Source organism: Elusimicrobiota bacterium, from assembly GCA_026388075.1.
Lineage (GTDB): Bacteria > Elusimicrobiota > Endomicrobiia > Endomicrobiales > JAPLKN01 > JAPLKN01.
On record JAPLKN010000145.1, the window covers coordinates 1 to 57,671 of the forward strand.

General features: G+C 36.7%; 11 protein-coding genes (1 of these 11 running past the window's edge). All 11 read left to right on the plus strand.

Annotated features, from left to right (window positions below):
* Positions 1-228 precede the first annotated feature (228 nt).
* A complete protein-coding gene (locus tag NT145_07900) occupies positions 229-7,989 on the plus strand; it encodes a leucine-rich repeat protein (protein MCX5782603.1) in 7,761 nt (2,586 codons plus the stop codon).
* A 30-nt stretch (positions 7,990-8,019) separates the two neighbouring features.
* The gene (locus NT145_07905) at positions 8,020-13,341 is read left to right on the plus strand and encodes a hypothetical protein (GenBank protein MCX5782604.1); all 5,322 of its coding nucleotides are present in this window, start codon (positions 8,020-8,022) and stop codon (positions 13,339-13,341) included.
* 450 nt (positions 13,342-13,791) lie between these two features.
* Positions 13,792-13,929: a 50S ribosomal protein L34 gene (gene rpmH, locus NT145_07910; protein MCX5782605.1), complete on the plus strand. Its 138-nt coding sequence runs from the start codon at positions 13,792-13,794 to the stop codon at positions 13,927-13,929.
* 281 nt (positions 13,930-14,210) lie between these two features.
* Positions 14,211-14,585, plus strand: coding sequence for a ribonuclease P protein component (rnpA, locus tag NT145_07915; protein ID MCX5782606.1), 375 nt, complete (start codon positions 14,211-14,213; stop codon positions 14,583-14,585).
* Positions 14,582-14,797 carry a membrane protein insertion efficiency factor YidD gene (gene yidD / locus NT145_07920; GenBank protein ID MCX5782607.1) on the plus strand — a complete coding sequence of 72 codons (216 nt, stop codon included), beginning with the start codon at positions 14,582-14,584 and terminating at the stop codon, positions 14,795-14,797. The genes rnpA and yidD overlap by 4 nt, the downstream gene beginning before the upstream one ends.
* 325 nt (positions 14,798-15,122) lie before the next feature.
* Entirely contained in the window at positions 15,123-16,676 is a 1,554-nt protein-coding gene (yidC, locus tag NT145_07925; GenBank protein ID MCX5782608.1) for a membrane protein insertase YidC, read from the plus strand.
* A gap of 433 nt (positions 16,677-17,109) precedes the next feature.
* Positions 17,110-17,769: a protein jag gene (locus tag NT145_07930; GenBank protein ID MCX5782609.1), complete on the plus strand. Its 660-nt coding sequence runs from the start codon at positions 17,110-17,112 to the stop codon at positions 17,767-17,769.
* Positions 17,770-17,862: 93 nt separating this feature from the next.
* The gene (locus NT145_07935; GenBank protein MCX5782610.1) at positions 17,863-19,281 is read left to right on the plus strand and encodes a transglycosylase SLT domain-containing protein; all 1,419 of its coding nucleotides are present in this window, start codon (positions 17,863-17,865) and stop codon (positions 19,279-19,281) included.
* Between the two features lie 328 nt (positions 19,282-19,609).
* Positions 19,610-47,170 (plus strand): HAD-IA family hydrolase, encoded by a 27,561-nt coding sequence (locus tag NT145_07940; GenBank protein ID MCX5782611.1) that lies wholly within the window; start codon positions 19,610-19,612, stop codon positions 47,168-47,170.
* 258 nt (positions 47,171-47,428) lie between these two features.
* Positions 47,429-50,401 carry an MFS transporter gene (locus tag NT145_07945; GenBank protein MCX5782612.1) on the plus strand — a complete coding sequence of 991 codons (2,973 nt, stop codon included), beginning with the start codon at positions 47,429-47,431 and terminating at the stop codon, positions 50,399-50,401.
* A 112-nt stretch (positions 50,402-50,513) separates the two neighbouring features.
* Positions 50,514-57,671: the 5' portion of a hypothetical protein gene (locus tag NT145_07950; protein MCX5782613.1), read on the plus strand. 2,556 nt of this gene lie beyond the right edge of the window; 7,158 of the gene's 9,714 nt are visible here — the first part of the coding sequence; it begins with the start codon at positions 50,514-50,516; its stop codon lies off the right edge, out of view.

The window sequence follows — 57,671 nt, forward strand, 5'->3', positions numbered from 1 at the left end:
AAAGATTTTGACGCAATCGTTAAATCTCCCCAAGAACATACCGACCAAATAGAAAGGTTAAAATATTTTAAACAACTAAATATTTTAATTGACCCGGTACAAAATATATTCATCCGAATAAAGAATAAGCCAAAATCCGATTCGCTCGCAACGCTCTATGTAGGTAACGAAATAGCTTCTGAGATTCGCTTTGATAATGACGGACCCGTACCAGTAATTTTAGACACGTTGGCGGTTTCAAAATGGCGCAAAAAAGGGCTGACGCAATGGCTGCTGCTTTATTTATTTTTATATTCTGTAAATATTTGTGATGTAAAAATAGTCAGGACAAATGCAATCACCGGCACTAACGGGCTTCCGGAAAACCTATGGAAAAAATATAATGGGACCGGAGCGCAATTCTACAAAACGATACAGGAAATTGCCGTCAAGGGGGTCCATTTTGAGCTTTCTATTGCCGGAATTGGATATGCAGAATTTAATCTGAAAGAAATAAATTATGATAACTGGAGAAAATATCTTGAAGAACATAAGCCTTTGTCAGCTATTGTAAAGGGTAATCAGAAAGAAAACGATGCGGCTGCAACGCTTCCTTCAACTTACGACAATTTCATTTTGAAACTTCAAGAGGATCCGGAGTTTTTCAAAAAAGCGCTCAATAAGTGTTATCCCGATAATATAAACAGTACAAATGAAAAAGAATGGGCAAAAGCCGCAAATAAAATGACCGAAGAACGGCTGCACAATGTTCTTGCAGCTATTAAGAATTTGGGAGAGAATTGGTGGAAGGATGATGTTATTAATTTAGTAAAAGACGCAGCAATTAGAGAGGATCTTATAATTCTGCGCCGTATCTGCCAAATATATTATGCTCCTGTTAGTGAAGCATTGCAGTTGATTAGTCTCGCGAAAAGAGCATTTAGAAAGGTGCTTTCAATAAAGTCAAAATCAAAAAAAGTGATAAAGGAAGCCATAGCAAAAGCGATAACGGAAGTTGCGGGTATATTTGTGGAGAAGCACGGGTCGCAAACTGAAGTAGAAAGGGAAATAAGATTGCAGGGTGTAACGGACATATTGAAAGCAATATATTTGGGGATAGATGAGGCAGTAAAAACAGCAGGTAAAGCAGTGCTTGGAATAGATAAAATTTCCGAAAAAGTATTTAAAATTGCCGTAGAAAAACACAGGGAATATAACAGAAGCCATCCCGAAGCGCCGCTGAGTAGAAATATAGCTAACGTGAAAAAGGCGGAGATTCTCGGTTATGATGAATATGCAGGCAAAGTTCTCGGTTACTATAGAGCGCGAAAGGGGCTTATTGATGCCATCAAAGATGGGGATATTAAGGCTTATAGATCGGATTATCAAAAAATTTTGGATTGCGCGATAGCAATCAAACAGTCATATATGAATAAACAGATTGATCTTAAAGCTGTTGTTAAGAAATTGGCGGGAGAAGGAAAACTCAGAGAATTTTATATCAAGGTTAAGAGAAAAGAAAACCTTGTCGCCCTTGGACAGTGGGACGAGATTTTACACTCGGCAGGGGATAAATTCAGCATCGAGCAGAAGCAGTGGATCGAAGAAACAGCTGACAAAATAATTGCGGCGTTTCCTCAAGATCGGCAGAAATCAATTTTAGAGAAAAAGAATGAACTTATCGGAGATACCGTTCCATTTTCTTTAAAGCAATATGCTTTTTTCAAACCAAAACGTGTAGAACAAGCATTGGGTCAGTGCAGAAATGAAGGTGAGCGGGAAAGGTTCGCACAGGATGCTGAGGATATTTTGTATGAAGAAGCCACTTTTGAAAAAGGTGGCCACTATGGTTCAACAATGCGGTATCCTGGGCCGAATCCTGTACCCATGATAATCATGCGTGCTACGAATAATGAAGCCATTTTCGTGGCTGTTTACATCCATGAAATAATCCATTATCTAGCTCTTAAAGGCATAATTGGTATTCCAGCCAGCGTTGAGATCGTAGGACACGTACTGTCAACGATAGAAAAAGCAGTCTACGACGACGGCCGGAAAGCGACGGAAGAGATTTTGTTCAATGCCGGACTAGAATGGCAAAGGAATAATCCGGATACCGAAATTACAGTGATGGAATTAAACCAAGCGACACATGATACTATCATACAAAACTGGGAAAGATTGGGGCTATCATCGCTTTCAGATGCCCAGTATTTGCTGTTTAACGAGACTGCTGGACGTACTTCGGGAACTTTCCTTGGGGGCATATTTTGGGCAAGGAGCCGCGGTGACGAAGCTACAGCGCTCAAGTCTGCAATCGCTTGGATGGACACCTTTATAGCGACTAATGCCAACAACGTTCCTCTTTTGTATGTCGACCCCGATTATCTTATTGCAGAAAAAAAGGGTTTGACTGAAAAATGGGATAAATTAAGGACAAGAAATTTAATTCGCACTCTTACAGATTGTGCGGCAGGTCACGACCCTAATTACTTAAGAACCATAAACGAAGGCATAAGGCCCGTATGGAAAAAGACAATCGAAGATGACGGCTGGACACTGGATGCTGCAAAGAAGATAGCGACAAAGGGTTCTGATGGAAAATGGGACGCTAAACCCGGCTGGGAAGTTGTTGTTGAATTGCTAAATACGCGGAAAAATGGCTCTCCGCTTTTGACTATCCCAGGCACTTACATCGCTTTTGCCAAAGAGCTTTTTGAGAAAACTGTCTCTAAGAGCAAAAAGCTTGCGAGAAGTTGGAACTACCCTAACGACATAAACAGCACAAGCGAAATAGCCTGGACCAAAGCCAAAAACAGTGTTAACGGTTGGTCAAAGGAGCGAAGACTTGCTGCGGTAAACTGGATGCATGCAAATAGTGGTGATTGGTGGAAAAAGATAGATGCAGTAACGAAAGAAGACCTACCTCAGCTAACCCAGGAACAATTCAATCAATTAATAAATGATGTCAAAATTCTTCGCCGTATCTCTGAGATTAATTTTGCGCCAGAACATGAAGCACCGGAATTGATAAAACTTGCGAGGGATGTATGGAATGCGGTAAAAGAAGGGATCAATTTTGAAAAAGCCTTAGAACTGGCCGCAATTATGTTTGTCGGGAAACATCAAAATAAAAGCAACGCAGTTCGTGATGAGCGTATTGAAGGAACAAAGAGCATAATAAGGGCCATTCTGGACGAAGTAAACAAAACAGTGGACAATATATTTGGCTCAGCGGTTAAAATTACTAACATTTCCTGTGACATATGGCGAATTGCCGTAGAAAAGCACAAGGAATATAACATTGCCCATCCCGAAGCGCCGCTGACACAGTCAAGCAAAGAAAGCGGGACAAAAAAATTAAAAGACGTCTTGAATAAAATAATAGGGCCAGATAAATTCCAGCTTGAATACCGATCTGACGGGAGTTATATTGTAACGATAGATGCGGCAGATATAACTGAAGGAAATGCAAAAAAGTTGAAAGCGTTAAACATAAAGATAGCCTTAACAGGGGTAAAAGAATGGGCAGATTATATGGCAGTAATAGCAGAAAATATAGAAGAGTTGGAGTTAACACAAGTAAAAGACATAGCTTTTATAAGGGGACTGAAACAGTTAAGAAAACTGAAAATCAGTGATTCGAAAATAGAAGATTTAAGTTTGTTAGCTAAGATAACAAGCCTAGAGAGTATAGAGCTTGAAAAGTTGGGAAAGCTGAGAAACCTGAGTCTCAGCGAACACATGAAAATTCAAAGTGTGAAGTTAAAGAATCTAAGGAATTTGGAAATGATTGACCTTAGTTTCTCGGGGATACAAAAGCTTGATCTTGGCGAAGGCCTTAGGGAATTGGAAGAACTTAATCTTCGCTCGTGTAAAAATCTTAAAAGTTTGAAATTAGAAAACCTAAGCAGTTTAGAGAATATTGACCTTCAAGAATCAGGGATAGAAACGCTTGAACTTGGCGCTGATCTTGGGGAATTGAAGAATCTTGATTTTAGCTGGTGTAGCAATCTTAGAAATTTGAAGTTAGAAAATTTGAATAGTTTGGAATGGATTAGCCTGAGGGCATCAGGAATAGAAAAGCTTGAACTTGGCGAAGGCCTTGAGAAATTGGAAGAACTTAAACTCAATAAATGTAAAACTCTTAAAAGCTTGAAGTTAGAAAACCTAAGCAGTTTGGGAAGAATTGCCCTTGAAAATTCAGGGATAGAAACACTTGAACTTGGCGAAGGCCTTGGGGAATTGGAAGAACTCGATCTTTCTGAATGTAAAAATCTTAGAAGCTTGAAATTAAGAAACCTAAGCAGTTTAGAGAATATTGACCTTCAAGAATCAGGGATAGAAACGCTTGAACTTGGCGAAGGCCTTGGGGAATTGAAAGTACTTGATCTTCCCTTTTGTGAAAATCTTAAAAGTTTGAAATTAGAGAACCTAAGCAGTTTAGAGAATATTGACCTTCAGGAATCAGGGATAGAAAAGGTTAAACTTGGCGAAGGCCTTGGGGAATTGGAGGAACTTAATCTTCGCTCGTGTGAAAATCTTAAAAACTTAAAATTAGAAAACCTAAGCAGTTTAGAAGAAATTGACCTTCAAGCATCAGGGATAGAAACGCTTGAACTTGGCGAAGGCCTTAGGGAATTGAAAGTACTTGATCTTCACTTGTGTGAAAATCTTAAAAGTTTGAAATTAGAGAACCTAAGCAGTTTGGAAGCGGCTGACCTTGAAGATTCAGGAATAGAAACGCTTAAAGTAGGAAAGATCAGTGTCAAATTAGGAAAATTTCCAAGGGAATATTTGAATGAAATGGTTTCGTGTTGGTTATTATTGCTAAAGAAAAAAATAATTGATAGCCCAAAGAAAATATGGGATGATTTAGTCAGCATTTTAAATCTCAGTTCCGGTGTGGAAAAGAGGATTCTTTCAGCTATCAAAGAACTTTCGCCGATGATTGAAAAATATCCCCAATCGTGGAACGAACTAATTAAACCGATAATTTATAACCAAACGCAAGGCGCATTCCTTTCATTGGAAGCAGTTAAAAAACTCTATGATATGAAAGCAATTCAAACGGACAAAGATATGGAGTTTATTAAAACATTGATTATGGAACAAAGCTTTGGAGCATATAACACATTGAAGAATTTTATTATAAAAGGAATTGAAGGGAAAGAAAAGATTATAACTCTTCCGTTTTCGGTTAAAGAAGGAGTAACCGGTCAAGAAAAGTTGACAGATGAAGCGATAAAGATTATGAAATTCCTTAAAGAGATTGAATACCCTATTTTAGAAGTTTATAAGGTTTATAAAGATCCTGCAAGGAAAAAAGAAAAGGAGGGTTTGTTATCAAGGTGCAGGAATATCCATAAAAAAATAATGGATGGCGATGTGAGCGAGGTTGAGAAAGATCCATTATTCGTACCCATACAGTACTACGTGCTTTCTCCCGAAGCAACTATGGAAGAAGCAATGTATGAAAATCTTAACGAAACCCGTCCGGACAGGAAAGAGGACACCAAAGCGCTAGAACGAGCGGTTGTGAGATGGAAGCCTATCCAATGGAGGAAATTTGAGGCTAGTGTTGGAAATTATAAGCTGAAAGATCCTTCCGAGCCTTTGAATTCTACGCCTTGGGGAACAATCTTGAAAGTAGTAAAAGAGGTGAATAAAGAAGAAAAATCAACATTTAAAGAAGAAGAAAAGAGTAAGCTGGGAAAAGAACTGATTGAAATATTGAAGAATAAGGATTGGAGCAGACACGGCGAAGAGGATATTAAGAAATGGGAAAATAAACGGGAAGAGATAATTAAGCAGTTATATCGGTTGTATAGGAGCAATGGATTTAGCCTGCCGGAAAATTTAAATACCATAGAGCATATAATGAATCATAAACAGTTTGTCGGAGATACACTAAGAGACTTAATCAATGAAGCGGTAAACGCCTATAGAAAAGGAAGCGAAACCAATGAGAAATATTATCAGGAGAGTATGGGAAATCTTTATAGAACCAAGATTAAAGATCCTGCAAAGGGAGCCAAAATAATCCTTGGAATTCTTAAAAATGAAAAGATAGAAGAACCGGTTAAGAAAGAGAGGATTGGGGGAATATTGGGGATAGAAGAAGGCGTGCTGGATATGGTATGGGAAAAAATTAAAGAAAAAAAGGAGTTGGGAAAGATAGAAGAGGTATTATCAGGGATAGAGTTTAAAATCCAGCAAGGAAAAGAAGCGCTAGATTTAGCCCAAGTTTTGCAGGGGGAAGAATACAAACAGATGCAGGGAGAAGTAAACGCTAAGTATGAATTCAATGAGGGGAAAGATAAGTTAAAATTAAGATTTCTGGTTTCAAAAAGAAAAGGGCACGGGGTGGCAGGATACAATATGGGGGTTTGCGTTGCTCCTGACAAACAATTATGGAATAATCCCAATTTTATGAATGCAATCATTTGGGATGAGAAGGGCCTTGCAATGGGCGGTTTCCATATACTGATTATTGAAAATGAAGGAAAGAGATACTTAACGCTTCCCGGGATAAACCCCAGCAGTAAACTGCTTGCGCAGGTTGCGGCAGATTCCATATTTGATGAAATTATCAAATATGCACACGATGTGGCGAAAGTCTTGAAGTGTGAAGAGGTTTTAATTCCTTCAAATTCAACAATCCATTCCAACCGCTCTGAGATTCAAAGAGTGATTGCCTCAAGAGAATATGAAAAGAAGATGCTAAAGGAAATTCAGCCTTTTAGTTATTCCCCCTATAAATACGAATTTCAAGAATGTTTAGTTGTTCCGCCTATAAAATCTAAATTCTGGAAAAATGTAGCTTTGGTATTACGTGAATACATCCCGTCATTATTGCCCCATTTTTATGAGAAACACTTCAAAAAGGGAGAGGTCCCCACCGGCGAGGAGAAGGCTTCCGACCCCAGGATAAAAGGCATAAGGGAGATGCGAAAAGCCGCGATAATCCCGTTTCCTTTTTATGGCGTCAGCTTGCTTGGGCTTCTTGTTCCCTGGGGAGCAATAATTATTTGGCTTACGATAATAGCAGTAACAATTGCATCAATATCATACAGCGGAAAGAAACATTTGGAGTTTAACCGCGAGCATCCCGATAAGCTTTTGACAAAATATAATCAGGCTAGTGGTCCTTCAAAAAAACGCCTGGGTGGAAACAAAATAACAAATATTCGCCAACCTTTAACGCCAAAACAACAATTAGACTTTTACTCAAAGCCAAACCAAGAAGCAATATTATTTAAAAAGGCAATTAAAACAATTGATCCATTGAATGAAAATATTACTGCTCTGGAGAAAGAAGAGCTGGTTAAGAATTATAAGAAAATAATTGAGAACAATCTGGATCTGGCATTAATAGAAATATCACGAGTTAATGGAGATAGGGGAACAATTTATATAAAAGTTAATAAAAATGGTATGCCGGAAATAATTCAGATGGCGTATAACAATGACGGAAAAACATACATAAAAAGCAAGTTTGATTTTAAGAAAAAAATCTCCAATTTAGAATCTAATGAACAGGCCGAATTAAATAAACATTTATTGGATTACAATCCTTTAGGTAATGACGCATTGATTATGAGCGATTTTGATATTTCAGTTTCAGCGCCGGTATTTCAGCTTGAATACACGAGTTCCTATTATAAGGCATTGGAGCTGTTTTATTATATTTATATGAATTTAACAGGAAGCGGCGAAATAAGAGAAATTGAAAATATAATAAGAAAGGGAAAAGACGATTACGCATATTATAAAATACCCGCAAATATAGAAGTAATTGTGATAAATAAAGTTCCTTATATTGTTGGTTTCGGATTAAAAGAAGTGGAAAGAAAAGGGGAGCAAATCCTTGATAGAACGCCTTTTGACGATTTTAACTTTAAGGAAGCTCGGTCTGAAGATGCGAAAAGAGGAATTGCAAAAAGTGAACTGAAAAATTTGTTAAAGGGACTTATTGATAAGAGTTCTTTTTCACTAACCGACAAATAAAAGGAAGAGTTTATCAAGAAATTTGATGAAATGCCGGGAGAAACTATTTTAAATAATGCGATTGAGCAGTTTAAGCAAGAACAAAGCAAAAAAGATGAATCGTTGTCGGGAAGCGAAACCGCGGAAACAACAGTTGCAGGCCAGGAACCCGAGAAATCGCATGAAACACTAGACGAGACGAAAAGCCAATTATTAAGCCAAGAAACACCGACCGATGACGAAATCATAGATTTTCTTGATAAAAACGGAGAATTGTTAAAAGCGAATAATGTTAAATTAATTGAGGCGGACGACATATTATTAAAATTTAGAAAAGACAACCATCGTCTGCCGGATTTAAAAGAATTTAAAAATGAAATTGAAGTCATAAAGAAATTCCGTGAAAAAAACAAACAATTATTAACAGATCAACATATTTTGAGCAGTGACGAACTTAATGTTCTAATTAAGTTCGAAAAACAAAATAATTATATTCCGGAAAAAGTAGAATTAGAAATCGCGATAGCATTTGATGCGCACATTAAAGAGAGAAACCCCAATGTACCGGGGACACTTATACCAACTAAAGACCAGGTGGATACGATCAAAAGTCATGTCGGTCCAGGTTTTGGTGCTAAAAAAGCCGTAAGATTCCAGCTTTCAAGATGGAAATGGCTGACCAACAAACCGATGACAAAACCTGCTACTTATGATAAATTTCGTTCAGTTTACAATCTCTTTTACAGGTCTAAGCCTCTTCCGGAGAACTGGCAGGGCTTGGCGCAGTACGCTAAACTGAAGAGAAAAGTGGAAATCTTTTTTGCGCCTTTTTTTGAAGTATTTAGTTTTGTGTTTAATCCGGTCGGATTTTTGCGTGCCCATACACCTGCAAAGGCAAGGAAAATAGGCGTTGCAGTAATCTGGAGTTCAGCCGTTGGCATGGGAATGGTGCCTTGGGTGATACTTGGTATCAGCTGGATAGCTTTGGGCTGGAGTATTTTAGCGGTATTTTTATCAAATATGATTTTACATTCAATTTATAATATCTTTTTTGGAACTGGAACAAAGGCAAATGCTCCGCTGGCAATTGAAATTAAAGATGAAAACGCTGCGAGAGAGCTTATAAAAACAAAATGCTATGAAAAATTCGGACATCAACCTGAGGACTGGGAAACTGAAATGATTCTAGATGCTTTAAAGTGTAAACCGAATAATACCGCAATAGGCGACGCTATTGAGAATTTCTTAAATCATGAGCAAGAACTTCGAAATCTATTCATAAAAAAGTTTCATCAGCCACCAATGCCTGGGGAATTAGAGGTCTTATTTAATATTACGGCTGCTGCCGACGATGATAAATTCTCAGAAACCGTAGGCCAACTGCTTGAAGAAACAGGAAAAGCTGAACTGGAAAAATTAGTTGTACGCAAAGAAATAAAAGTTTTGTTTGCAAAGGAGCTGAATAATATATATGAAAAGTATCTTTCCGTAACTAATATAGAAAAAAATGAATTTATTCGGAGTTTGAGCATCCAATACGAAGCTAATTTGAAAACTGAGGAACACACGGCGGTTTTCAAAGATTTGGTTTCTAATTTAAAATTGGATGATTCAACTAAATTACTCATTCTGAAAAAAATCATATTTTTAGCGTATTTTTTACCTATAAAAGTAAAAAAACATTTTGAAGTAACTGAAGAACCTGTTGAATATGCCGGTATGTATCTGGTAAGAGTGAAAAAAATAGGAAAGGCCGGCTCAGAAAAAACGCTTGTTGTCCCTTTAAACGATTCAGCAGAAGCCAAGCTCGCGCTTGAAGTGGCGGTGTATGAAACACTGGGCGGATACGGGGGAATTCCTATAATAGAAAAATTCTATGGGGCAGATGAGTATGGCGCTCTAGCACTTCTTTTTGACCAAGTTGTTGACTTAGATACTTTTACGATGACATTTGAGCTTGTGAATTCGTATATCAACCGAAAAAAAGGAGAAGGAAAAATAAAATATGAGGAAATAAAAAAAGCAGTTTTGAGCGACATTGAAATTGTTAAAAATAAAACTAAACTTCCTCCCGGGAAAATAAAAGCATTAATATTTATGGTAATAAGTTATTATGCCGCTCAGGATGATAAAACTTTTGAAGAAAGTCTTGAAGATGTTTTATCATCAAAGAAAATTCAAGAAGCCGTGGGGCGGCAGCTGACCAAAGTGTCTACATATGACAAATTTTGTCCGGTTTATAAACTTTTTACCGGCAAAGAATTGCCTAAAGGTTGGCAGGATTGGCTCAGATATTCCGCTCTTAAGAGAAAAGTGCAAATCTTTTTTGCGCCTGTTGTTGAAGTATTAAGTTTTGTGTTTAATTCAATAGGCTTTTTACTAGACCATTTTGAAAGAAAAACACAAAGAAGCCTTGTTTTTGAAATATTTTTAATTGCATTAAGTTTTGCTATAGGGCTTTTATTCCCGATGCAATGGATTGCGGTAGTAGGACTATCTTTAAGCAATATTTTAAACGGAATTTATAGTTTAATCGTTAAAGCGAACTTGGAAAAAAATATAGGATCTGTTAAAAAAGGCATTGAAGAACTGAATAAACTGGAGCTTGCGAAAAATCCGCCTTTGGAAGAGTTCCAGACATTGAGTAATATAATTGAGAAGATGAAGCCTGAAGTTTTGAAAAATCAGAAAATATTGTCGGCTATAGCAGAAAAAATTGATGTGATAATCGGAATAAGAAAAGATTCTTTCGGAGAAGAACAGCCGGCTTTGCGGACAATATTTGGCGCAAACTCTTCTATTAGTAAGACAATTTGCACGATAATTAAAACTATTTATGCAGACAGAGACATTGATAAATATGATTTAAGTTACAGAATAGGTAAAATTATGGAAAATGAACAAAAAGATTTCTATAACAAGAAAACATTTTCAGAATTCGGTAAAGATGAAATATGGACATCGGAGTATGTAATCGGAATGGCAAAAAGGCAAAAATTTGTTGATATGGTAAATTCTGCAGTAGAAAAAGAGCTCAATACTAACCAAATACATGATAAAAAAATAGATAAATCTGAAATTTATAGGACAATCGGGGTTGCAGTGATATTGGGAATTACAATAGTGTCTGCAGTCATTTTCCCTGTATTGCCGTTTATAGGACCTGCGGTTGAGTTTATTTCATTACTGATAACGAATATTCTGTCTTTAATAGGAATTCAAATCTCAGGGATAATGCTGGTTATTTTACAGTCCTTAATTGCGGCTGGAATAGTAAATATTTTCAGCCATTTTATCTATCAATTAACGAAAGGCGAACAATATAATATCGAAAGCTTGCCCAAAGAACTGGGGATTTGGCTTAATACGCTGAGAAATGTGATATCGCTAGAATGGCTTGAGCATTTCAAGAAAACAACTTTTGAAGGGACAAACAAATTTAGCAGAGGTATAAATCCCTTTGTATTTGCTTCTCTTGAATCCGATGGCGCAATATTGAATAAAGAATTATCCGGAATAAAAATATTAGCTCTTGCTGATAACATTGAGAAGCTAAGTCCACTGGGTTATTCTGTTACATTTAAAACAGATGAAGGTAAAGTAATAAAGTCTGCTGTCTGGGCAAAAAATGATGATGGCAGTTTGGCAATATATCTTGATATGAGAGAACTGCCGGCAGATAAAAAAGAAACTTTTTTTCAAGAAGCTGTTAAAGACATAATAACCCAGCTGGGAGGAGCTTACGGTCTTTCCGGAAACAGAAATATTCTGGAAATATTAAGCGGACTGGGAATAAAAGAGTTCTCAAGCTGGGATTTTTCTAACCCCGTTCTAATTACAAGCGATGCCGAGATTAATCAATGGAAAAAGAACGATTCTTTTGCAATTAATTTCCCGCGAGTGCCTATAGTTTCATTAGAAAGTTTCAAACAGTTCAGCCCGGGCGAGGCGAAAGAATTTATCGCAAATCTTTCGGCATTAAAAAACAATCATGCTCTTACAAAAAGCGGGCAGACAATATTGAAAACAAAAGTACCAAGCATAGCAAAAGCTTATAAAGAGGGAGAAGCGTTAAAACTTGGCAATGTTTCAAGACTCTTTAATGCAAATATTTTCACTTCAATAAATGGGAATTTTAAAAGCAGTAATAAAGGATATAGAGAAGGTTTTATAGATAATGAGCATTTTTTCGGGAGAAAAGTTATTGCGGGCTATTTCAATATTAGAAATATTAAAACTCTTAATAATGAAGAAATAAAAGAAATTAGCAACACGCTTGGGATAGACGGTCTTTATTTTGATTTTGGCAATGAAACTATAACAAATGAAGATGCTAAAAATTTCATAAATGACATTCTTGGCGAGATCCGTGCTGATGTAGTAATTAATATATATTTCGGAAATAAAAAATTTGCTAAAGGAATATTTCCCGAAAGAGTAAAAACAGTTATAAAGAAATCTGTAAAAGAACAGGGTTTTTCAAAATACTTTTCTTCAGATAATATTTACGAAATTAGTATTGACAATGATATTACCGACGGAGAATTAATTAAAGTGTTTCAAGAGATAAGCAATATTCCTTCTTCAATCAGCTTGATATTTGATCTGGAGAAACTGAAAAAAGCCGCTGGCAATATCAGGGATGTTCTTGATGAAAAATTGTTTATTATTAATATACTTAAAAATTTGAACTGCATTCTTAAAACTCCGGAAGAAAAAATAACTTACGAAAGAAATTTTGTGAAAAACATGGAAACAAAATATTTTCCCAAAATGAGTGAAACCGAAGAAGAAAATGAAAAGATTTTTGAAACTTTAGAAAAAACACTTGATATGATAAAAACAGGCAATTTAGCTAATGGAAAAACGGAAGAATTATTGAAAATATTTAGGCCTGAATCTTTCATAGGACTTCATCTAAAAGAACTTTATAACGGCGAAAAACCTGATACCGTTTCTTTGAAGGCGTTTATCAACGCTTTGTTGGAAATGATGCTTGTTAAACAGGCAAAACCCGGCTTTGAATTTGCCGATATAAGAATGAGAGAAAAATTAGGCAAGGCATTATATGAGCAAAGAATCAACGGTAAGACTAAGGATAAAAACGAAATTGAAAACAAGCTAATTAAACTTAATGCTTTAATAACAAAACTGAACACGGAAAAATTTTATAGGGCAGTTGACAAAAATATATCTGAACTTGAATTAGAAATAGCAAGTACTGGAACTAGCGCGGAGCAAAAAGCTGTAGCCAGGGACGCTATGATAGAAATTATTAAACTTTGGTCTGAGCCGAAGTGGAAGAAAAAAATCAATAAAACTCCTCAAAGTATTGATACTGAAAAGGTTAAGAATATTCTGTCAGCGGCATAATTTAGTAAAAGGCGTGTAAAAGTGTAAATGTTTAGAAGGTTACGAAAGTAAAAAGCTTTTAAGTATTTATCCTTCTAAACCTTAACACTTTCTTAACTCTCATAACGCAGTCTCAAAAAAGTTTGACAGAATCTGCGTTTTTAGGTATAATTCCTACCTTAAAATAGATCTCCGTTTCAGCCATTTCTGCTATTTAAAACATATTGTTAATTCAACCCAAATTTTGCAACAGATTGCAAAATTTGTCCCAAAGGGACAGCCCGTCATCGACGAGCTGGGTTAACCCCGCACCATTTATAACTTGTTCAATTAAATGTTTGCCGGGGTTTCCAGCTGACACTCTTTTAAAGTGCTTCATTTTTCAGCATTTTCAATGGTGTGGCACTACGTGCAGATTTTTCTATTGAAAAATCTGGGTTCAATATAATTTGCCAAAAAAGGATATTAAACATGGTTAAACGCACATTTCAACCAAACAGAAGGCACCGCAAAAAAACTATCGGTTTTCGCGCCAGAATGAAATCTAAAGGCGGAAGAAGAGTATTAAGCGCGCGCAGAAGAAAGGGCCGGAAGATACTGAGCGCATAATTAGGAGACACTGAAAGACTATCTTTTCTGTTCCTCCGCCAGTGGCGGATCGCGTTTAACTTGAAAATTCCCCGCATCTTGATGCGGGGTAACCAATAACTTCTCCCTTTGAAAAAGGGAGATTGAGAGGGATTTGGCGTTATTGAATCTCCCCTCACCCCTCTTTTTCAAAGAGGGGAACATCTGATACCCCGCAGACTTGAAGAAATAAAACTGTAAAGACTTTGTTATTTTGATATTTTCTTAATTGTTGTTTGGATTTAGCCTTATAACTTAATTATATGCGAGAAAATAAGGACCTCAAATATACTTTTAGGTTTTCCGAAAGACTTCATCTTCAAAAAGATTTTGATAAAATCTTCAAATCGGGCCGGAAAGCGGTTCACCCGGCGATTTTTGTTTATTCATTTTCCAGAAATGACAGATCTAAAATCCGCAGGCTGGGACTTATCACTTCGGGAAAACTTGGGCTTGCAGTAAAAAGAAATACTCTCAAAAGAAGACTGCGCGAAATTTTTAGATTAAACAAGCACAACTTAAAAACCGGGATAGATTTATTGTTTATTCCCAAGAAGGCCGCAATTGATATGGATTACCATAAACTTGAGGAAACAGTAATTTCTCTTCTAGAAAAGCTTAATGCAATAACAGTATGAAAAAAATATTACTTTTAATTATAAGGCTTTACCAAATTATTTTTTCTTTCTTGCCTCATAGGTGCAGGTTCAGTCCGACTTGTTCCCATTACACTTACGAAGCTATTGAAAAATACGGTGTTTTCAGGGGAACATGGCTGGGGATAAAAAGAATTCTAAAATGCCACCCGTTCCATAAAGGGGGGTACGATCCTTTACCCCGTAAGAGATAACCGGCTAATATGTTTTGTGCTTTTTGACGTCCTCTAAAGGGGTCACTGCGAGGAACCTTTCGAATTAGTTCAGGGTGACGAAGCAGTCCGATGTAGAGCATCGTCCCGAGTAAAACGAGGGATCTTCTTCCGTTACATCATGGATCCTTCGCTTTGCTCAGGATGACCCTACGGGTCAGATTGCTTCCCCCGACGTTCGTCGGAGTCGCAATGACAGACAAAAACGGGATTCGTGGCAGTTTCATAATTAGTTTATAATCACCATAATTATTATCTAAAAAATCACTGAAATCAGGCATAATAAATTATACCAAGAGGAAATTAAATGCAAAAGAATACGTTTTTGGCAATATTTTTATCAACGCTTTTTCTGATTGTATGGTGGACCTACTTTCAGCCTAAACCGGCAAAAGTTCCCGTAGTTCCTAGAACGGAAGTTCCAGCTGAACAAGCGATAGACATTAGGAAGCTTGGGGAATCGCCGAAAATATCAAAGGAAGTCCTTTTAGAAAATATTGCAACCCCGGAAAAAGAAATAATTGTAGAAACCAAAAAATATCGGGTTGTTTTTACTAACAGAGGAGCTGCGATTAAGAGCTGGATAATTAAAGAAATAAACGGAAATTTAGTAGATCTTGTGCTTGGAAAAAATTCAAGCGTTATGGCAACTTTCCCGGGTTCAAATTATACCGTATCTCAGCCGGAGCCTTTTAAGATTGTTTTTAAACATACTTCGCCTCAAGGTTGGGAAATAGTAAAAACCTATAATCTTTCCAAAGAATATCTCCATAATTTGACAATAGAACTTAAAAAAATTAAAAAATCTGCCAAGCTTCCTTACATTTCCGTCGGCTGGGGCCCGGGCCTAGGAACTGATTATAAAGAGCTTAAAGAAAATACCGGCTTAATTCGCGTTTTGGGTTATACGATTGCAAAGCCGCCTAAACTGGAAAAACTTAAAAATGGCGAGCATTCAGGCACCTTTTATGAGTGGACCGCAATTGACAACAGATATTTCCTTGCCGCGTTTATACCGGAAAACGGAAAAGGTTTTCCAAACATTGAAGTTTATAAAGAAAATAAGAATAGCCCTTTAGGAATAAACTTGTTTTCAACACCTAAGCCCGATTCTTTAAAAGAGGAATTTTCTGTTAATTATTATGTGGGCCCGAAAGAGTATAACATGCTCAAGTCGTTCAATCTTAAACTTGAAGAAACGGTTGATTTTGGCTTTTTTGGATTTCTGGGAAAAGGGGTGCTTTATGTGCTCCATTTTATAAAGAACATTACAAATAATTTCGGCTGGGCGATAATAATTTTAACCGTAATCATGCAAATTATAGTTGCTCCGCTTACGATAAAGAGTTTTAAGGCTTCTGCCGCAATGAAACAGCTTCAGCCTCATATTAAAGAACTTCAGGATAAATATAAGAATGATTCAAAACGGCTCAATGCCGAAGTACTTAATTTATATAAGACGCAGAAGGTAAATCCTTTAGGAGGGTGCCTTCCGATGATTTTGCAGCTTCCGATTTTTTGGGCGCTTTTTACAACGCTTAGAAATGCTTACGAGCTGAGGGGAGCTAATTGGATATTGTGGGTTAAAGACCTTTCAGCGCCGGATTCGGTTGCTGCTTTCGGGAGTTTCAATTTGAATATTTTGCCTCTTATTATGGGTATAGGAATGTTTTTACAGCAGAAAATGATGACGGTTCAGACCGATCAGATGCAGGCAAGGATGATGTATATGATGCCCGTTATTTTTACTTTTATGTTCTGGGGTTTTCCTTCAGGACTTGTTATATATTGGCTTACAAACAGCGTTCTTACAATGCTGGAGCAATATTTTATTATGAAAGGGATGGATTCGCCCCGTTAGAAACATTTAAACGTTAAGAAAAAATTAAAGATAACGAATATATAAATCTGCTCTTTCGTAGTTTTGGGAATAAACAGCTGTTTAGCTGTTTCTAACGGGGTAAAGCCCCATTAGAGATACAAAAATAATAAATTTTATCCTTATGAAGGATAACTAAAAAGTGTCAGAAAGTCATTCCGAACTTAACAGCATAAAAAGAATGTCATCCTGAATTTATTTCAGGATCTCGGTTTTGAGATGCTGAACCAAGTTCAGCATGACAAAATTGAAATTGACCCTGACCTCCCCCCGCATGGTTTCTTTGAAACCAAATCAACGGGGCAGGCACGGCGGACAGGCAAGTTCAGGGTGACAGCTTAGAAATCTACTTGGCGGTCTTAATGCGGCGAAATCAAAAAATACTAAAGATGTTATACTTGCGGAGGTAAAATAGATGGCTGAAATTGAAGTAGAAGGAAAAACGGTTGAAGAAGCAATTCAAGAAGGGCTTAAAAAGCTCGGCTGTAACAGAGAAGACGTTGAAATTAAAATCTTGAATGAAGGTTCTAACGGGCTTTTCGGCCTTATGGGAAATAAACCGGCTGTTGTACAGCTTAAATCAAAGCTGGAAACGGATCTGGTTGATTATGATTTGGCGCAGAAAAAAACAAAGGAAATTCTTTCAGAGCTTTTAAATCTTATGAAAATAAATTATAAGCAGATTAACACTGCTCTGATGACCGGAAGAGTGCTTGCAGATATTAAAAGCGACGAAAGCGGAATAATTATCGGGCGAGGCGGGCAGACCCTTGATGCAATAGAGCTGGTATTAAATTTAATTTTAAACAAAGACAAAAATACCCGCACTAAAGTTTCGGTTGATACCGATAAATTTCATCTTAAACACGAGGAGCAAATCCAGAAATTGGCAAAGGATGCTGCGGATCAGGTAAGAAAAACCGGTTCAATTTATCATTTCGGCCCAATGCCTTCAAAAGACAGAAAAACTATACACGAATTCTTAAAATCAGACAATGATGTAGAAACTTATTCGGAAGGCGAAGGCCTTTTAAGAAAACTTTGCATCAAACTGAAAGACAACAGCAACCAGTAACCCGCAACCAGTTACCGGTAAAAACAAAATCAAAAATATTTAATCGCCTTTGCTGGTCGCCGGTCACAGGTGGCTGGTAACGGCTTTTTAAAAATGAAAAGATTTATAATTTTATTATTTATAAATATTTTTTTTGCCGGCACATTATTTTGCGTTAAAATACCTGACGGAAATATAACGGTTGCCATATCTACCGAAGCGGCAACCCAGCCGCTTACAAAGGAAGAACAGGAAGAAGAACAAATAACCACGGACACCGAAGGGGAAAACGCTGCAGTTGAGTTTGGCGAGAAAAAACCCGAAGTCCCGTGGCCTTCCGAAAAAATGCTGATAAATGCCGAGAAACTTTTCAGGAAGGCTGTTATGGCCTATTCTGACGGCAATAAACAAAAGGCCGGCAAGCTTTTTACTGAAAGCTTGTCTCAAATTCAGTCCGCTGTTATGCCCGCCGAAGCGCATTATTATCTAAAAGACCAGTATGAAAACTTGTTTCTTAAAATACATGATCTTACATATCAGGACGAGTCCACATTAACGGCAAAAGCCTATAAAATACCGATGGATGCGGAAAATCCTGTTGTAAAAAAATATCTTGATCAGTACAAGCAGGGAACGTCCAAAGAAAGGATAAAAAGGGCATTAGAAAGATCAGGAAAATATCAAGATATGATTTTCCCTTCGTTAAGAAAATACAATTTGCCGAAAGAATTAATTTATCTTCCCGTGGTTGAAAGTTTATACGACGTGAACGACCTTTCACGCGCCGGCGCGCTCGGAATATGGCAGTTTATGCCTCAAACTGCGCGCGGTTTCGGCCTGAAAGTTAACTATTGGATTGACGAAAGAAAAGATACTGAAAAATCAACAATTGCGGCGGCGAGGTATTTGCGCGATTTATATATTCTTTTTGACGACTGGCACCTGGCTTTAGCGGCGTATAACAGGGGAGAATTCGGCCTTGGGCGGGATATGCATTTTTCCCAGGCAGTTAATATTGAACAGTTCAAGGATAGAAAGGCGGTTCCTAAAGAAACCGAAAATTATGTTCCTCAGTTTATAGCGGTGACTCTGATCGGGGATAATCCAAAGCAGTACGGGTATAATCTTAAATTTGACAAACCTATTGAGTATGATGAAACCATAATAAACAATGTGATTGATTTAAAAATTGTAGCTGAATGCGCGAAAACGACAGTGGAAGAGATTCGTGAGCTTAACCCTTCCATAATGGCATGGTGCACCCCGCCGAACTATCCTGAGTTTAAACTGAAACTGCCGAAAGGTTCTAAAGAAACATTTCTTGCCAGTATTGCTACGGTAAAAGACTTAAATCCAACGCGCGGATTTTTGAAATACAAAGTTAAAAAAGGCGACTGGATAGAAAAAATAGCAAAAAAATTCAACACTACAGTCAAGGCAATTAAAGAAGACAACAAGCAGCTCCGCGGTAAAAAATACCTCAGAATAGGGCAGTCCTTAATAATCCGCCCCGGTAAGAAATACTTCAATTAATACTGCAGCACAAAAAACAGTAGATAGTCCTCGGACCCATAGGGTCCTATGGACCCGAGGGTAGGTAGTAGGTAGGAAAAGCCACAAAAAAATCTTTATTCATCCAAAAACTACAGAAAATCCTCCTCAGAATACTTTCTAAACATAAAATCCTTCATTATTCAATGCATTTTGCCAATTCCAGATTTTTCATATTTTTTTCACCCCTGCCATAATTTTTTTACAAATTTATTGTAATATTAAGCACTTTATTAGAAATTTGTTGTAAACAATAAACTATGTCCCGCATAAACATTAAAAAATCAACCATTTTCCAAACGGTGACTGGATGAAAAGAAATCTTATTTTCATCCTAGTTTTTATTTTTCTGCTGAATAATTTTTCAGCGATAGATATTTTATTTTTTAATAATAGCACAATAGTAACTAATATAATAAAGGCGCAGTCCCCGATATTGAGCGTGTTTTCAATGTCTGTCCTGCCGATGAAAGTGTTTGAAGCACTTGCCGATAAACTTAATATTTCAAAGAAGCAAGGAAATAACCAGCCTGAAAATCAAACAGAGGAAAAGAGAAACTCCTCTTCGGACTATGCAATAATTTCTTCCGAAAAAGTATTTATTAAAGTCCTCAAAACAAAAATTCCCGACAATTTAAGTGTCATTTTTAACGGTTTAAACGAGATGTACCGCGCTTTTACGATTTGTGCAAGAGGAAGCCCCCCGGGAAAGCAGGTTAATTTTTTTATTTTACTTTTATTGCTGTATTTAATCTTGCTATCCAGAAGTAATCTTCCAAATAGCAGTGTAAGGATGATTTTTGTCAAAAATATGTCCCGGCTTTTGAAAAAAAGCCGGGTTTTTTATTTATGGGCGGGCAGTATTTTGAAATTTAATTTTAAAAAGGCCGTTGCTGTATTCACGGCGGCATGTTTTATGTTTTCTGTTGTTGGAGCTGATGTTTTGCGCGCGTCAACTGTTATAAGCGAAAGAAAAAAAGAAATATATGAAATAGAAAATTCCTTGGATAGCACAATAATTCCTGCATCTTTGGGAAGAGTAACTTCAGAAAAATGTTTTGAAAGCGATAGAGTGGTAATCAATATCCAGGATTTGCACTGCAACAGCGAAGTTCAAAGAAATATCAGCGGGATACTTAAGAATCTTGACGATAAATACGGCCTTCATAGAATCTTTGTTGAAGGAGCATCCGGGGAAGTGGATACATCATGGCTTTGCGGGCTTACGGACGCAAATTTCAAAAACAAAGCCATTGAAATATTGGTTAATCAGGGGAAATTGACCGGATCCGAATACTATTCGGTAATCAGCAATAAACCCAAGCTTCTTTATGGGCTTGAAAAAGAAGGCCCTTATAACGAAAATTTGAAAAGACTGAATAAAATAATTGATTGCCAGCCGATGTATGAAAAAATAATTAAAGAAATTCAGAAAGATTTGGATGAAATGAAGACAAATTATCTAAATCCCCAGCAGAAACGTCTTGAAAACATAGTGTCCAAATATCGGCAGGGAAAAATAGATTCCGGGAAATTTTACAAGTTAATTAATAAATATATTGATAAACTAAACAAAAACAAAGAAACATATGATATCGGCTCTATCAGTTTAAGTCAATATGAAAATATTAAGCTTTATCTGGATGCTTTAGAAATTGAGCGCGGCATAAATTACGGTGCCGTGTCTCAGGAACTACAGAAGTTTGTCCAAAATATAAAGCAAAAACTATCGTATTCAACTTACCGTGAAATTGCTGAAAAAACAAACAATTTTACAAAACTGGATGAAACATATACCTGCCTTTCTTACCTGTCCGAAAACAAAACATTTTCTGTAGAAAATGGGTCCCACAATCTCAGAGAATTTTTCAAGTATCTTAAAACAAGCAAAAAAATAAATCCTATAAGATTAATTAGAGAAGAAAACAATCTTATTTCCGAGATAAGAACCGGTTTTTCACAAAATATTACGGAGTATGAAATATCATTCCTTGCCGGAACATTTTGTTCGTTTGAAGACTATTTAAGAAATAAACTATCGTACGAAGAATATAAAAAATTCAAGGCAAATTTTGAAGAATTCAGGCTTCTTTGGCAAAAATATACGGGTGGAAATCAGCTAAAAGAATTGGAAAAAGACTTTGAATTATTAAATGCTTTTTATAATCTTAACGCAGAAAGGAATGAATATTTTATTGAAGCCATATTCAAAAAGAAGGTTAAAGTTGAGGTTAAGGTTAAGGAACAGCAAGACAACAAAAATGGAATAATTCAGGAGACACTTCCTAGTCGACCTTTGGGCTCTTCGCAGAAAGAATCAGATTCAAAAAAAGTCAGCTCGCAACTCAAAAAAGCAAAAGAAATAACAGTCGTTATTACGGGAGGTTTTCATAGCGAAGGGCTTGAAGAATTATTGTCAGATAATAAAATATCGCACATTACAATCACTCCTTGCGTTATAAAAGAAATAAAAACTTGCGAAAAGATTTACAAAGAGATTGCCAAAGAGCAGTTTAAAAATATTTCTGCCCAAGCTATAGCATTGAAGCTTCTGTCCCAAATGTCTCCTGAAACTAAATTTTCCGAATTAGTAAATGTAAAAATAATAAAAGCTATTGAAGAGGGTCAAAAAGCATTTGAAAAGTTGATGAAAGGGAACGAAAACAATATTGAAATGATTCTTGAAAATATGCAGGTAATATGGAACGCAAACAAAACTATTGCGGATAAAGAAGGTAAAATCAAAAGCGTTAAAAACCTAGGGATAAAGGACAGTGGATACCATTTTGCAATAGATTTCGGCACGGGAGAAACAGAATTTGCATATGTTCCGGGAGCTGTAAATCCTGTTCAATTGGTAATTGAATCAGCACAATTATCAAATAAAGCGGTTTCCGGAAAAGCAGATATACAGAAAATTTTGGAGCAAATGAAAGCAGGGCTTCAGGACAGAGAAATAAAATCTAAAAATGGAAAAATATTTAGACTAAAAATAAATGGAGATGATAAAATCGCGATTTTTATCTCGCTAATTGATGATAAAGGTCAGGAATCTTCCATAGTGTCACACGTAAGCTATACAGAAGATAATGAAATGAATATAAGCCTAGTTTTGGATGAAGTTGTCTTTGACCATGAAGCGAACGATTTAACTGGACAGTGGCTTGGAGGCCAAATTTTAGAATTCTGCAGTAATTATGTTCCGGCCGGCACCAAATTCAGTTTGGAAGTTGTAAATACCGAAACCATTCAAAAACTCATTAGAGGATATAAAACAAAAAGCTTTGCAGATATAGCAGAAATGACAAGCTTTTTCAAAGAACAAACGCCGATAGGAAAATTAATTTCGGGCAAATCCGGCCTCGGCGGCTTTGAGTTTGAGCAGAACTTCAAAATAATTAAAGATAAAAGCGAAATAAGCTCTTTTATTGATATGTTGGAAAAAGGATTACAAAAAAAAGAGGGATTTATTCTGCACGCCATAAAATTAGCTAGTGAAAACGAAGTTAGCGATAAAGAAGAAAAAATTGCGCAGTTCAGAGTAGCACTGCGACAGAGATTTTTTAGTATGGTTTGGATAAAGGACAGAGATGCGAGTGGAAAAAAACTCAGTTATTACGAAAAAGAAAAAATGTTAAAGGATTTTGAAGACGGATTGACAGAGAAATATAAAAATATTGTTAATAATCCTTCATCTTATGATAAGTGTTTTCAAGAAATGGTTGGAATCATAACGGCCTTTTATAAACTTCATTCAAGAGGATTCTTTTATCTTGATATTGATAAGCCGAAAGATATTGCAGATTTCCTTGAAAATAGAATTATCAAAGCAGAACCCCTATTTTCGATAAGTAGAATAAATAAAAGTGCAATGCAATTTAATGGGCTTGCGGGTTCCGGCGCCACAGCCGCGGTTTTAAAAATAATCTTAAAAGGGCATGAAGGACAAAAGCTGGTTGTGAAAACCATGTTCAATTATAAAGATGATAAAAATCAAAAATATTTCAAACGAGAAAGAAAAATATTGAAAAAGTTTCAAAATTTTCAGTGGGCAGTAAGATTGTATGACGATTTAACCGAAGAATTCTGCGTAGAAGGAGGGATTCTAAAAGGAATTGTAATGGAAGATATATCAGAAGGAATAGATCCGGAGCAATTCCCGGCAGGCGATTTTACAAATGAATATTTCAAGGAATTAATAGACGCATTATTGGCCATAATAAATTCCGGGCATAAGATTACGGAAGATTTTCAAAACGTTATATTAAACGGACATCCGAAAATCTATGATTTCGGCGCTTATGGTGAAATCAGAAGCGAAAATCAAAGAAACGAAAATATTGAAGAGGCAAACAAGATAGTTCGTTTCCTAACTCGGAAAAATATTACAGAATATCTGCAATCAACCCGAAATATTACCCTGACTAAAGAAGAGATTTCAATAATTGAAGAATTATTTATCAATGAGCCTCAAAAAATCACAATCAAAGAATTCTGTGACAGATACATTTCTCAAAAAGAAGCAATGCAAAAAAAGCCCCAAGCTTTGGGTGAAAACATTTCCTCGGACGATCAGGAAACTTCAGGCAAAAAGGGTGGTGAAATTAGGCCCAAGGATCTGAAACGTGCGGTCGCTGTTACGTATGGTATAGGTGCCGGTATAGGGATTGCAAATCTTCTTATTCAACTGGCTTTGGGTCAAGTGTTCGGAGTCGCCGGGCCAAAATATTTAGTTCCTTTTGATGGTATTGATGAAGAGGATGTTAGGCCTTCAGTTCCGAAATTTAATTACTATACTCCTCAAGAGTTTATGGGGGTGCGTAGAAGATACCCCGGCGGCCGATGGGAAATAAGGATTAATCCGGCAGTGTATAAAGTGCTGATATCGCTCCCTGTATTCATGCAAAGGGTCGTGCTTTCATATACGGGTATTGTGGGCCATGAGGCGTATCATTTAAACTTCAAAAATAGTGAAAAGATCAAGTACAATAGACATCAAGAAATACGTGCTTACGGTTTGGCTCAAGTTTTGCCTGCAAGTTCCGGAGTTGTAGTAAGTCTATTTTTGATTTATTGCTGCGGTATGGGGATCATAGGTTCGATTATTGCAGGTGTTTTAACATCCTTTATTGTTGTAAATTTGATCAGCGAAATATACGGCAATCATGTGATTAAAAGGGAACAATTTGAAAGATTGTTTACGCTCCCCGGCAATACAGGATTTGTTCTGCAAAATCAATGGAATGATGCAGCCGAGGCAGATGAGAAAAGGAAGGAACTTAAGGATCTGTTCGGCAAAAATAGTAAGAAAATAGAAAAATACCTTTTTGAACGTCCAACCCCCGAAAATGCAGTTTCACATGTTCAGAAAGAATATCAGGCTATGTTTGCCCTAATTTTCGAACTTTTGCCGAAAAACTGTGCTTTTTATACGTATGATGATTTTGAAGACAATTCGTTCGGTTCAATTTCATCTTCCGATAATAGCATTTTCCTTCACAGGTCTATATCCGCTAACCAGGCGGCTCTCTGGAAGTATATGCTTGAATTTCTTGCAGAAAAAAATCTTTTGAAAATTACTCTTAAAAATCAGGTTCTCATTATTGAAAGCAACGGGAAAACTATCGGAGAAATTAAGATATCTGATGAAGCGATCACATATACTAAGCATCAGGATTTTGCTGACTCAAAAGAAGATAGTTTGCCGTATCTTATCCATTTAATGTGTAGAGAGGTATTTGGTAAATACAGCGAAGATTTGAACTTATTTGAAAGTAAATATAAAGAAACACTTGAAAATTGTTCGCTTAATGAAGACCTGATATTGAATCCGTCGTTATCGCCGTATCCCGAGCTCTACAAGGAAACTAAGGAGATTTTTGAGGATCTGTGCTCAGCGGCAGGAATTGAGGGAGCAACCTTGTGGCTTCTGGATAACGAAGATATATCGGTGTTTGCCGTTCCGGGAATGAGAATTGCGGCCATTTCAGTAGGGACATTCAAGAAAATAAAACATCTGACAAAAGACGCCATCGCTTTCGCTCTCGCGCACGAAATACGCCATATTTCTCAAAAAGAACTTCTAAATATATCTCAGACAAAACATCGGATATCCCGGAAGGCCGCAAAAGAGACAGACGCGGATTATTTTGCGCTTTGCCTTATGAACAAGGCAAAATATAACGTGCTGGAAGCGACAAAATTATTTGAAAGTTTAAAGGATGAAGAAGAATTAGATGATACTCTGAAGATGATATTAGAACTTCGGGATGAACATGGCAGTGTTGAAAAAAGAATCAAGCATCTAAGGGATTTGATTAACGATACTAATTGGGGAAACACGTCAGAAATAAAATATTTTTCCAAAAGCGCCGCTGACTCACTGGATGAGAAAACACGACTCAATAAAATCATTAAGCTTGTTTCTGGAGTTCGCACGTTTAAGGAACTGAGCGACATACTTCTTCTCATTTCTACCGATTCAGGTCTTCAGGAATATGTGAATACTATTTTAGCGAGCGGGATTATGAATGTTTTCAAATCATTTGAACAAGATTTGCACTTAGAAAAGAGAATATCTGAGCATGACTTCAAGTTCAAATTTACATTAACGGATGGGTTTACCCTCTTGTTGATTCTGTTTGGTGATATGAAGTGGCAAAGCATTTTTAAAAACAATAAATATTACGCATTGCTAAAAACAATATTTGCTTCAAAAGGTTTCACGCGTATAAATATAGACTTTCAGACATTCATGAGTGAATATGAGCATACGTACGGCAAAATAATTTCGGATATCACGATCAATATATTACTGAACAATATATGTCAGACCTGGCTTTATATTTTTGGAGAAAACAAACAAGCAATGGAAATGGCAAGGAAATATATTAAAAAGAGAATCGCCAGATCTATGAGCCGGATAGAGGTGCAGCCGAAACAGCTTATAAAGTTCCCGCTGGCTAGTACCGCGGGAGCCATTTCACCGACAATTTTCCATAGTGATGACGCATACAAATGGTACCTTGATATGTGCATGGAAGAAATGCTGAAGAACAAACATTGGAACATCGCATATGTTACCGAGCTCATAAAACAATTGGACAATTTGAGCGAAACGGTCAAAGACGATTATTACACATTATATGGAAGTTTGCTGAAATTTTACGATAGAATAGTAAAAGTGCTGATAGAAAGCGGCGCATACAGCGATGAAGAACTCGCAAAACTGCTTTTTGATCATAGCTATCTCCTATACGCAGGTCACGAGTCCAATCCCTATGTAAATAGCAGAGCCTTCAAAGTCATATTCGATTTATACGGAAAGAATGGGCGGTATAAAGAACGCACTGAAGAGCTGTTGAAAAACATTTGGGATAAGTATTGCAGTTTCAGTATTTTATGGATCATGGCAGAAAAGTATTACGAAGAGTTCAAAAAAGGCAATTATGATTATCTGCATTTCCTTAAATTGGATGGCAATGAGCTCCTATACATTTATAAAACACTCGCAAAAAAACATAGAACGCGTCAGGAAAGGTACGAGATACTCGTTATATTAACTGATTATGCACAGAAGAAGAACATTGAGTTTATATATGATTCATACATGACCATGCGCGAGTTTAGAAATGCCCTTCCGGAAACAGATGGGGAGCTTATGGCGTGTATAGAAGAATTAATTGCGCGGGCAAAGAATACGTATCCCGGCATAGAAAAGGCTTTATCTTCTGTAGATCAGATCGGGAAGAAAGCGAAAGAAATTCTGATATGGATGCTGATGTTTGGATGCTATGATTTTACTAGACTGAACCTGTCCATTGAAGAAAAAGAGGTTTTGCTGGAAGTTTTAAGAACCATCTATGACAAGAAAACAGAAAGCAAAAACGGCTCTGCTGACCTGGAAGTTCCAGAAAAAAAGCTCCAGGAGCTGATTCTTGGTGAGAAGGACGGCTATTACCGTGAGTCAAACGAGCAGCGATTGCTCAGAGAACAGACCGATGTCGGGCTTGACCTGTTTCTGCGGAAAATAGGATATTCCGATAACGACCAGGTGCTTACAAACAAGGTGCAATTTCTAAAAACCGTGGCAGATATAAGAATGGGGGTATCCCGTTCTGCAAAGTTCAAAGGAAAAGTGAGCAATGAAAATAATTCAACTGGGGGGAGTGTAGCCGACTATAAAATTACAGAAGCATATGAAAATTATTTCAGGAAGTTGTTTGATTTGCCGTTTTACATAGAGCGTCCGGATGCATCACAAAATCGGAAACAATATTTCAAGGATGATGTGTTCGATTTCATATTCAAAACAGAAATGAGTTTTGAGGACTGTCTGGGCTATGTTAAAAGGTATCTTCCTCCGAGCGTAATCAGAAATCTTGTGCTCCTTGCACTGCTGCTTAAAGAGGCTGAGAAAATCTACCCGGATGAAAACGTATTTAATAATTTCTTAACCAGTACGCGAGTGCTTAATGATAAGGCAATAAAAGAAAAAGTGGGCATGGTGCTTCCGTTATTGGTGCCTGACAGCACATTGCTTGCAAATAATACGGTATTAATAGAACATCTTGTTGAGAAAGAGCGGCGAGGGAAGAAAAGTGGATTGGGCGGAGCAGACTCGTTTTCTGAGGAAATTAAAAATAAACGGGAAAGGGGGACTGCATCTGTCGCGGGTGTTCGAGAACGATGCAAAGTGTTCATTAAGACAATTTTTATAATTCTTACGAATTTCGTAAGGTATGTTATTTTGAAAGTTGACAGAAAATTATTTCCAAAGAGGTACTTAAAACAAGTTAGAAATATATTTGATCAGAGGAATGTCAGCGCAAAGTTTTTGGGGGAGAAGCGGCAGAATATCATTGCCAATGAAATAACTCCTTCGCTTTTTAAAGAAGAATTACTGCAAAAAAGAGGGTTGGACAAATTCATTATAAAAGCTTTTGCTGAAGAGCATAACATATCTCCGGACGGCATAGCAAACCTTTCACCAAAAATGCTCGCACAGTTTATCAACACGTATATAGTAGAAGAAAATCTTGCCACCAAAGAAATAATTGATCTTTCCGATATAAAGAACAGGAGCGAGCGAAATAGAGCCCAAGAGCTGTTGGATAAAATAAAAGTGAAAGTAGAAAAACCTGTTTCCTCAAATACACAGAATCCGCGACGATATATTGACAACATTGATCAGAAGATCAAATATGATCAATATATAGAACAGGTGAGAGAATTCAACGTTATTGTCCTAAAATCAATGTATCCTAAATCTATTCATATTTCATATCAAAAAGATGTGGTGGACACCGTTGTTGGTAATTACTTTATGGAGAATATTCTTCATGCGATGTATCAAATAATGTCTCCGAAAAGCATTCAGCGGCTTGCGACCGCGTATTTTGAGCGTAAAAGAAGGGAAAAGGGAATACAAAAAATTGATGCGCTCTATTTTGATTATAATCACCCAAATAAATTCGCACAGCCGGACGCGGTCCTGCCGGACGTCTTTTTTGGGGAAGAGATTATGGGCAACATTCAATCAGGTGTTGAATTTCTTAATAAAATTAGCTTTGTATGCTCTAAATTTGTAAATTCCCAGCCCGCGCGGGATAAATACCTTGAAATTATTTTTGAGCAGGAGTTAGCAAACATCAAAGTGAAAAGCGGCGAGGCCAGAGATAAGGACGGAATTCTTCAAGTTTGTGGTATGTTGGCGGCGGTGCGAGAGCAGTCTAAAATGTTTTATAATTCCTACTTTTCAGACCGGTATCTTTCCGAAGCGCTTTCAATAGATGTCGGGCTAAGTGAACTGAGCGCAGCCCTGGAAAATGAACAATTTACCCTGATGAAGGAAATAGGCATCATAGAACAATATTTCCCGGAGAAGAGCTATATTCGCGATGATATTTTAAAAAGTCTTTGGGAGAGCGTCCATGATTTTGAAGAAGCAAAAAAACTTCAGGCTATGATGTACGGAGACAGGCGCAACATGCTGGGTGATGTGAAAACTGAGAGAAAGGTTTTTTATGAAGAAAAATTTAAAATACTTTTTGAGGAACTTCCTCGAATGGATAAAAATGATTTTATGCTTTGGATTATAGGGATCAAAGAGAAACCCGTATTCATGAGACAATGGGAAGAAATGCTCGGCATTTCGTTTGACCAATTAAAGAATATATATCAGATGCCTCAGGGCTCGGCAAGATATAAGTTTGTAGGAGAAAGCGCCAGGAACTTGTTCATTGAAGAAATGTTTTTGGGAAGTCAAGGTATTCTAAAGGATAGTAAATTGTTTGAATATTTCATGAGCCAAATAGTTGAATACATTCTTAATAAGACTGATGTTGGAAAAACAGTTTCAAAGTCAGTTTTGCGCAAGATATCCAAGGCGGTGATAAAGGAGACCGATAATGATAAGAAGCTAGAGATCGTAAAAGCGCTTTCTCTGAATCTTTCGTCGGTATTCCAGGAAGGGCAGGGAAATGAATTTGATGTTATTGTAAAACTCATGGAGTCGCTAGGGATAATAGGAATCAAAATTGGCCAGATGATAGGATTTTCTAATGAGATAGATGTCTCGCCAGAGCTAAAGAATAAGTTCAAAAAATTGGGTTCATCGGCAGTCCCTTTGACCAAGCAGGTGGCATTTGAATCGTTAATAAACCTTGGCATGCAGGACAAAATCAAAAGCATCGATGAATCCCTAGGTTCGGCTTCAATAAAAATTGTGTTCGGCGCAACGCTTAATGACGGCAGAAAGGTAGCGCTCAAGATACTACGGCCAAAAGTTGCGCACGATCTAAAAAAAGACCTGAAAATGTTTAAGAAAGTGATTGCCAGGCTTAGGAAACAAGGGGTAAAGATTCCAAATGGTTTTGAAGATAGAGCCTCCTCCAATATAGAAGAAGACGCGGATTTTGAGAACGAAATCAAAAATTCCGCTCTGCTTGAGAGTCAGCTTAAAGAGATTAGTCAGGAACATACCTTTAAATTATCTTGTTCCGGGGCTCAGGTGCAATTTGCGCTTCCTGTGCTGTACGAAGGGTCAAATAATAAAATTTTGTTTTGCGAAAAAATATCAGGCCGAGATCTGAAAGACGAAGACGGGCTGATAAGCGATAAAATTCTTTCTCGGGAAGAGCTAAGCGAGCTTAAGGGCGTTATATTTGATTTTCTTATGATTCAGATGTTTGAAAAAGGGCTCTATCTGGGAGATCCTCATGGAGGCAATTTCAGAATTGTGAGAGAAGATGGTGTCATCAAGGTCTACCTAACGGATGTCGGGGCAATGGAAAAACTTGAAAAAGATGCTGAAAAATACAGGCGATTCCTCATCGGACTTGGCTGCATGAAAAGAAACATCAAAACGGCAGGGGAGTTTATTGATGAAGCCCTATTTTTTACCAGGGCAGGCCATCTGATTGAAAACAAAGGCGAAAAAGAACTGTTGAAGATAATGTTGCAAAAAATGCCCAAGGACGTTGCACCCTACGATACAACTGATATCGATTCGGCTGTAAAAAAGTTTGAAATTGATTTCATAAAAGATGTCATTAGCAAGAAAGTGCACAGGACATCAAAAAAAGAAAATAGTGTTAAACCCGATGCTAAAGAATTTTTAGCTGAAGACGAAGAAGCCGAAGAGGCCTTGGATGAGCCGGAATTGGCTCAAGGCCTTAAGTCCCTCGGCGAAAAACCGGAAGTGGTTGTTGCCAAGGCGGCGGCGAATGGGGTAGAGGTTGTTCTCGGCGGGGTCGTGATAAAAGTTGCCCAGTGGATTGCAGACAAGATAGTTGCTCTCGGCATCAAAAACCTTGAAGTTCCTAAAGATTTTTCAGATTATGATGGCTGGCTAAAACTAATCCAGGATAACGCAGTCACTCTTTCAGGGGTTATACAAGGCGCACATGAAAACATGTATGAAGACGAAAAGCATCTGGTTACCGGCGAAAAACTTAAACTGTATAAGACGAAAATAGAAAAGATAAAACAACTTCTTGAGGAAAACGGTTATCCCGGTTTTGATGTATTAGTAAGCGAGAATCCGAATTTAATTCATCCTGAAGGAGATGCCTATTCTTTAGCCACGTTCAATACTGACAAAAAGAAGATTATGGTTCATACGGCTTTTCTTGATCGTGCCCCGCCAGAAATGATCGAGGAATTAGTGAAACACGAAACAGGTGAAGACAATGCATTAAAAGGAAACGATCCAGGATTTGAAAAATACATATCGGATTTATCTGTTGAATCCCAGCAACCCATTGAAACCTACCGAAATCAAGGAATTTATCACAAATACCTGAAATCAATTAATGAGCAGGAAACTTTATTAAACTACTCTGAGGAAATTGCAGACGCGGAACGTAAGAAAAGAATTTCTAAAGAGTTAGGAAATTTTAAATCTTCATTGTCCCGTGTTAAAAATCCGGATGGTTCTTACACTTCTAAACCTTCGGCTGATATCTCACCGTTGGAATTAATAAAAAAGCTAATAATACAGGCAAGGGAAAACGGGCACGATGCAGTAGAAATATATACGGACGATTATTTTGGCTTTATGAAGTTTGACCAGCCCGCCGCTGAATTTAAGCAGGCCCATATAAAAATGTTTGACGAGATGATAGGCAAGGCTCAAGAAATAAAAAAGTTGGCATCTGAATTGGGGATAGAAATAAATGTTCATGCCCCGGCTTATCATTTTATCGAAAATGATCTTTCACGATACCTTGAACCTGCAAAAGATTTTGAGATATTTGAAAAAACCATTCAGTTTGCAAAAGCCTTAGAAGCAAAGACAATTATCATTCATCTTACAAATACAGATGAGGCAAGCCTTAACGGATTTATTAAGTTTGTAAAAGAAGCGGCAAAATCAGAAATAAAAGTGGGTATAGAAAATACAAACTATAATAAAGATAATGTGAAGGTAAAGGGCGATGCTGAATTTTATCCGAAAACGAAGCCGCATAATTACGAAGAGTTCACAAAAGCATTGCAATTTATTAATTCAAAATTACGGATAAGGGAAAGACAATATTTGGGTGTCACATTGGATTTAAATAAAGCATATAATTCGCAGATTGGGGATAAAGCCCAGACAGACGTAATAGAATATCTTACTAGGCTTAAAGAAAAGAATATAAACTTATTTAATATTCATTTAACGCAGCTTGACATAAATAATCCTAAAAGAAAGACTCCAATTTATAAAAATGGCCTTATATTAATGGTCTCATTTTTAAATGAGGTTATGAAATATTACGGAGCGAGTGTTTATATAAATCAGGAAATAAATGAAGGGATATTATCTCCGTTAAAGGCAGAAAAAAAACTCATATCCCTAGGGAAAAAGCCAAGGGTAGCTGTTGCCCGGGCGGCGGCAAAAAGCAAAGGTATTTCAGTTATACTTTTTGATATGCACGGCACATTATATGATGCTGAGATATTTAATAAGGCGATTAAAGATTCGCTTATTTTTGCCTATGCAAAAAAATACAATGCAACATTTGATGAAGCAGAATTTATTGTTAATAACAAAAGAAAGGAACTGACCCAAGATGGAAAGATCGCTTTAAGCGACAGCGCGTTGGCTCTTGATTTAAAAGTCAGCTGGGCGGAAAAAGATGCGGCAGAGGATGAGCATTTACCCTACGAGAAAATTAAAGAAAACAGAAAACTTCAAGAAGTTCTGATGAAGCTAAAAAAACAAGGCTATATCTTAGCTCTTGCGACTAATGCTGGTCCGAGCAGGGTTAATAAAATAATGGACAAGATAGGCATAAGGAAATATTTTGACTTCATTTATTCAAGAAATGATTTGAATGCTACAAAGCCGGATCCGAAGTTTTTTGAAAAAGTGTTAAGCCTTCTTGGCGAGAAGCCTCAGCAGATAATATATGTGGGAGATGAGCCAAAGAAAGACATCGTGCCTTCGGAAAATTTAGGAATATGGACTCTAAAGGCAAATGGACCTGAAGAGATAAATTGTATTTCAAAGAGGCTAGAGGAGATAAGCAAAGCGAAAAAGAAAGGCAGGCAGCAGCCATTGCCTATAAGCATTTTTGATTATTCGGGAGATATTGAAGATGTCGGGCCAATACTTGAAAAGAAGCAGGAGGGCGTAAAATACGAAGAATTTAAAATACGTATAAAAGCTTACAAAGCTACGCTTGAGATCTCGTATTCAGTGCCGTGTGTTCTTTTAACCTCGGAAACAAATATCTTAGCGCGTTTCTTTGCGAATGTTATTAAGAAGTACACTGAAGGACAGAATATAGATTCAGTAGAAATAATTACTAAAAATAAAAGTCTTTCTCGCATGACAAAAAGAGAAATTAAAAATATTAATGGAAAAGGGCAAAAAGTAAATGGCAAAGGCGTTTCTATTGTGCTTTTTGATGTTGACGGGACATTGTATAAATCTGAAAAATTTGCAAAGGCCATCAAAGATTCGTTGGTTTTAACTTATATGAATAAACAAAATGAATTAAGGAAAGATCATCCTGAATTAGGTAAAACTTTAACTTTTGAAGATGCAAAGGCTATTGTAGACAACAAGAGAAAGGAATTATCTCAAGACGGGAAAGTTACTGTAAGTGATAATAAGGTGTCTTTAGAGCTTGGTATAAGCTGGGCCGAAAAGGAAGCAGCAGAGCTTGAAAATTTGCCCTTTAATGCAATAGAACAAAACAAAAAATTGCAGAAAATCCTGAAAAAACTAAAAAAACAAGGCTATATCTTGGCTATTGCAACAAATTCCAGCACAAACAGGGCAAGAGAGGTATTAAAAAGGATAGGAATAGACAAAGATTATTTTGATTTTATTTTCACAAAAGAAAATTTGGAAGCGTTAAAGCCCGATAAGAAATTTTTTAAGAAGGCTATAGACCTTTTGATTGAAGAGCCCGATGAAATAATATATGTGGGAGATGAACCTAAAAAAGACATAGAGCCTTCCGAAAATTTAGGAATGTGGACTTTAAGGGCAGATGGCCCTGAAGGGATATACGGCATTTCAGAAAAACTTAAGGAAATAAAAAAAGCTAAAAAACACGGACGCCAGAAACCGTTGCCAATAAGCATTTTTGAGTATTCGGGAAATATTGAAAATGTTAGCCAATTGATAAGACATGAACAGGGGATTCTGCGGTATGAAGATGTTAATGTTATTATTGACACAGATAAGGGATTAATTCAATTTTCATTCTCGGTTCCAATTTATCTTTTATCTTGGGAAATAAATATTATAGCGCGATTTATTGCGGCTCATATAATGGAAAAGGCAGAAGGAGTAAATATTAATTTGGTGAAATTAGTGAGCGGACAAAAAAAGCTTAACAAAACAGTTGAAAACTTTATCAGAACTCATGCTTCAATTGATGACAATATTAAACGCTCTTCATTTGATATTAATAAGATTCTCGGCCTCGGGGATCGATTAGAGCCGGTTACTTTGGGAGAAGATATTGTAAGGATTGTTGCAAGGGCGGCGGCATTTGACGGCGGATTCGCGAAATGGCTTCAGGATAAATTCAGATTAACTGCTCAATTTTCCACAGAAGAAAGCTGGCTTGAAACTTTAAGCGGAAAATCAATTGAAGTTTATTTGGCTTTATTGGAATTATTTAAAAAAGGAGCAGTAACAGAAATACCTGAAAAAATAAAAATCATAATAAAAGAATTTATTGATGAAGCGGCGAAATGGTTAAATGTTGATCCTTCAATGATAGATATAGTGACTACAACAAATCCCGATTTAATAAGTAGAGATGCCTGGGGGCTTTCGGCTTTGCAAAAGAATGCTAACGGCAGGATTACCATTTATGTGCATCAGCTATTCTGGGAAGAACTAATAAATAAGTCCCAAAAGGTAAAAAAGAGATTAGTAGAAAAGCTTCTGAAACACGAACCCGGCGAATATCTAGCACTTATCGAGCCTGAAAAAGGGAATAAAATACATCAGCTTATTTATGACGGTTTTACGAATTATTTAATAGAAAAACTTAACACTCAAAAAACTCTAGTTAAAGACAATCGGTATAGAAACAGCAAAAATTTCCATGAATATCTCAAATATATTGAAGAAAAAAGCAAAAAAAAGAAGCCATTAACTGAGGCGGAAGAATTGTTAAACGGGCAAGGAGAACTCTTTTCTTTTGCTGAGGAAATTAAGGAGAAATATTCAAGTATTTTGGCAGAAAAAGAATATAACGATTTATGTTCAAAGGGGATGGTAGACAAAAAGTTTGTTTATAAGCATAAATTAAATACAGAACTTCTTGAAAAAATAGTTAGGAACGAAAAAGTTGATGATTTTGTAAGAATCTACGCTTTTGTTATTTTATCTTGTCCCAGATACTTCGTTGGCAGTAACGGCAAAACGTTTATTAATCAGAATTTTAGTTATTTCGGGCCCCGTCCGGTTCCACAGGAAAAACTTGTTGAACTTGCAAAATTACTAAAACCCGCAGCAATCAGTTTCATAAGTAAAGCTAATGATAGTAATGAAAATTGGCGGGACAGATTTGAAGAAATTATGTTTAGAAACGACCCCAGAATTTTAGAGCTTTCCGCTTACTCTACTGCTGTATTTCTCTCTTACATTTCTGATATGTTTTCTTTTGATAAACGTTTTGAGGATAATTTTCATTCCTTGCTAAGAGCTGTTACAGATACCAAGAAAGAAGCAATTAGAGGTGATTCTTGTGCGTGTTTTGAAGACGGCATTATAAAGTTAGATCTTTATAAAATGAAACAAAAAAATAAAGAGCCGGTTCTAATATTTCAAAGCATTGCCCATGAGATCGGGGAAGCCATATGGGATGTAGTTTATAATTATCCGGATAACGATACGAATCAAAGAATTGCCGAATATTTTGCAGATTTGAATATATTTATTTTTTCACATAACTGCGGTTTAGATAAAAAAGAAGATTTTATTGATAAACTTTTTAAAGGTATTAAATATTTCATGGATTACGATACTTTTCTAAAAGATAAAAATATTGCAAAAAACGTTCACCCTCAAAGCAGGGTATTCATAAGAATGCATTTAGATAAAGCAGGAGGAGCCGGAAAAATAGAATGGTTAAAACTCGCCAAAGCTGTATTAAAAACGGCTACGGATGAGGCAAATAAGTCTAAAGAGTTTTATAAAATTGCTATTTTATCGCTTGCAGATTACTTGGGTGTAAACAAAAGGACTGCAGAAGAATATATTTCGGGTATTTCAAAAATTATTTATTTGAAAGATGCCGAATTAAAAGCTAGCGAAATAATACCGTCTCCTGATATTGTAGAGAAGCTGATTTATGAGTCTCCTGATAGGCCGAAAGACACGTCTTTAAAAACAGCTTTTCTGGGTGAAAATATATTCTGGGTTTTTGCTCAAGCGGCAAGGCTGGGCAACCGATTTGTTTCAGAAACCATAAATAATTACTTGCTGTGTTTAATGGATATTCCGGAAAGCATCAATGAATGGTTTGAAGCACTTGAAAACAAATCAGTAAAAGATACCCCATTAATGCGCAGCTTGTTCAAATCTATTTTTAGCGCAGGCGCGGTTGAGAAAGTGGGCGAGGGACTGGAAGCATATACCGAGAGTTTGAAAAATGAATATTCATTACGCCTGAAAACATCAAAGCTAACAGTAAAAACAAGTAATAATCCTGCATTGATTGGCATAAAAGGCTGGGCGTTGGCCACATTAGGCAAACATACGGATGGAACATTTACCCCGTTAGAGAATACCGCTGACTCTCCTCAGCAGCTTGTAACTCAATCACAAGACGGCAATACAAATCTCTCATCCTCATTTGTTAGAAAACAGGGTTCTCTAACGGGGTTTACGTTGTATATCCATCAGGCGTTTTGGGATGCGCTTAAAGGTAAAACGCTTGCAGAGCAGGAAGAATTATTGAGAATTCTTTTTGACCAGGAAATTATTAAGCATCTCGCTTTAGAAGGGGAAGATCCGGAATTTGATATTTTTATCAAAGATAATATTTTGTCTAAATTAAATCTTCTGGAAATTCCGCAAGATATATCGCGCTATCGCACGGACGAAAACTTCGGTGAATATTCAAGAATAAAATATCCGAAGCACGAAAAGCTCCAAATATTTGGAAAAAAAATATCCCAAACATACTTTCAGGGACTGTATTTAAAAATGGCGCATATCTTATATAAATTATATTCAAAGAATGAAATATTTCCCCAAGATATTAAGGAGATATTTAAAGAAATTAAAGAAGAGTTAAATAGTTATGGTTTTAAAAATATAAATCAGCTAAATTTGTTAAAAGAAACTATCAACTGGGCAGGTTTTATTACAAAAGGCCTATATGGATTAGATAAATTGCTGAGAGAGAAGAAATATTCGCAGAAAAAAGTAGAAAAGATCGCCAAGAGATTATTTGCTGGCTTTTTAGGATACTATAAAAATGAATCATCCGAGCCGTCAGAGATAAAAGGAAGGCAAATAAAAAATATCAGAAAATACAATATTCCGCTGAATGAAATATTTAAGTTAATGGACAGCGGCAAGGATCTTTCCGGTTTAAAAACGCTGAAACAAAACCTAACAGCATCCAATAAGAACAAACCGCAAGCAAAAGCTCTGAGCGAAGAGCTTCCCTTATTGATTGCGAATGCGGTTTTAGGGTGCTTTTTGCCGGATTTTGTACCGCGGATTTGTGAAGCGATTGGGATTGAAGCTGATTCCCTTTACGCAAGTAAACCGATGGATTTGGCAAGTAAAATAGCAGATAATTCAGCATTGCTTGCTGATGCGCTTTTAGCTCTTTTCAAACGAGGTGCTATAAATAAAACGTTCACCAAAGAGGAAGAGCAATATATTAATGAGTATAAAACTGAAGCGGCTTTCAAGCTCTTTGGCATAAGGGACGGATCAAAAATAAAACTTGTTACAAGCAATAATCCTGCTCTTATTCAAGGAAAAGCTTGGGCTCATTCTACTATAGAGGTAGATGAAGTAAACGGCAACGCAACTATATATGTTCATCAGGCATTTTGGGAAGCATTAAAAAATAAAGCGCCGCCCGCGCAGCTTAATCAGCTTGTTCAAAAAGTATTATTGAAAATGCTTTTTGGTCACGAGCTGGACGAGGATTCAGCATTAAAAGGTGAAGACCCCGATTTTGAACAATTTATTGAACCGATTCTTAAAGAAAAAAACCTGCCGATAACGGAAGAAAACAAATCAAAATACCGCACTATTAAAAACTATCATGAATTTCTTAGATCAAAAAAGCCTGAAAAAGCAGTAATTTTAGATTTTGGGAAAAAAGCCGCCAAGGAGTATTACGACGGATTATATTTGAAAATGTTAAACATAGTCTGTCGGCTATTTATCAAAGATAAAGAATTGTCATCTGTAGATATTATGAGCGCGGTCAAAGAAATTGAAAATACAGTGCTTCAATATGGTTTTTATAACGTAGGAATGCTAGAACACTTTGGAGAAAGAATCGGTTGGTCAGAAGCCTTGTTAAAAACATTTTTGGACGGATATGTTGAATTGGCAATGCATTCTAAAGCGGATACTTATTTTCAGAAAAGTGCACAAGAATCAGTTCAAAAATTTTTCACACAACTCTTGAAATATTGTGCTATTAAATCGGCTGAGATGTTTGAAGTAAGAAAAGGGGAAATGTGGAATGTATATAGAAATCGGTTCGCTTTAAATAAAATTACGAAAATAACAGAAAAAGGAGATGAATTACTAATATTATTTAAGCGGATAGAAAGATTCCTAAAAAATGATGAAAGACAAAATCGGTGTGAAACTCTTCAAATAAATAAGGATTTTGTTTTTGAATTAGCGCGTGTTCTTATGCCAGATTCTTTAAGAGAACTTAGCGATGTAAAAGATAGCGATCACTGCGATTTGATATCGTATTTATTATCGGGATTATTAACCGAATTGCCTCTTAGTGAAGAAAAATATGAATTAGTCTGCTTGGATTTAAAAAATCGTACGGCAACAGGGGTTTTGCATAACAATAGGCTACTAGTTTTAGATTACGCGGCAGAACGTGTTTTTGAATTAAGCCTTAATGACTATACGGAAGAAAAAGAGCCTGAAGGAAAAAAATCGGTAATAAAACGCTATATGATCAGCAAAGTCCCGATCGAAGACAATTTTGTACAAATGAATTATAAAGAGATAAAAATTTATCCTTTTAGTACGGCAAAAAGTATTTATTTAGTTGAGCTTGGTGCTTTGTGCTTGAAGAAGGCAGAAATAACACATGAAAAAGTGTATTACGATCAGGCAGGCAAATATTTTGATGAGGCGATAGAAACAGATCCGAATTATCCTAACGCCTGGGAAAATAAGGGGCTTCTATTTGAGAAACTGGATAAATTGGATGAAGCGGCTGGCTGCTATAAGAAAGTGATAGAACTAGATCCTCCTAATAATAGGACGACAAGGGATAGGCTGACTAATGAAATAAAGAAAGCAGAAGAAAAGCAGGAAATTGAGCTTGAAGTGTTTGAAGGAATAATGAAACTGCAGGGATATGACAAAGAAGTATCGGATTTAAAACTCAGGGCGCAAAAACTGAAAATCAGGGTTTCCGATGATATATACATTGCAACTGCAATAGGAAATCGCGAGCTGATTGATGATTTATTAAAGAGAGAAAAGGATTTTGAGGCGGATAAGCAAGCATATAAATCAAAAAAAGGGCAAGAATTGGCAGTTGCTTATCTAAAGAGTTCGGGAGAAATACTTTCAGTAAGAAGGTTTAAACCAGAAAATGAGGAAGGTATTTTAAACCTTATTCATACGGAAACAAAGGAAGATTGGTCAGGCTTAGGGCTAAATTCTAGTTTATTGTATATCTTGTTTTTAATGTTTTGCAGGGATGATAACTTTAAAAAAGCTGTAACAACCTTTCTTACAGACAGTGATTCTTATAAAAGCGAGAAAGAACAACCAATTCCTGGAACGGGGTATGACTTCTATTACAGGCTAAAGAAATATGCGGGAAAAGAGGCCGTTAATTTAAGGGATCTCTATAAAGAGGGCAGATTTTCTGGCCGTTATGCTGAAATTTATTTTGACAAACTGAATTTAGATAGCATTAAAGAGCATTTGGCAAAGCACTTGAAAGAGTTAACTCATGAAAAAACAAGGCAGATTCAGTTTCAAATACTTGAAAAAAGATTACGAGCTGATATGTGGGTAGGCAATGTTGCAAGTGATTTCGGCAAACGCATTACAGAATTTATTGAAAAACTCAATCAAGATTTAAATATCTTAAATAAATCCAGCGATAAGGAATCTTTAAATAAGGCAAAAGAGATTGAGGAAATTAAAGAAAAATCAGAAAGTTTAAATAAAAAAGCAGAGCATTACTCTGAGCCTGAAGAATTTATTCTTTTCAGTAATGATGAAAGAATTCAAGAAGCTATGCGCAATGCTGCAGCAATATATATGCCCAAAGATGCAAGCTCCTATACAGAGAAATATTTGATTAATATAAGAAATGATAAAGGAAAAATAGTCTCAGCTATTTTATACAGACTTGATGAAGAAACCGATAAGAAAGCAAAGCAGACTCATTTATGCAGAATTTCAGTATCGTATGACTGGGATAATTTAGGGAACAATAAATTAAACAAATCAACAATAAGCGATGCCTTTATTAAAGTTCCGACAATTGAACTGGGGAAGATTTTCTTTGAAATATTGGAATCTATTGCCGGCGAGGGATCAGCCAAAGTAGTAAAAGAGAATAAATTAGAAAAGAATATAGAAATAAATCTAAATAAGCTTAATCTTGTCAATTTAGATGATTTTTCAATCATTGATAAACTGATTGAAATTGTTAATGAACTAGATGCTGATGCAATGTTGATTGATCATATAGATAAGATAAATAAGATTATTTATTTAGAAGTCAAAACTAATAAAGAATATACGATTCTTAAAATTCCCTATGCCGAATCCGTGGCTAATAAAAAGCTTACTGCCAAGGGGACCTATCAGGCCTACGGTGAACTCTACCCAGATAAAATCATTCGGGATCAAAACTTTGAAAATTGGTGGGAAAATCCGGCAAATGCAAAAGCGAAACGCGACTGCGAAATTAACTTTGCTCCAGTCAAAGAATATAAGGAGTCTACCAAAGATCCGATCGGATTTATTGTATCGCATGTTGACCTATCAGTAAAGGATAATCTTGGAGAAGATAATCTAAGAATACTTGCACTTCAGGGCCTTACCTTCAAAACCTATAAAAAATTCGCAGCCCGGACACCTGAAAAAACGATTGAATTATTGTCTAAAACCTTCAATAACGACAAGAGAGCAATAAATACTTTCCTTAAAACATTTTATCAACGCGCTCGGGTTGTTGACCAAATGATGCGGTTTGAAGAAATAGGGGAAAACATTGGGAAACCCGGACAAGTTAGGGAATACGGCCTATTCCGCGCAGCAATTAACGGTGTTATTTCGTTGATTATACGCTTAATGACTAGACTAAAAAAGAACGTTGTTTTGGCAGAAGAAGGAATAGAGCAGACAAGGATCAAGGCTGGGAACATTCTTTCCCACTGGTGGAATAACTTTATTAATAAAGCTCCGTTGCTTCAAAACGAAATAAAAGCAAAGAGAATCAAAACTATCGTTTTCAATAAAGCAGAGCTAATTAAACTAAACATCAGGATACCGGAAATTGAAGAATATAAGAAAGACAGAGAAAAAGCATTATGGGACAGATATGAAATTGAAAAAATTAAATGGGAAAAAGGCGAAACTCCGATCCCGCTTGCGCCAGGAATAGGGAATTTTTTGAAAGTTTTACAAGAAAAAAATAAACCTTGCATAATAACCAGTGGGGAAGAATTGGATAAACTGAAAACAAAAATCTCGGATATGAAATTGAAAAAATATTTCAAAAATGAAAACATTCATGGCTTCCCTGAAACTAAAGCCGAGGTGTTGAAAAATATAGCTGAACCCGGGACAAAGTTGATCATGTTTGGCGATGCGCCTTCGAATATGAAAGCGGCAAAGGATGCGGGGGCTGTAGCTGTAGGAATAGCGCATAACGAGAAAGGTGCGGCAAGGTTAAAAGAAGCCGGTGCTGATATAATTGTTCTAGGCGGCTTTATAGAGTTGACGGAGATTCTGGAAGGAAAAAAGCCATTGGAAAATAACGGGAACGTCATAGTCATAAACAAAATATATGATCTTAACGCGGACAAATACGTGTTTGATTGGGATGGGACGATTTCTGATGCATTTTGGTTTTGGCCGGAAGTAGAAGGGGAACAGATTGCGGGTTATATTTGTTCTAAAGATGAAAATAACAAAGCTATTTGGGAAAAGGCAAAGTTATGGGCAGCTGAGTTTGGGCGAACATCCTTTTGGCAAAGTCCAACACCGCTGACTCTGGACAATAAATACGAGATACTAATAACTGGTTTAAAAGAATTGCAGTCAAATGTGTTGAGCCTTAAAATAAAAGACTTTTTTAAGAAATATCTTGAAAATTTCAACATTAAAAATATCAAATATTTGTCCTTTTTCTCTCATTTCCAAATTTTTAGGATAGTCTGTTCTATATCCAGATTATTGAAGTACGGAAAGATTGATGTCGGAGATGCCAGTGATTTCATATTATTACTTCACAATTTAATGATGATTGCTAAGCAGGATATGGCCAAAATCGTGAATTATATCATAAGAAATTTATCTAGAATAAATGAACAAGTAGGCTTAAAACCATATATGATTTCTCTTCTGGATAATTTCGGCAAGAGTAAATCCGTTTTATATAAATTAGAAGATCTTCCTTTGAAATTCTTTTTATCGTTAAGGAAACAAAAGATTGTACTTAAAGATATTAAATCAATAAATGTTATTTTGACTGCTAAATTAGAAGGGCGGGGTGATATTCCCAATGCTTTTGATTTAGCATCAGGTATAACGGAAATGTTCCCTGATAAGGATATCACTCTCACTTTCTTTGAAGAAAACACATATAAATTATTTGCAAAAGATTTCCAGATGAAAATTCCAAATCTTAGAATCGCACACGGTCTAGATACGGACAAAGCAAAGGATTGCGATTTGATTATATTTATTACCATTCCTTGGACTTACATACACGGAATTAATCCCCTTGAAACAAATCTGAAAGGGAGAAAAGCGACTTTTTATATTCCATGTTTTGACTGGTGGCACATGAGCAACGGAGCATTTATTGACAAAAGAGATAATCAAATCACTCTGCATATGTTTCTCAAATCAGGATTTTCGCCGGGAACGAACGGGTTGATATTTGATTCAATTAATATTTCTGCTACAAAACAGCAGCTCGTTGATAAATTATATCGCAAATTACACAGAACAAAGAGAATACAAGATATTAAAAGTATGATCATAAACAGTAAATGGATGTTCGCTTATTCAAGTTCAAGCAGGGAGATTTATTACAAGATTTTATCTCTGGCTAAATCTGTTAAAGACGAACAAATTTCTATATTTATGCCATTAGATTATCAAAAGGATAAAGAGATTATCTCCTTTATAAAAAATAGTGAAGACATGTTGTATTTTAGTAAGAATATAAAAGATAGCGCCAAAGTTAAAGACATAAGCAAAATAAAATTAATCATAATAAATACAAAAACTTTCGATCTGCATCGTAAGATTATTCTGGCATTATTGGGAAATAGCGATTTCCCGGTATTTGTATCCGGCAACGTAAGCCTTTCCGAGGCTATTAAGCGCAAAATTCCTTTTATTTACATGAAAACAAATTTCCATACGAAAGTTTCTGCTGAAGCTATGAAATATTCTTTTTCGGATATATTGCCTATTGATAAAAGCAAAGTATTAAAAAATTCTTTTGAGATTATAGACAACTATCTTGAAGGCAATACAAATACTATACCTGCGGAATTGTTTGTAAGAAAAGACTGGCAGATTTATCTAAAGGAATGGGAAGAACTTGTTTATGAAAGGATGAATTTTTTCAAAACTATTCAAGGCATTGTGAATGGTAAAAAGTTAATTGAAATAGACGGATATTTTGAAGACCCGTCATTTTTTAAATTTGTTGAGTCGGTTAAGGAAGTAAGAGTAGTTTACAGATATAGGTATCTAACAGAATCTTGCGGAATAGCAATATATGATGCGCTTCATCAATTAAAAGAAGAAGGTTATGACCTTAAAGATGCCTTAAGTTGTATTGACAATCCGGAGCTTAGCAAATATGCGATAGAAATATTGAGCGGGGCAGAAATAGAAAATGAGGTTGGCGACATTTTGATCAAAATGCTCAGACAATATGTGCATAAATGGAAAGTTGACAGAAAAATGCTGCCGGTTATTAACTCTGTTATTAGTATATTTTCATTAGCTACACCTTTTATGCGATCAGATGCTGAGATAATAAAATTGTTAAGGCATCCCAATAATGAAATTAAAAAAGAAGCTTTTAAATACTTAAAAAGTATTGGGGATGATGATAGTTTAAAAATAATTCAATCATTGTCAGAAAAGAAAGTATCAAATGAGAAAGCAAGAATAGCAAAAGAAGTTAATGATTATTTTGAAGGAATATTAAGCGAGTATGATAAGGAACAAATATATTCCATAGATGATTTTATTGAAAATGTTAATCCTCAGCTTCTCATCAGATGGGAGCCTAATCAAACCAAAAAAGTTACGGAAATATTAGAAAACGAATTAGAAACTATAAATAATAGTGATAAGATAAATAAAATTATCAATTTCAAAGTAAGCAGCGGTTCTCTTAGAAAGAATAATTGGATGCTTGGTTCCGGTATTGATGAAATTGAAATTGAGTATTTAGGAGAAAAAAATGTTTTGGAAATGAAAATTAAAAGTATGTTAAATAGATTTTGTGTTTTAATTAAGGAAGAAGGATGGGTATGGAGCAATATTAGGTGGATTCAGAAAAATGCTGATGAGGCGGTTCTTAACGAATTTAGGAATGATAGAAAAGTTCTGACAATTCAAAAGAAGGAAGATAAAGATAGTAAATGGCTTACCAAGAAAATATTTTATAGAAACAAACTTCTTGATGAATGGAACAGCTTTGGGAAATCTGTAAAAGAGCTGGTCAAAAAACTTCACATAGCTATGGCGCTAAAAAACTTTAATAACAAACAAATAAAAGTTAATCTAAACCGGAAGGAAATAGTTTTATTACATTATTTGGAAAGAAAGGGTTTAATATCAATTATCAAAAACAGGATTTTTATTAAATGGTTTTCAAACAGAAGAGGAACGAATATTTTATTTAATTATCTAATATTTAATGCCGAAAAGATAAATAAAACCATTCCTGAAGCGCCTATTGATAAAGAAGTTCTTGAGCAGGAAGGAAAAATTAACCCTGATAAACCGCAGCTTACCCGGGAAGATGTTTATATTAAATATGGTCAAAAGCACGGCCTAAATCCGGGCTGGTACCTAAGCAGGCCAACTTTTCCCGAAGAAGAAAAAGTCTGGATTCAGCACAGGCGCGCGGCCGAGCGGATGGCGGGGTGGTATGAATTGCCGCAATTTTTTACCGATCCGATTGGATTTTTGTTTAGCCACTATATAACCACCAAGTACGAGCGCGCTTGGAACTGGGTATCGTTTAGTATGGTAATTGTTGCCTGGCTTGCAAGTGTAATGGTGCCGTGGCTTGGGGTGGCAGTATTTTTAGGAAATGTCATTGTTAGAAGTATCGGAAGCTACATAAAATTAAGAAGATACGAAGCTGAGAAGCTGGGAAAATGGGAAGCTGAGCAAGAAAAAACTAAGTACGAAATAAGAAAAGCAGGCGTAAAAGAGATAACCCAAAAATCAATAATAATAGGGGCAATTGTCGGGACAGTTGCAGGAACAATTTCTGCATTAGTTATAGGCACTATAACATCCTTCCTCATACCATTCACATTAGTATTCATTGCAGTAGCCGCATACAACTTCATTAAACTTCACCAGAAATACAATAAAGAAAAAGGCACAGGCACAAAATGGGAAGCGCCGCTGACGGAAGAACAGTGCAAAACACTGGCGGAAAAGGATTATGAACAAAATGAGAATTTTAAGGACATGGTTAGACAAGGAAAAGTTGACCGGGGGGCGGTCATCCTTTTTCTGGCGATCAAACACTATATCCGGGGCAAAAAGGTTACGGCGAAAGACGGCAGAGAATATACTCTGGTAGCCAAGATGGAACATCCGTGGTCGATTGAAATCTATCTCAAAAACAATGAAGAAACCGAATCCAATAAGCGATTCCTATGTCTGGATTCTTTGGAGGATGGCTCATACAGCTTTGGCATTGACTTAAGTGAAGTAACTTTTGGTGAAGCTGGCCCAGAAGACCTCACAGAGAAGGGCCTTGGGAAAAAGGTATTTATGCTGGCTACCGAACTTTTTCCTGTTGGATCAACATTCAACATCGAGATAAGGAACGAGGATACCTTAACTATTCTGGAGAACATGATAGCGTCCGGGAATATCTCCAGCATGGCTGAGCTCGAAAGAGTATTCACCGAAGAAACAGTTATGGGCCACATCCTCGAGGTTGCCGGTTTTAGAAATTTCAAGTTTATGTATGACCCAATTGGCTATTTCTCCGGGAAAAGCGGTAGTTTCAAGGAAGTGGAAGAGAACAATATTGCCGAATTTGGGCAGTGGATTGAGGAATTCCATGATTTCCAATTGGTTGCAAAGAAAACTGAGGCGAAAAGGGATTATTTAAAGCAGGTTTTTGAGGACAATAAACAGAAAGAACCAGATAAAACAAAGGTATTAACAAATAATTCTAACGCAGATTTGGATGGCGAAAAACAAGAGTAAAAGAAGAGCGAACAAATTGAGCCTGAAAAAATAAAAAAGAGGACGTCCAAAAACAATCAAGCCGAAGTTCTGAAAAGGTTAAATAAAGGCATTAAATCCCACGGCGGAAAGCCGGCGGCAAAAGAGAACAGAAAACCCTATGTAGAGGACACGAACCAGAGAAAAAGGTTTGAAGCGATACGGAATAATAAAGAGTTTAACGATATAGCCGACCGTGATATACGGTTTATAGTAGAAAGTAACGAAGAGCCTTATAGAATGCTAGAGAGCTTGAAGCCAACGTATAAAGAGATAAAGAGGGAAAAAGAGTTTGAAGATATGATCAACAGCGACATTTTAAGCAACAGCGACATATGGAATGCGGTAATAAGGCACAAAGATAATCCTCGCAGAGCGCTCAGGAGATGGAAAAATGGGTTTAAAGAGATACGGAAGCATCCAGAGTTTGACGATATAACCGACCGTGACGTATGGTATGTGGTAAAGGGGCATAAATATCCTCTTAAACTGCTCTGGAGATTGAAGGTCCAGTACGATGCGATAATTAAGGAAAAAGAGTTTGAAAATATGAGCAACAGTGACATTTGGGATACGGTAATAAGGGACAAGTATCCTCGTGGAGCGCTCAGGAGATGGCAAAATGGGTTTGAAGAGATACGCAAGCACTCAGAGTTTGACGATATAATCGACCGCGACGTATTCTTTATAACAAAGGGGAACAAAGATCCTTATGAAATGCTCGAAAAGTATGAAGAAATAAAGAGTGAAAAAGAGTTTGAAGATATGATAAATAGCGGCATTATAAACAACAGCGACATATGGTCTGCTGTAATAAGCGGCAAAGATCCTCGGGAATATTTAAGAGATAAAATGATAGTGGACGGAGTTAGGAAAAAGCCACAATCCCTCGGGGAAAAGCCGGAAGTTGTTGTTGCCCGGGCGGCGTTTAAGAATCCGTTATCCGAATGCGCTCAAATAATAGCCGAAGCGCTGGGTATAAAATCGGAAATAACCGAAGCGTTCAAGACAGTTGATGATTTAATCGCAAAACTTACTGAATTGTCGGTCAAAATAGGCTCAAAAATTCAAGAAGCCCATGAAAGCTTGTATGAAGACGAAAGGTATATGGTTACGGGTAAGAAACTAAAGCCTTATAAGAAGAATATCAAATTGATAAAAAAATTATTGAAAAAACAAGGATTTCCTGGTTTTAAGGTGGTTATCAGCGAAAATCAAAACTTAGTTCCCCCAGAAGGGGATGCTTATTCTTTGGCAACATTCAATGCTGACAAAAAGAAGATTATGGTACATACCGCATTTCTAGACCGTGCCCCTCCTACGCCAAGGCTTCAAAGGGCAGGCCCGCCTGAGATGATCGAGGCATTAGTAGCGCATGAACTTGGAGAAGACAATGCATTAAAAGGAAACGATCCAGGATTTGAAAAATACATATCAGATTTGTCTGTTGAATCCCAGAAACCCATTGAAACCTGCCGAAATCAGGGAACATATCACCAATACCTGAAATCAATCAAACAGCAGGAAAGTTTATTAAACTACTCAGAAGAAATTGCTAATGCGGAACGCAATATAACGAAACGGCAAAAGCTGAGCTATAATCTTGCCGACAAATTAGTCGGTGGCGAGAATAACGTCTATTACAAACTATTAAAATCGCTGGGAAAAGAAGATCTGATGCGCCAAAGGTTAGTTGACTTCAGCAACTCCACGATAGACGGGATCCCCTCGGTACAGGCCCTGAAAAAACTCGCAGAAGATGAACATTTTGAGGTTAAAAATATACTGTCGGTAGGCAGTTTTACCCGGTATCCGCGGTTCAACGACATAGATATAACAATTATCGTTAAAGGCCATCATAAAGATGAATTTTTTAAGAAAATACCCGTTCTAATGAATGGAATCAAATACGAAGTCAGTATCGTAATCGCCGGGGAAGACAATTTTGAGGATGAAGTATGGAGCACGAGGTACATGTACGATAAAGCTGCGATATTATATGGCGATAATACCTTTGATTCAGTTCGTCCGTCAAAAGATGCTCAAAGGAAAGCCCTGGAATTGACAAAAAAGGATGCTTCAGTACAAACCGGTGAAAAACTAATTCATCGAACCATAGCAGTAAACCTCATACAATATGACCTTGAGGGAAAAAAGAAATATTTAAAAAATGCCCAAAATTTGTGGAAAACACTTGAACAAAATAAAAAAGTGGAACCAGTAAATGCTGTTTCCCTCGGCGAAAACATTCCGAAAGAAGGAATGCAAATCAGGCTTTCAAGGGCGTCAGGGATAACTTTTTCTATTTTAACGCTCGGGGCAATAGCTGGGGTAGTCCTAGTAAGCGTTTTGGGCAGTATTGTGGCGGTCAATCTGTTATTTGCTTCGCTTGTTCCCGGCATTTATATGCTGGTTTTTCTGGTTATAGTCGGAATGATAAAATGGATGAGTAAAACTGTGCCTGAACGTGCCGGGCCTTACAAACTAATCGGCCCGCTAAAAACCTCCGCAGTAGAAGACCCCTCAAATGAAGTATCCTTTATGGAAGTAAGAAATATCAAAGGCACGCCAAAAATAGTCGTCAATTCAAAAGTATATAAACTCTTAACGAGAATGCATCCCATAGCGCAGTGGATAATCCTTTTATTCAGCGGAATATTATTACACGAATTATTGCATATGCTAGGAAAACGCGAATTTTTCGCCTATTTCACTGCGCAAGTTCTAAGCGGCTTGGCATATTCCGCGCTTTTTTGCATTGCGGCCATTGTCCCCGCATTTTTTGTGTATGCATTAGTGATATTCATAATAACGAGCGGGCTTTTTAGTTTTTATGCGGTGTATAAAGCAGATTTGAAGTTTAACAGAAAAGGAGAAAGAATACGTCTATATACAAAACGGATTCTGTCAAGAAGAGATTATTACGAAAAAATCAACGATATACATTTTGGTCTTTTTGGTCATTCTTATGAATTCAGACATTATGATTTAAGAAATCATATTCATCGTTGGCAACAGTTCAAAAAGACTCTTAAAGAAAACTGGATAGCCCTGAAAAACAAATGGCGTGTGCTGATGCAGCTGAATGAATATTTGGCATACAGAAAATATTCAAAAAGGTTCATAAAAAATAACTGGGAAATGGATCGTGAGGCAGAAGAAAATAGGAATCACTCAATGATTTCGGATAAATTTAATAAGAGTAAGCAATGATTTATTAAAAATAATAAAAGAAATACGAACATATTACAATCCTGCAGCTGCATTCGTCAGTCGTGAAGGCTATGATGAATATGTAAGAAATCTGTATATAGGAACTTTTGAGGTGTTGGGCTGGATAGGGACAGAAGAAAATTTAGTAAATATAGCAAGAGATATATTAAGGGCAATAAAATATGGATTTAAGGATATAGAAATAATAGATGAAGAAGGAGGGTCTATTAGGGGTAGTCCGGAATTGTTTAGAAAGATAAAGTATTTAAAAGAAACTTTTGGCAAGGAATTTATTTCAGATAAATGGGCAGACATTATGGCTATGGCCGGGAAAGACAAAAAGAGCGAATTTTATATATGTGAATACCTTTCAAAACTCGGGGAACGGTGCGGGGCAGAATTTGTTAAGGACAACTGGCAGACAATATTGCGCTTAATAGAAACTGCAGAAGCGGAAGGTGTTGATCCGGGGAGTTTATTGGAATATGGGCTGCCGGCTTTAAAAGAAATACTAACTAAAGAAAACCTGATGCAAATAGGCGAAGAACTGATAAGATATGGCGTTGACGCAGGGGATGAAAAATCATTTTATTACGGATTATTTAAACTGCGCGAGTTGATCACAGGAGACAATTACATCAGAGTCTTTGAAGGCCTCTCAAGAATAAATTGCTCGGGAAGCGAGCGCAAAATAAAAATGAAAGATGTATATGAAAAATTTACCGAAATATTCAACGGCACCATAACATTTGATAATTATGAAAACATCCTGAAAGATTTTATAGAATTTGTTTTCACTTTACAAGGGAAAGTGCCTGAAAAATGTATATCCGGTCTGCTGATAGCTTTAAGTCCAGTGATAAAAGAACAAGGGCAACAAATAGTATTTGAAGAAATAAACGAAATAATGAGTTTGTGTGCTGATTCAAGCCCCAAGATATTGCAGGCAATATCCGATTTATCAAATCTTATATTAAAAAATTACGGCAAAGCTGTAAATACTTGGGACGAGCTTATAAGGCCGGTTGTAATGACTCAAGCCAAAAAGTCGTCAAGGATTTTAGAAGAGATAAAAGCACTTTATGACCTTGGCGCATTAGAAAAAGCGGAGGATCTAAATGGTTTGCGAGAATTAATAAAAATTAATGGAATTGAAAGCTACAATATATTACACGAATTTTTGGTACCGGGGATAAAGGACAAAATAATAAGCAAAAACTTATCCAAAGAGCTTGTTATAGTTAATAAATATGTGGCTGAAGTACAATGCCCAATATTGGATGTTTATAAAAAATATCTTGAAAATCCGGAAAAAGTAGCTGAAATTGCAAAACACTTACCGGAATTCATGGATAAATTTCATTTGGCAAACATCGGCCTTGACGCAGGGAGGCGCTTTGACGAAAACTTGTTTAGAACGGAATATGTAGTATATTCAATTTCGCTTGAGGAACTGATGCCGGGGTCAATTAAACATATGATAAGCGTATTAAATTCGGTTATAAAAGACAAGGGTAATCCGAACGTAGTTATACGGTATTTAGATAGTAAAAAAGCCGCGCTTAATGACCCTAAAGCGGCGGAGGTAGTAAACAGAATCAAGATGAGCATTTTAGGGAAACTAGAAATAAGGAGCCGCAAGCTGGTTATTGGGGAAAAAGAAAAAGCTCTTGCAGCAATAGACCTTCAGCTGGATGATTATAAGAAGATAGATTTTAATAAAATGCCTGAGAAAAAGCGCAAGAATTTGGAAACGAAATACAAAAATTTGCCCATACAGAGGGATGCGTTAGCAAAAGAGCTAAAAACAATTCGCAAGATTGGCGACAAAAAATGGAAGAAAGAAGAAACAGAGCGGGTAATACAAAAGGGGCTTAGGTGTATAAACCTCACGATTTTTAATCAGGAGATAATAGATAAGGTATCATCAATAGTGGAGCTGGGAAGCACCGGCTGGCTTTTAGAAAATATTGATGGAATTATGGAATACACTTTTGAAACCAGCGAAAACAGTATAGAAGACAGGATGTATGCATTGAAAAACGAGCTTGTTAAAAGAGGATTTTTGGGAAATCTTGCAAAAATGCTGGGTATAGAAGAAACAAATATAGCTTTGGGAGCGTACGACAAGATAGACTATGAAAATGCGCCAAAACTTAGCCAAGCGCTAAAATTTCTAAAGGAAAATGTATCAAGGCAGGAGTACGATATGTACAAGGAGTATCTTAAGGCGATGCTTGAGGACAGGGTATGGGATTTTATTGAAAACAAGAGTCAGAAAAGCAGGATAGGCAGGGAAATAGCAAGCCAAAACGAACATGAAAGAAAAATGATGATTGAGGAGGGGATCAATGTTGACCGATGGCTGGGCGGCAGGCAGGTTGAAGGTGGCAGGGATTCAGGCTTGAGGTTTGGGGACGGGCAATTTATGTATTATGAAAAAAGCTCTTATGAATATGACCCGATAGGCGATGCGTTGAGAGCGATTAATTATTTAAGAGACATAATGAATAGGAACGCATTTATAAAGGATCAAGAAGCCGGGACAAAAGCCATAAAGGTGTTGGAAGATATGGGATTATCGGTAGTTTGCGATTCTCGGAATAAGATTGCCCGGTTTGAGGTCAATAAGAAAATGCCCCAACCGCCGAAAGATATTGTTGAAGTAATGTGTAAGATAGAAAATCTCGAAAGACTTACTTCACTGACTGATGAAGTAGGTGCTAACACAAAGCTTGCTTCAGATATAAAGATATCGGAATGGGTACCAGAGCTTAAGCAGGTGCTTGCCGTTTTAAAAACAAATTTGAGCAAGGAAGGGAAAAAATATATACAAGAGCTTGAAAAACAGCGGAAGAGTTTCATCATACGGCCTATGAAGAGAGAGCCTGGCCGCGACCTTTTTATAGGGGATAAAACAAGCTGCTGCCTTGCGATGACATCAACGACTTATCCGAGAGCCATGTTTGAAAGGCTAATAGATGAAGGTATGAACGTGATAGAGGTGATAGATGAGGCGACGGGTAAGACGATGGCGTGCTCGTGGCTCTACATTTCAGAGGACGAATATCTAACTATAAACAACATGGAAATACACAGAGAGTACGGGAAAATAGCCCCCTTAAAAGAAACTGTAGGTGAAGAGATGATAAAGTATGCGCAGAGGTTTGCGAAATATATTGGGGCAAAAAAGTTTATTGTAGGCAAGCCCGGCCACGGAGAATATATTGATTATGTTGCCAAAAAATACAAAAACAAACTGGTAGAACTTCCCGAGATGCTGGGAAAAATCGGAGGCTCAATATATGACATTGAATATTATCTGGATTCTGCCACAAAAACTAAGCAGGCGTATATAATAAAGGATTTTGAGAAAAAGCCATTGGGGATTCCGGTAACCGAGTATATGCCCGAAGAAGTAGATAAAGTAGTGTCCCTCGGCAAAAAGCCGGAGATTGCTGTTGCCCGGGCGGCAATTAAGGGGGCAAGGGAATTGCTTCAAGGAATTACCGAGGCTGAGAGCCTGAGCGTCAAACTAGCAAATTGGCTTATTGGAAAAGCATCCGGGCTAAGTATTGAGGAATTATCAAAAATGGAAGAAAGCTCTTTCCTTGATACACTAATTCAAGCGTCAATATCAATACAGGAAGCCCTAGCAAAGATGTTTGAGCTTGGAAAAGTTGAGGAGAAGAACCTAACCGATGAAGAACGGGCATACGGTGGAACTATACAGTCACGCGCGGAAAAACAATTGAATGCGAAAGTAAATTTAGTTGTTAGCGACAATCCTGATCTAATCCCGCCCGAAGGGGACGCCTATTCACTTTCAACAATTATTGAAAATGCTGATGGTTCATACACGATATATGTGCATAGGGCATTTTTTAAAGGATTAAAAAACAAGAAATCGCAAGAAAGAAAAGAGCTTTTGGAACAACTTGCTATACATGAAATCGGAGAATATGAATACCTTTTGGCCAATCCCGGCAAGAACTATCAAGATTACCATAAAACACTTGCCGGAGACAAAAAACAGCAGAAACTACTTGAATATGGAAAGGAAGCAAAGCTATATGAAAATATTGTGAAAAATGTTAATGAAAGTGAGTCCGAAAGCGCAATAGATCGTGGTGCTGACATTGCGGCGGCTTATCACGAGATATATCTTCAAAAAACGAATATTGATATCTTGCGACATATTTCAGAAGATCCGGAAACACGTGCAGAATTAAGAATATATGCATTTTCATTGCTGTGCAGTAATTATCAAATAAAAAGTGATTTTTCGCAGGAAGATTTGGTGAAGATTTCGGAAGAATTGGAGCTAATAGCTGTTGACGAGATTTCCAAGCTGCTGAAATCAAATAGAGAGGATTGGAATAGAAACTTTGTTAAAGCAGAAAACTGGCTTCAGAATGAAAAATTGAGGATGTACAGCATGACCGTATTTCTTGCTTCAGAATTCGGTTTTATCAAAAGAAACAAGAAAGAAATATTAAAGGGTGAGGATATGCGAGAGTTGTATTATGAAATAGGAAATACTGAGTTTTCGTCCAGGGCGGAGCAAACAGGTATTGGAATAAGAATTCCCCAAAAGACCATTACTGATAAAAATGCGGAAGGCGTATTGCTTGAATTGTGTCACGAAATATCTCATTCTGCTCAAGAGTGTGTATACGGAATAGCAAATGAATACGGGTCTTTGACGCTGGATGCTTTAGCGGAAACAGTATCAGAATTATCAGTGTTAGACTTCATGCAAAAATTTAATATCAATATTGAAGAATGGCAATCAGTGCTTGACTGGCCATATGAAAAACACTTTGAAGAAGCAGTGAGAGATAAGTATTTTATGTCATCTCCGCACGCAGCTGCCCGTGCATTTTTATTTATGGTTCTTGATTTATCTAAACAGTATAATATCCCGGTTGATTGGGGAATATTTAAGCTTAAGTTTATTTCCAATTTAAGAAATGTTGTTTTTTCGGAAATATGCATAAAGACAATGGCGGATTATTGGAAATTGGAAAACCCCGGTGTTTATATAAATAGGTTGCGAGAGTATTCAAAGAATACAGTTGTTGAAAAAGAAATCAGTTACGGATATAACGAATGGGTTGAGCCAGTTTTGACACAGAAGGTTCTTATTCCGCCGCGTTTCATAATGGAGGAACTTATAAAAGATATTCAAGAAAACCAAAAATACGAGAAAAACACTTCCCTTGGCGAAAAGCCGGAGATCGCTGTTGCCCGGGCGGCAATTAAGGGGGCGAAGGAAGCCCTTCTGGGAATTATAGAGGCCGAGAGTCTGAGCGTAAAATTAGCGAACTGGATTATTGGAAAATCCGGGTTAAGCGTAGAAGAATTATCAAAAATTGAAGAAAACTCTTTGCTAGACACATTGATTCAATTATCAATATCAGTACAGGAGGCCCTAGCAAAGATGTTTGAGCTTGGCAAAGTTGATGAAGAGAAGCTTACCAATAAAGAGAAAACATATGTTGAAATTATACGATCACATGCGGAAAAACAATTGAATGCCAAAGTAAATTTAGTTGTCAGCGATAATCCGGACCTGATTCCGCCCGAAGGGGATGCTTATTCACTTTCAACAATCGTTAAAGAGGCTGATGGTTCGTACACGATATATGTGCATAGAGCATTCTTAAAAGGATTAGAAAACAAGACCTCATCTGAAAGAGAGGAGCTTTTGGAACAACTTGCTGTACATGAAATCGGTGAATATAAATTCCTTCAAGCCAATCCCGGCAAAACCTACGAAGATTACCATAAAACACTTGCCGGAAACAAAAAACAGCAGAAATTGCGTGAATTTGCCAAAAATATTGCTGTAGAAGTTGGTTCTAATGGTGAAAAGTTTAAAGTTTTTATTTCCAAAGCAGTAGCGGTTAAAGAGAGAATAAGGGAGAATGGTTTTATTAATTCAATAAAAGATAGTAACTGGACAAAGGAATTACATTCAAATTCCTCGTATTCTGCTGGCTGGGACATGTCGAACATGAAAGATGATGAAATCAGGCTTTGTTTTGATATCTTGAAGCGGTTAGGAGTAGATATTTATCAATACAGCAGAAAAAAGGACGAGTTGCTTGATCTTCTCTATGGAATAATTAAAATCAAAAAAGAGCTTGCTGATGCATATCTCTCAAAACATTATGGATTTGAAACAAACAAGGAAGATGAAGAGTTTGACGGGCAATATAAGGAAATGACTTATGAAGCATTCATTAGGTTAAATTCGGTCATGAAATTTGCAGAGAAGCGAAAGATTAACGGCGAAGGTTTGCGCAAACTCTACATTTGGTTTACTGATCATCTTTTCATTTTTTCCCACAGCTTGCATACGGCTTATCTCGTTTCAAAGAAAACAAAACAAACAATGATCAAGAATATCATAGATTCAATAAAGGACACGGCAGAAGAAATTAAATCTGAAATATTGTCTTTTCAAAGATCAGGGATTGTTAGAAAAGATTTGGATTGTAATAAATTAACAAAAAATGATGTAGATAATATTTTCTCAGGAAACGCGGATTATTTGGAAGATGGTACTATACAGAAAGTGTTGAGGATTATGATAGAAAATGGAATTGATATTTCATTTGATGGTAAGACGAAAGAAAACATCAAGTTGGAAGATAAATATGAAATTCCAGCGGAAGATGAACGGTTGAAAAAAATATTTGGATTGGAAGGGAAAGACAGTGCAGTTGAGATATGGAAAGATGAACAAGGAAATATCGTTTCTGACTGGTTTTCAAAAACAGAAAGAGACTATTTACGGCAAATTGCTATTGAAATCGGACAGGAAAAATTAAAGCAGGTTGAATTATTTGACAAACCAATCGGTGAGAATAGAAAAGACATAGAGGAATTTCTCCGTAAAATTGACCAGAAGATTAACATATTCTCTTGGAACGATTTGATGGATGAAACTGTAAGTATGATAATTTTGGCAGTAGAGAAGGGAATTGCTAAGAATCTGCGAGATGCTATTGCCGAAATGCTCGGGTATAAGTTAATTAATAATTCAGTAGAGTATTTTAACAATGAAAAAATGAATAAATTCTTAAAAATTCATTATAAAGCATATTTTCGCCTGCTTGCATTCAAGAGTTTAATTAATAGTTGTCTTAATGTCTATGCTAAAGGATGTGGCGAGAAAATCGAGAAAAAGATTAGTAATCTATTGTCTGGGGTCAAAATCGGGATCAAATATGAACTCGAAACTTCACAAGACGGAGCGGAG

What these genes read in the sequence shown, in the direction of transcription:
- NT145_07935 (MCX5782610.1), top strand. Translation starts at nt 17,863, where the DNA reads ATGAAAAGATTTATAATTTTATTATTTATAAATATTTTTTTTGCCGGC.
- NT145_07945 (MCX5782612.1), top strand. Translation starts at nt 47,429, where the DNA reads ATGCTAGAGAGCTTGAAGCCAACGTATAAAGAGATAAAGAGGGAAAAA.
- yidD (MCX5782607.1), top strand. Translation starts at nt 14,582, where the DNA reads ATGAAAAAAATATTACTTTTAATTATAAGGCTTTACCAAATTATTTTT.
- rpmH (MCX5782605.1), top strand. Translation starts at nt 13,792, where the DNA reads ATGGTTAAACGCACATTTCAACCAAACAGAAGGCACCGCAAAAAAACT.
- NT145_07905 (MCX5782604.1), top strand. Translation starts at nt 8,020, where the DNA reads ATGCCGGGAGAAACTATTTTAAATAATGCGATTGAGCAGTTTAAGCAA.
- NT145_07940 (MCX5782611.1), top strand. Translation starts at nt 19,610, where the DNA reads ATGAAAAGAAATCTTATTTTCATCCTAGTTTTTATTTTTCTGCTGAAT.
- yidC (MCX5782608.1), top strand. Translation starts at nt 15,123, where the DNA reads ATGCAAAAGAATACGTTTTTGGCAATATTTTTATCAACGCTTTTTCTG.
- rnpA (MCX5782606.1), top strand. Translation starts at nt 14,211, where the DNA reads ATGCGAGAAAATAAGGACCTCAAATATACTTTTAGGTTTTCCGAAAGA.
- NT145_07930 (MCX5782609.1), top strand. Translation starts at nt 17,110, where the DNA reads ATGGCTGAAATTGAAGTAGAAGGAAAAACGGTTGAAGAAGCAATTCAA.